Source organism: Kistimonas scapharcae, assembly GCF_039540975.1.
GTDB classification, from domain to species: domain Bacteria; phylum Pseudomonadota; class Gammaproteobacteria; order Pseudomonadales; family Endozoicomonadaceae; genus Kistimonas; species Kistimonas scapharcae.
The window spans coordinates 1-57,671 of the sequence record NZ_BAABFL010000479.1 but is presented as its reverse complement, the minus strand read 5'-3'; the positions used below and the strand labels follow the sequence as shown (position 1 = coordinate 57,671).

Genomic DNA, 57,671 nt, shown 5'->3' with positions numbered 1-57,671 from the left:
AGACAGTCTTGAAATGGTCAGTGAGTTGACTGGCAATACACCAGCATCGCTGGCGCTGTTGAGAGTCTCGGTTCCGATGGCTTCTCCGGATCCTGCCAGTACCGATGAGTGGCTGAGCACAGCGCTGGAATATAATCCGGAGTTAAAGATTCGGACGAATGCCGTAGAAGCTGCCCGAGAAGAAGTGAAAAGCCTGAAAGGGGGGCACTACCCCACGTTAGATCTTGATATCAGTTACAACAATAACGATACCCAGGGCTCACTCTATGGTGGTGGTAGTGAAGTGACGACCACAGCCGCAACCGTTTCACTGAATATTCCGATTTACTCGGGAGGCCTGGTATCGTCCAGGGTGCGTGCGGCAACCGATCTGCTCAGTCGGACGATGCAGGAGCTTGAGCTTGAACAGCGTGCGGTCAAACGTCAGACGCTGTCCGCCTATGACGGCATTCTCACCGATATTGCCAAGGTGGAATCGCTGGCCAAATCTGTTGAATCGTATGAACTGGCGGTTGAGGCCAAGCGCGTTGGTTTCTCGTCGGGCCTGACGACCAGTTTGTCTGTGCTGGATGCTGAACGGGATCTGTTCTTTGCACGGAGTGAGTACGCCCGCGCGCGTTATGGTTATATTCTGAATACATTGCGGCTCAAGCGCGCCGTAGGCGTTTTGTCCGAAGCGGATCTGACGCAGGTGAATGGCCTGCTGACGGGTGATCAGGCGGGTTCAGCCCATCTTTCTGCTTATAGTCGCACCACGACTCTGGCTGTAGTCGGACAGGCTGACTAATGCGGTACCCGGAATCGGCAGTACTGGCGACCTTTGCTGAGGCGCTTGAAGCCCCCTATGGTTTTGAGCGCTCGGTGAAGTTTAGTGAGCGTCAGATGCTGGATGACCGATTCCTGATGACGGTCCACAAAGCCTCTCTGGGAAAAAATCCGGAACACACGCTGCTTAAACTGTGCCAGCAATTGAATGTGCCCATGGATATAGTCGAGTCCATTTTGGCGCTGCTTCCGGAAGCGGATATTGTACATCTGGGCTTTGAGGCAGAGTCTGAGACAAGGCTGTGCAAGTTGTATGTGGAGTTTGCTTCAAAAGTGCGGGCTACGATGGAGAAGGGGCCAGTTAAAGCACCTTTGCTCGTACATAAGGCATTGAAGTGGGATGTGGCCAATCCGCAAAATTATGCGATAACCGATTACTGGTTAAAACCAGATATGGGCGTTGGTTGTTGGTTAAAGGAATTGTTGGCAGGTGGTGATCAACTAGATCAGGAGTTGTCGTCTTTTGTTCAGCAAGTTCTGTTGCAGGCGGCAGAGCGTGTGCCAGAAGAGGAGCTCATGTGTCTGGAAGTGAATGAGCCGGGTAATCCTCGCAAGTCGTTTGATCTCAACCTGTATGATACGGAAATAGTGCTGGGGGATATTCGTCATTTGATCAAGCAATTGACTGACGCTTTCCAGATTGAACCCGTCAAAGTCACACGCTGGCTGGATGACAATGCCGGCCAGCCACTCGGTCATCTGTCCTGTGGTATTGCGCGTAATGGGCGGCCGTTCAAGACAGTCTATTTTGGCATAGAGGGGCGTTAGTATGTCAGTTGCCCTGGAGCGAACCATCACTGCCCGTTTGCCTGATATTGAATGGGCTAAAGCCAATGATCCCTGTCTGGACTACTGTCTCTGGCCGTATGACCCTCTCCGTAGTCAGTCCGGTAAGTTCCGTTCGATTAACTTACTCAATGAGTCATTTCAACAGGCGGGCGCAGAGCAGTTGATCGGTATTTGCCAGTTGATTCGTGACGCGATTGGCGATTTTCAGACGGTTTGGGGAATCAAGCAATCAGAAAAAGGATTTAGTTGGGAGCTTTATTTTTACGATTATGAGCGCCTGCAACGGAAGGTCTCTGCATCACGATTGATTGAAGTGTTATCGCCCTGGCTGTCCTGCGGTTTGACGGTCAATGAAAACAGCCCGTATTTTATGTTTTCCCTGGATCTCGAACCTGAAACAGGAAGCAGCCAGTGTTCGCTGGATGCCATCAATATTTATATGGGCAATGCTGGCAGCAATGTCTCTTCTGGATTGAGCTACTCGCTAACGGCTGATGGTCTGACCTTTGATAATCTCTACAGTTTTTTTGACGCCAGGTCGGAACAGGATGACATCCTGGCCAAGATGGCTTGCTCAGCACATCTTGGTTTGGATTCACTCAATTCTGATGATGTGCTCTGGCCTGAGCTGGTGGACTGCCAGACGGTTGTCGTCGCCAACAAACGAATATGTGAAGGTATTTATTTTTCCCGGGTAACCGTAGATCAGCTGCTGTTTTTCCTCCGGAAAACCCGTTTTCCGGCAGCACATGTCGCGTATGTTGAAAAGCATCGTGACCGCTTTGATCACTTGTTGTTTGACGTGGGCTTTGACTATACGATGGTTGAAGGCACGATAAACATCACAAAAAGCGCATACTACGGGGTGTTCTGACGTGAGTATGGGACGGTTTAACAATAACGACTACGTCTCTGTCACCATGGAGTTCCGGTGCAATCTCAAGTGTGAGCATTGCATGATCGAGGGCACCATGGATCGTCTCGTCCCGCAAACTCTTGAACGCTTTCATGAAATCCTTACCCATAACCGTCAGCATCAGCAGTGGAAAGGTCTGATTCTGACCGGTTCTGAAATTACCCTGCGCAGAGATCTTCCAGAACTGGCCCGTCAGGCAAAGGCTGCCGGCTTTCAGCATGTCCGCATCCAAACGCACGGCATGCACCTCCACCAGAAGAGTTACTGTGATCGTCTGCTGGAAGCGGGTGTGGATGAATACTTTGTCAGTGTCGCCGGTTCGGATGCCTGGAGTCATGACCATATCACCGGCGTGCAGGGTGCTTTTGATCGGATGATGCAGGGCTTGGAGTATCTGGATACGATCGAGGGCGTATCACTGTTCACAAATACCGTTGTGACCGCCAGCAGTTACCAATTATTACCCGATTTGGTTGAGCGGCTTGCGCATCTCAAACGACTCGCCCAAATGGAATTCTGGTCGTATTGGCCAATGCAGGAAACGGATGAAAAGGATTTACTGGTACCACACAGTACGGTGTTGCCTTTTCTCCGCGAAGCGGTCATTCGAGCCAAGGCTCTGGGGCGGGCGGTAGAAGTGAAGAATTTTCCCGAATGTCTGCTGGGTGAACTGGCGGATGTGTTGATGAACGATCAGCCGGAGTTGCATATAGACCCGGCGTTCTGGACGGAATTCATGCGCAATGGTTTTCACCAGTGTGCGTATCGAGACCAGTGTCAGTCTGAGCAGTGCCTTGGGCTGAATACCGCGTATGTCCGTAAATACGGATGGGAAGAACAGTTGTTGCAGCCGGTTGTGCCGTCACAGGTCTTGCGCCTGTGCAGCTGACCGACGCAATGGTTTGACAACAATGGAACGCCCCACAGGGAAAGAGCAGGAAAGAGGTAGAAAAACATGGCAAAGCAATTACTGATTTACAGCCAGGTCCAGCCGGTCTCCAGCCAGCGTCATCGTGACTGGGCGATCAAGCAGGTGACTGACTTTGAATTTGCCCGGGATGTGAATTCTGTACCCCTGATGGCTGTTGAATTTCCCAATGCCGCCAGCGAAATGGCGGTAGTTTTCACAGGTAATGATGACCAGATCATGCCAGTGGTGATCCTGGGGGTCAGGGAGCAGGAGAACCTCTATCTGAACGACGAAGGTCAAATGACTTCCCGTTATGTACCGGCCTTTTTACGTCGCTATCCATTTGTTTTCTCCAGCTCCGATGATGGTGCTAATTTCACCCTTTGCATTGATGAAACCTACACGGGCTGTAACCAGGACGGTGTGGGTGAGCGGTTGTTTGATTCGGCAGGTGAGAAGACCCAGTACCTGGATAATGTGCTGGCGTTCCTGAAGGAGTACCAGGTGCATTTCAACCGTACCCGTAACTTCTGCAGCAAGCTGAAGGAACTGGATCTTCTGGAGCCCATGGGCGCCCAGTTTACCCAGCCGGATGGTGAGAAGCTGACCCTGACCGCTTTCATGGCTGTAAATCGTGACAAACTGAAGTCTCTGACTGGCGAACAGTTGGCAGACCTGGCGAAGACCGATGCACTGGAACTGATTTATATCCATCTCCAGTCCATGCGCAACTTCACCAGCATGCTGGAGAAAGTGGCGGGTGCTGAAGCATCAGAGCCGGCAGTGTCTAAGGAAGAAGCTGCTGCGCCGGAAGAAGAAGTCACATTGCAGTAAAAGAAGAGCGCACCATTTAGGTGCGCTTTTATGCCCCAGAATGGTGAGCGGCTCCGGCCGCTCACTGACGTGACGGGGTCATGAGAATAAAGGCTGTAGACGCACTACCCAGGTAGTACCGATCAAGGCCGTCACGGTGTTGCAGTAAGGACAGACTCCTGACACCGGATATAAAAACGGACAAATACGGAAGCGCAGACCATGGCATATCCATTTCCGACGACAACCGCCCTTCATCCGCTGTCACGGTTGAAGAACAGCATTCTGTCGCTGGGAAAAAGCCTGCTGAGCCGGGAAATGCCCGGGGCAGAGCCCTCCCGCAGGAAAAAGCCGGTTCGCCGTCAAAGTGCATCTGCGCAGCATCGGTTTACCTTTGAGAGCCTGGAGCCGAGGCTGCTCTTTTCTGCCGATCCCATGGCCATGGCGGTGCAGACCAATGAACTCAGTCACGACATGGGCAACGATGCCAATGATCTGGTACTGAGGGTCATTGAGCAGGACAACACATCTGTTCTGCAGCTGGTGGATAGCAGTGCGGAAGGTGCGCCCGTTCTTTACGAAGCCACGCTGGACAGCAGCAATCACATTACCATTACCGGTACTGATGGTGATGACACCCTCACGCTGGATAAAAGCATTACTGCGCTTACCGACGATACCCTGCTGATTACCTTCAATGCGGGAACTGGCAACGACACCCTGGTGGGTGCCGAAAGCGATACCACATGGACATTGACCGGGAATAACGCGGGTACGGCTGGAGACCTGACTTTCAGTGGTATTGAAGCCATCACCGGTGGCAATGGTGATGACACGGTAAGCGCCACCATCGATGGTAAGAATAACTGGGCCATTACCGGCAGTAATGCGCTTGATCTGGCCGGTATCTCGTTAACCGGTATTGAAACATTGTCTGCTGATTCTGACGATGTGCTCGATTTCTCCGGCTACACAACCGGTGTGACGGTTGATCTGGATGCAGGTATTGCGACCGGTTTTGAAGGTGTCAGTGGTTTTGGTGATATCACCGGTTCCGACTATGACGATACCCTGGCCGGTAACGCGAATGACAACACCATTGTGGGTGGCAAGGGTAACGATACCCTTGGCGGCGGTTTGGGCCTGGATACCTTGAGTGGTGGTGAAGGTACTGACACGGTCAGTGAGCGCCGTGACGCAAACTTTGTACTCAAAGATACTGTCCTTACTATTGACGGTATCGACGAAGATACGCTCTCAGGTTTTGAGTCTGCCGCGCTGACGGGTGGTGATGGTAACAATACGCTGGATGCTTCAGCCTTTACGCTGGGCGATGTTTCCCTTGATGGTGCCGGTGGCGATGACACCTTAACAGGCTCCGGCGGTAACGACACGCTGACTGGGGGAGCCGGTGCCGATACCATCGACGGTGGTGCGGGAACCGATACCCTGTGGGAACAACAGGATGTTGATTTCACTCTGGTGGATGTCTCTGCAGTAGATTTTGAATCTCAGCTGACGGTGACGTATGCCGATGCGTCGACGGAAATAGACACGCTTGTTCGTATAGAAAGCGCGGATCTGACCGGTGGTTTGAGTGATAACACCCTTGATGCGTCCGGCTTCACTCTGGGGGGGGTTACATTATCCGGGGGGGCGGGTCGTGACACGCTGGTTGGCTCCGACAATGATGATGTGCTCAGCGGCGGTACCGGTGTCGACAACATTGATGGTAATGGTGGTACCGATACGCTGATCGAAAGCGGAGATACCCGCTACATTCTCACCGATTCCAGTCTGGATGCTGCGGCGGGTGTTGATGAAATTCAGACCATTGTTCTGACCGGTGTCAGTGATGGCACCTTTACTGTTTCCTTCCGTGGCGAAGAATCTGAAGCGATCGCCTACGATGCCTCAACTGAGGAACTCGCTGGTATTCTCAGCCTGCTGACCGGATTCCATGAAGAGAATATTCAGGTTACCGGTAGCCCGGGTGCCTGGCAGATCCAGTTTATTGGTGAGTTTGGTTCCCAGGATATTGAACCGCTTGTTGTCACCGGTAGCTTTTCCAGTGGTTTTGCCGCTGTTCAAACAACACAGGCTGGCCAGTCCAATAACGAAGTTCAGACCATCACCCTGACGAATGTGACCAGTGGTTCTTTCACGTTAACGTTTGATGGTCAAACCACGGAAAACTTGGCGTTCGACGCGGATATTGATGACGTAGCGTTTGCTCTCCGCCAGCTCGACAATATCGGTTATGAAGACGTTGCGGTGACCGGTTCCGCCGGCGCCTGGGTGGTGACGTTTACGAATAATCTGGCGGCCCTGAATGTCAGCGAAATGACGGTCAATGGAGACTTTAACGCTGGCGGCAGTGCAGCTGTGAACAGTGTGGATGGCGTTCAGAGTCTGGATACGCTCAGCGAGATTGAGAAAGCTGAGCTGACCGGCGGTGCCAGTGGCAACCTGCTGGATGCATCCGGGTTCTCCGGCAGCGTCAAGCTATACGGCGGTGAAGGTATGGATACCTTGATTGGCGCCGGTGGTGATGACGAACTGTACGGCCAGGATGATGCTGACACCTTAACGGGTTTTGGCGGGGCTGACATCATTGATGGCGGTGAAGGCATTGATACGCTGGTAGAAACCTTCAACGAGAATATGACGCTCACCAATGTGAGCCTTGTGCATGGCAGCACGACGGATACCCTGTCCCAGATTGAAATTGCCGAATTGACCGGCGGTGCGGGTGATAACACGATTGATGCCTCCGGCTTCACTGGGCTGGGGGTGGAAACCCTGCTCCAATATCTGGCTAACCAGTCCGGCCTGGGAACGGTCGAAGGCACAGATTTCTCCGTTACTCTGCGTGATGGCACGGTGGTCAATGTCAACCTGACGTATGCCGAAACCCTTCAGGACGTGCTTGATCTCATCGTGGAAGCTGATACAACCGGGAAGCTGACCGCTACGCTGAATGCCGCACAGACCGGTATAAATCTGACCGATACCACAACGGGCGTTGGAGACCTGACCGTTGCTGCGGTGGGTGGCTCATTGGCCGCCAGTGTATTGGGGATTGAAAAAACCGGCACAGGTGGAAGCCTTGCCGGAAATGCCATTGTATCCGGTCATGTGAAGCTTGATGGTGGTGCTGGTGCGGACACCCTGACCGGTGGTATTGGTAATGACACCTTCACTGGCGGAGCGGGTAACGACATCATTACCGGTGGCAGCGGTGAAGACTGGGTGGTCGAAGTGCGCGATGCCGATATGATGTTGGCGGATATCACCAGCGATGACGCAACGGATCCTGTTGATCTGGATAATGCGACACTGACTATCGGTAGCACTGAAACCGATACACTGGATGGCGTCGAACGGGCGGATCTTTCTGGTGGTGCGTCTGTTAATTCACTGGATGCAAGTGGCTTCACATTAGGTGGCGTGATACTGCGTACCGGCGGTGGTGTGGATTCACTGGTGGGTTCTGCCAACGACAATGATCAGTTTTATATCGATACCACAGGATTGGTAGCAGGGACTGACAAGGTCAGCGTCAATATTGGCGGTGGTACCGATAACGAAATCATCGTCGAGGGAATGGACTCCTCCATTACCCAGGAAGATTTTGAATGGGTCAGCTTTACCGGCAAGGATAATGCGACCTACACCGTGAATGCCGGTGATACGGCGACGATCGACGGCGATATCTCCGTTGATGGCATGAACATCAAGATTGCCGCCGGCACGGTCAAGATCAAGGGCTATACGATTGATACCAGCCATGCGACAGCGGCGGGTGATATCACCATCAAAGGCAAGGAAATCACCATTGATGAAGGTGCACAGTTAATTGCACTGGCGTCAACGAATGTCAGCAATGCCGTTCATGGTGATATTACGGTATTGGCTGAATCCCGTTTATTGCCCTGGACATCCGGCTGGTACAACTATGATAACCTGAAAGCCAAGGTGTTCATTGGTGAAACGGTCGGCACCGGTAATACACAGACCACGTTGAAAGGTGGCAATGTGTCCGTCGGTGCTGTGGTTAACAGCCAGAATTACCTGGCGGCCAGTAACTCTAACAACAATAACTGGTTTGCTGAAAAGGCACTGTCGGTTGCCGAAGCGGCGATTGAATTCAGTGAAGGTCTGGCTTTGTTGGGCGCGGTATCCCGTGCGGTTTCTACAGCCAAAATTGAGATTGGTGAGTTCGCCCGGATCACCGCAGAGGCATCACCGGATACCAGTCAGAATACCGGTAATGTCACGATTGTGTCCTCATCCCTGGCGCAGGCCAGCGCCAAACCCTATTCATGGGGCTTTGCGGCCTCCGTCGGCATTATTGAGAATGAATCAAAGGTCACGATCAATGGTAATGTGAATGCGGCAGGTGATGTTTACATTCATGCTGACGCTAAAAATGCCATGGATGTTGAGGCGAACCCGACCAAGCTGTCCAATATGGCCGGTTCTGTCGCTGTCAGCGTGATTCAGTCAACAGCTGAAGCCAATGTGAAAGATGGTTCGGTCATGACCGTTGGCGGCAACCTGAATGTCTCCAGTAATACCTCTGAAATCAACACGACAGTAGCGCGCTCCATTGCCGGTGTTAAAGGCAAACTGGGTATTGCCCTGGCCATAGCGGTTGATGAAAGCCATACCAATGCTTACCTGGATGGCACTGTCACCGTTGCAGGTGATATCACCGTTGAGGCCAGCATGGATGACCACATCCTAAACGACAACGGCGCCAATTCAGGGATTGGTGCGAACAATAGCTTGGGCGCTATTTCTGATAACCTGATCGGTATTGGCTCACTGTTCCTGTCACCGGCTGCCAGTCCCGGAATCAAGGCGTTTGCCGGCGTTGGGACTGACTCCAAAGGCGACTATCTGACGGATGCCGCTAAATCCCAGAAAAGCCGTCTGTCTGATCCGATCAAAGACGCCACCACGAAATTTCTGTCGTCCAAATCCGATGCATTTGATAAGTGGTGGAATACTACCTCAGAGCCAAAAACCAAGGGCGATGCATATGATGTGGCTGCTGCTATTGCAGTGCACGTCGATAGCAATGACGTCACCGCGCGTATCGGCGACGGTGTTGTGGATGCGGCTAACAAACAGAGCGTGCAAGCCGGTGGCAATATCACCGTTCAGGCTGTCCTTGAGTCCCGTCCCAGCCTGACGTCGGACTCCAAGGCGATTGATTATGGTGCGGCAACGGGGGATGACTCCCGTTTCACCACGGAAACCGGCTTCTCTGCAGCCATTGCCATGGGCTATTACGACAGTCAGTCAAAAGCCTATATCAATAAGGATGCGGTGGTTGATGCGGCCGGAAAACTAACAGTTAATGCTGAAACCCGTAATCAAATTGATCCCTCCAGCCTCTGGGGCGCCAACCTGATTACCCCACTGCTGGAAGATGTCGGAACGTCCGATTACAAGGATACCGACACCGGTGCCACCCTGACTGCGGGTACGCTGGTGGAAAGTAAAGACAGCACCGGCAAGACCATTCAGTACGAATTCCTGAGCGATGTCGCCGAGTATAACGTTGATCTCAACAATGAAGATTTTGAAGATGATACCCGGTGGTTGATGCTCGACCCTGTTCAGAACAAGATCGGGGAATTCATTACGACAGCAGCCAGTTATCTCGACAGTAACCTGGGGCTTGATGACCACCTGATTGACTCCTGGACAGCGTCACGGGCGGATGGTCAGAAGAAAACCGCTGCCGGTTCTGTGGCCGTTCTGGTCATGAACCAGAGTGCGGATGCGACCATCAAGGAAGGAGCGTCTATCAACCAGGACACCACGTATCAAGATGAAGCCACAGATCAGAATGTGACTGTATCGGCAGCCAGCGTTGCCCATATGATCAATCTTGGCGGTAATTTTGCGCCGTTTGGTGTGACCGGTGATACGGATAAGCCGGGGGGAGATGATAAAACCTACAGCGGCTGGAAACCTAAAGCGAGAGCCGGTGGCTACGGCACCAAGGCGGCCGACGATGGTGATGCCGTTGGTGTGGCTCTGTTGGGCTACGCCTATGTCAATGATGTCACGGCGAAGATAGAAGACGGCGTGATGCTGTATGCCGATAGCCTGAAAGTAGACGCTGATAACGAGACACTGTCTGTCACGTTCGGTGCTTCTGGTGGTCAGGCTGACAACATGGCCTTTAACGGTGCCATGCTGGCCACCGTGTTAATCAACTCCACCATTGCTCAGGTCGATGACGGTGCCAATATCACTGTTGGCAACGGCTCTGCGGACAATGATGGTAATTCCGTCCTTATTAATGCAAACGATACCGCTTATATCTTCACGGTTGCCGGTGCAGTGGCGTCCTCTGAAACGACAGGTGTTGGGGCGTCAGTTGCTGTCAATGTGATTGAGCGTGAAACCGAGGCGCTGATCGGTAGCCGTTATGGCGATGACGCGCGTTATGGCAGCGGTGTTTTCACTGCAACGGGTAACGTCAAGTTATTCGCTGAGAATGATGGCGTGGCAGCCAGCCTCGCGCTGGCAGGCTCCAAGGTGTCAAAAAGCCCTGCGGCTGACAGTGATAGTGTTCCAACAGATACGGCCAGTAATGGCAGTGGTGGCAGCTCCGATCCTTCCAGCAGCAATGGTTTAAGCAATTCCGATGGCTCGACAACAACCAGCCCGGAATTGATGAAAATGAACCAGAGCCAGAGCTACCAGGATGGTATTGCGGACATGAGCAGCCGCTGGACGGCAGAGGAGGAGGCCAAAGAAGCGGCCAAGCCTGGCCAGACGGGTATGGGGATTTCCGGTTCTGTCACCATTAACATCGGTGACGACAACGCAGAAGCCTACATCCGTAATGCCTACGATATCGATGTTGGTGACCTGACCATCAAAGCCAGTGATCTGAGTATTTATGGCTCAATCTCTGGTGCAATGACCTATGTGAAGGATGACAATGGTGGTACTGCCCGGGGAATTGCGGGTTCTGCCTCCTTCAGTTTTGTCACCGGCACAGTTAATGCTTCGGTTGTCAGTGCAGACTCTCTGCTAGCTGACCTGCTCGATTTTGATGCCACCCGTAACGGCTGGGTGGCCTCTCTGACTGCCAGTATTGCCGGCGCTACCGGCCGTAGTGGAACGGCCATCGCAGGTTCCGTTGCGGTGACAAGAACCACCTTTACGACCAAGACCGGATTGTCTTCTATCTCCGGTAATACAGTCATTGATGGCACGATCAACCTGAATGCGGATGACCATACCCAGATAATCCTGATTGCCGGTTCCGGCGGATTTGGTGGCAAAACAGGCGTCGGTTCCGCTGTCGCCTTTACACAAATTCAAAATACCACTGAATCAGTTATCGATGGTCTCAGTAACCTGAAACACGGTGGTGATGTCACCGTTACGGCGCAGTCAACAGGGCTGGTAGTGTCGATTACGGGGTCAGTGGGAACTGCCGGCGGACAAAGCACGACCGGTTTGGGGGCCGCTGGCACCCTGTCAATGAACTTCATCAATAACACGATTGAGTCCAAGCTGCTCAATACCACAACGACGGCAGACTCAACCGGTAATATCAGCCTGCTCGCTGATGATGTGTCGTCGATCTACTCCTTTGCTGGTGGTTTTGCTAAGGGTAAGTCGTTGGGCCTCGGCTTTGCCCTGGGCTTCAATTTTATCGATAACACGGTGACGGCGAAGGTTTCTGGCTCAACCTTGCGCACCAGTGGCGGCTTGAGTGTTAAGGCAGAAGAAAGTTCCGTATTGGGAACCCTGGTTGTAGGGGGCTCGGGTGCTGAGAAGTTGGCCGTTGCCGGTAGCCTGGCGGCAACATCGACCAATAATGACATTACGGCGACCATCACGGGTGACAGTGATATTGCCGTAGACGGCGCTGTTCTGGTTTCCGCATCTGATACAACGACCAGTGTGAACCTCTCTGGTGGCCTTGCCTACTCCTCTCAGCAGGGCGCGGTGGGTGCTGCGATCGGGGTTAACCTGATCAACAACACTGTCCTGGCTGAAATCAACAGCTCCAAGGTAGTTTCCAATACCTCGACGCTGGATGTTCTGGCGTCGGCCAAGAGTGTTCTGGTCAGTGTGGCCGTCGGTGGTGCAGGTGCGCAGAATTTTGCGGTGGGTGGCTCGATTTCTGTCAATGAAGTCACTAACACGATTCAGGCATGTATTAAGGATGATGCGGATGCGACGGTTGCGACTGATGTTGAAGCCAGTGGTGCCGTCAGTGTGGCGGCGGCTGACTCGACGACAATGGTCGTTATCGCTGGCGCCGGGGCTTATTCTGGCAGCGGTTCTGCCGTGGGTGCATCGGCTTCAACTACCGAGGTTGGCAACACGGTACAGGCCTATATCGATAGTGCAAAAGTAGAATCCAAAAATGCCGGTGTGAATGTACTGGCTGGCTTCTCACCTTCGGGGTCGGATGTCGATCTGGCAGGCCTGGGTGTGGATACCTCTGAGCTGCCGTCAGATACTGATTTCGGTGCACAGGTTATCAATGTCACCATCGCCGGTGCTTATGCAAACAGCTTTGCGGCTGGTGCGGCTATCTCGCTGAACTGGTTGAACAACACCGTAGAGGCGTACATCAATAATGCTGATGTCGATGCCTCCAGTGATGTGACCGTTGCGGCCGAGGACGACGCTGACCTGATATCAATTGCGATCGGCGCGGCAGGTTCTTCGGGCAGTGCGGTCGGCGCAGCGATTGCCTACAACTACATTGGCGGTGATCCCGGTGATCCGACCCGGAATGTGGCCGAGAATCGCGATGCCATTAATACAGGCATTATCCGTGCTTATATTGGCGGTAGCTCAACAGTGGATTCGAGCCTGGGGGCCGTTAACGTTTATGCGGACTCAGCTGCCAGCATTGTAAACATCACAGTCGGTGCGTCAGGTGCCAGTAATGTCGCGATAGCCGGCTCTATTTCGATTAACTTCATGCGTAACCTGGTCAATGCCTCCATACAGGGCGGCGCCAAGGTAACGGGCTATACCGATGTGAATGTTCGTGCTACGACAACACCAATAATGGTGATTGTCGCCGGTGGCGCTTCCGGTGCCAGCACGGGCGCGGCAGCTATTGCCTCTGCCACCAATGATATGCGTAGCGATCTCCAGGCGCGTATAGAAGGCAGTGGTACTGAAGCGACAGCGACAACCGGTGATATCAAGGTTGCTGCAAAAGTTCTGAATACCGATCAATTGCCGTCTGTTGCACTGGCCGATGATGGTGATGCCGATTCCGATGATGATCCGATTCTGGATGCCCAAATCTGGTCCTTCACCATCAGTGGTTCGGGTGCCGGAACGGTGGGTGGCGCAGCTTCGCTGTCATTGAACTGGATTCGCAACAGTGTGGAAGCACGTATTGCTGACAGTGCCAAGGCGCAGGCCGACAGTGGTGCGGTGAGTGTTTCTGCATCCGATCAGGCAACACTGAATTCGCTGGCCGGTGGCGGCAGTGGCGCGGGAACCGCGGCAATCGGTGCAGCAGTGGGGTACAACTATGTCGGCGGCAACCCGGATGATCCGGGCGATTACGATACCGCCAATATTATTCGGGCCTACATTGATAACGCCACGGTGATTGCTGATACCGTGACCGTCAGTGCAACCTCTGACGCTGATATCAATACTTTCAGTGTCTCGATTACCGGATCCGGTACGTTTGCCGGTGCTGGCTCATTCTCCCTGAACTGGATTCGCAAGACCGTTGATGCCCATATCAGTGGAGGTGCTTCTGTTACCACGACCGGTGACATCAATGTGCTGGCAACGGATACCTCTGATATCCGTTCCGGCTCCACCCAGATCAGCGGTTCTGGCACAGTCGCGATTGGGGCAGCTGTCGCCTATAACGAAATCGACAATACCGTTAAATCCTATGTGGATGGTTCCAGTGCGGTTGTAACGACCGGGAATGCCGGCAATATCCGCATTGTGGCCACATCGGATGCGACAATTTCGACCTTATCCGCCGGTATTTCCGGTTCCGGTACTACCAGTGTGGCCGGTTCCGCCTCCAGCAACCTGATTCACAATGACGTGCGGGCGTATATCAACGGTGGCACGGTCACAACCGATGACAACATCCTGGTTCAGGCTGAATCTGACGACACCATCAAGTCCTACGCCGGTACCCTCAGTGGTTCGGGGACTGTAGGTGTTGGCGGCACCGTGGTGGTCAACCAGTTGGACAATGACACCCAGGCTTATATCACGGGTGATGCAACGGTTGTTGCGAAGGGCTCAGGCAGTTCACTGGCCATCAAACAATGGGCTGACGATGCCTCCGGCACTGAGAGTACCGAAAACCTGAATGGTTTGGCCGTTATTGCTACCAATGATGAAGAGATTGATGTTGTTGCCGTCAGCCTGGGGCTGGCCGGACAGGTCGGCATTGGCGCCAATGTGATCGTCAACAAGGTCACGAATACCACACGTGCCTATATCAGTGATGCGTCAGTCAATAACAACAGTAACCGGGGCAAGCAGGTCAAGGTTCGTGCGCACCAACACACTGATATCAGCAGTGGAGGAGGCGCGCTTGCCTTTGGTGGCGGTGCCGCAGGTGTTGGCGCTTCTATTGATACTGATATTGTCGATAACACCACGCAGGCCTATGTTGCCGATGATGATGTCTCGACCGATGAAGATCATATCTATGCCGGTGAAGGCCTGGATGTTTCGGCACTGAGTCGAGAAAAAATCCTTTCTGCCAGTGCGGGTGTCGGGGCTGGTTTTTATGCCGGTGTGGCCGGTGCAGCGTCCGGGGTGAAAAGCACGTCAGATACGGATGCGATTATCCGGCTGGCCAAGGTGACCAGTGATGCAGGTGTCAATGTTGACGCCAACAGTCGTGTGGAACTGGAACTGTATGATGGCGCCATCGGCGGCGGTATTGTCGGTGCCGGTGGCTCTGTTGCGGTAGGCCTGCTGGATGGCAATACCCGCGCCTATATTGAAGGGGCGACAATTGACGCAAGTGGCACTGTGCAGGTTAACAGTGATTCGGAAGAAGACGTCTCTGTACTGGTTGGCACGCTCGCTGCTGGGGCTGCTGGAATTGCGGGTTCTGTGTCTGTGGTTGAGACAAACTCGAACACGACCGCTTACATTGGCGCTTATGTACCCGGCAGTGGTGCTGCAACCAACGCGAATGTGACGTCCGGCGCCGATACCAAGGTCAAGGCGACCAGTAACATCACCTTCGACAACGACATTGGTGCCGGTGGCTTGGGTGGCGGTGGTGTTGGTGCATCCATTGATGTTGTCACGGCTAAAAACGCCGTGGATGCCCATATCGGCGCAAACAGTGTTGTGATGGCGGAAGGGGATGTGACCGTTGAAGCTGAAGCCAATCGCACCATTGATTCCATGGTCATGGCATTTGCCGGTGGTGGCACCTTTGGTGTCAGTGGCGCGGTATCGGTTATCAGTGTGGGTACAGGGCTAGATAGTGCCGGTAATGAACAGGCGACACCGGCGCAGGAAAAGATTGATGCAGCTTTCAGTGACAGTAATCCGAACGGATTGGGTTCTGATGACACTGCCCAACGAGCTGACAGTGTTGCAACAAGCAGTCACTTTACTGTTTCCGTAGGCGAAGACCCTTCCGTATCAGATACCACGGCCTATATTGGCGATGGTGCACAGATCACGGCTGGCAGTAATGGGGCATCAGCAGACATCCTGGTGAAGGCGACTGAAACCGCGGATATTCAACAGATTGCCGGTGGTGCAGCGATTGGGGGCGTAGGCCTGAGTGTAGGTGGCTCTGTCGGTGTATTGAATCTTTCCGGAGCAACAACGGCTTATATCGATAACAACACGGATATTTCTGCAACCGATGATATCAAGATCAAGGCGATATTTACTGCCGAAGATGTTGACGTTTATAGCTACGGCGGCTCTGCAGGCACTGTCGGGCTGGGAGCTCAGGTCAGTGTTATCAATGATACGGCGACACAACGGGCGTTTGTGGATCATGGAACAACGTCATCAAATGGCGCGCGGATTACCAAAGCCGACGATCTGATTATTACCGCAGAAGCCTCCCGCAATTACGACGTCGAGGCGAAAGGGGTAACCGCCGGCAGCATAGCCGCAGGAGCGGCAGTCGGTGATGTCGATATCGGTGGAACCACGTTGGCTTATCTGGGGGATTATGCCCAGGTTGGCCAAGATAGTGATTCAGTCGGAGACGTCCTGATCACAGCGACCTCTAACGCCACGGTGACCGAAAATATCTGGTCTGTGGCTGCAGGTATCGGAGCCGGTTCTGGTAACGACGCCAGTGTTCGTATTGATCCGAGCGTGAAGGCCTTTATAGGAAACAATGCCGCTGTTTCTGTGACCAATACCGTGGATATTCAGGCTGCGGCTACGCCAAAAGCCGATGTGACGGTGCATGGTGTGAATGCCGGCGGTCTTGCCGTTGGTGTCTCTCTGACAGATATCACGATTGCGCCTACCGTCATTGCCGCGTTGGGCGATCCTGATGATGCGACTCAAGGCAGTGTCAGCATCACCGCCGCCAGTCTGTCTATTGCGGCAGAAACCAAGGTGCCGGATAACAGCTATACCGCCAAGGCGTACTCGCTGGGTGCAGCCGGCGCCTTGATTGGTGTTGATGCAACCCTTTCGACGATCAATAACAACAGCACGGTGAAGAGTTTCGTTGCCGATGGTGCGACGCTGGCGATTACCGGTGCGACGACACTTTCTGCAACGAATAATACCAAGCAGAAGTCCGAGGCTGACAGCTACTCCGGCGGTCTGCTGGCGGCAGGCGGCAGTTCAGCCAAAGCCAAGTCAGATACGACAACGCTCGCCTTCCTCGGGGATGGGGTTGATCTGACAGGCTCTACGCTCCAGATCACAGCAGTCGGTAATGATGACAACTATGCCGAAGGCACAGCCGGTGCCGGTGGTATTGTCGGTGGTTCCGGTACCGAAGCCATTACCGTGAACAAGAGCACCGTTACGGCTGAAATCCGTGAAGGCGCCAGCGGCAAGGATATCGACCTGACCCAGCGCGGCGCAGGAACCCTGGTCATCAAGGCGGAGCAGAATGCTACCTTTGACAGCAAAATCAATGTGGGTTCCGGTGGTGTGCTGGGTGCCACAGGTGCCAAGGCTGATCACGATGTAACAGCCAATGTAACTGCGGGTATTGGTGCGGATGCCGTGATCAAGGCAACCGATATTGATATGGATGCTATCACCAAACTGCGCAAGAACGGCGTCTCTGGTGACAATATCAAGGGCACAACAGGTGGTGTTGCCAGTGCTGCCGGTGCAGACAGCTTTACCAACGTCAATATGACCACCCGCGTAGTGATTGGGGATAGTGCGTCACTGACCGTGGAAGACGGTGCATCAGATGCCGGTGACATGACGCTGGATGCTCTCAATGACTTTATCCTGAACGACAAGGTCACACTGATCTCCGGTGGTGCGGTGTCCGGAGCGGGCGCGACCATGGAAATCAAGACGGATACCAACATTGCAGAAGTCTACGTGGGTGAAGACGCGCAACTGAGCAGTGTGGGAGATGTCCAGATTTCTGCTCGTGGCACGGGTGAGGCTGTCGGGAAAGTCAACGTCGAGACTTACGGTGGCGGTACAGTTGCCGTGGCGGATACGACGGTAGAAGTACGTCCTGAAAACAAGGTGACCTTCGCGGCCAACAGTTTCCTGACCACTGATGGCAACCTCAATATCTCAACCGGCACTGATACCAGCTTCAACCGTGACCAGTACAAGCTGGAAGCCCGTACAGATAACTTTGCCGGCAGTGCTATACCGATCAACAGCCTGGATGCAACCGCGAAGCTGATTCAGAACAACACCATCACGGTTGCCGCTGGCGCAGTGTTGGAAACAGCCCGTGATGCCAGGCTTCACGCTGAACGCCTCGGCTTTGCAGATATGGCAGCCAAGGCCAAGGGTGTGAACTGGACCAGTGAAGTCGCCAAGGCAATCAGTGGTGGTTCCGAGTTGTACGACGGCACCATTGAAACCGAAGCACATGCCACTGTGGATGTCGATGGTACCGTTCGTACGGGTATCGACCGTAAGCAGGAACTGGTGCTGGATGCCATTGTGAATGGTCAGGTGACCAGCAGCACTCAGACTGACGGTGTTACTTTCCGTACTGTTACCGATCAGCTGGATTCCGAACTGGTGCAGGAACTGCAATATGCCCAGAAACAGCTGAACCAGTACAAGGACACCAACGCTAACCTCAAGGCGTTCTACGAGTCTGAAGTCGCTCGTATTACCAGTGAGCTGGAAGCACAGGGGTTGTGGAGCACGGATGAAAATGGCTTGTCCGGCTACACCAAGCAGGATGTGCTTATTGTAGAAGTTGATCCGATCTGGGCGCAGGCGGGTACCATTGATGTACGTTCTGATGTCCTGCAGGGTGATGGTGTGTTTGATGCACCGGGTGATGCCAGCGTTGAGATTACCAACAACACCGCCGCCTTCCTGGAAATCAAGGGGATTTCGATTCCGGATTCCAACGGTGGTCTGTTCCTGAACGGTGTGGAAGTCGCCAGTAACAGTGAGATTGAAACCTATAACCAGGCCGATGAAGGTGTGTCGGCGGGTTCCGCCAACTTCTCCACAGTAACCGCCGGAGGCAGTGAAAATCCGCCGTTTATAACGATCTCCAATACCTTTGATGAGAGTGATCCTGCTAATGCGGGAATTCCGACGCCGGATATTACGATCACCGGTAATGTCGAAAACCCGCAGGGTAACCTGACCGTCAGTAACCCGGACGGCAAGGTGACCTTCGAAGCCCAGGTTCGTGCGGAAAACATGAACGTGGTCGGTAAGAGCGTCTATATCAGTGGCCTGACCGATTACAGCGTGGGCGGTGAAACCTACTCCAAGCTGGACTCTTTGACCAATAACGGACAACAGAAGGCTGCTTCTGACGCAGCGGTAATCGCTGAACTGACCAAGACACCGACTGGTGTCAGCCTGTATGGCGACCGGATTGTCATACAGGCTGAGTATCTTAACCTGAACGGCATCATGCAGAGCGGAAAGCCGGATTATAACCTGACACTGGGTACAGCGACGGCTAATGAAATTTCCAGCATCAGTCGCTCGACCAGCGGTCTTGTCAAGCTGACAACAGCTTCAACCGACGACTATACCGTTTATTACAATACGACAACCGGCAAGATTGAAGTTCAGGAAATCCGGGTCAGTGGCGGTTACATTGAGCTGGAAGGTCATATGCTCAATACCGGCGCCGGTGAGATCCGGGTGCTGGGCGGTTACGGCAAAATCTCCGTGACCAACAACACCGCATATGACGTCGTGGTGAAAAGTCTGGATGCCTCCCAGCGGGGTGAAGGCACACTGGTTATCAAGGACAAAGCCAAAGGTACCAGCGCGAATCCCCACGTCACGATTTACACCAAGGACGAGAATGGTGTCACCATCAAGGAAGACGGCAAGTCCGATGTTGCGGGCAGTGATAGTAGCACCTATTCCATCAAATCTGGCTGGCGCTATGGCTGGTCAGTGGATGTGCTGGATGCAACCCGTTATTACAAGACTGTGAAGAAGAGCGGCTGGCTGGGGATTGATGCCTTTGCCAAAGACCCCAGTCCTGATTACTGGGATACGACCGAGCGACTGGAAGGCCCTACCCTGACCGATGAAGGACCGTATTTCTTCCTGGATGCGGCGAAGGTGAATGATGCCTATACGTATGTCAGCGATCCCCAGGTCGATGCCACCAAGACCAAGACATATATCGAAGATCGCTGGACGACCAGTACCTGGTACGGAAAGAAAACCTACTACACGAAGTATGTGAAGGAAGAATACACAACCACGACCCATACCCATACGGTCAAGGCTGACTATGGCGTCAATATCAACTTTATCGGTTACGACGCAGGCAGAGTTTCTCTGACCTCTACGGTGGCGGGTGCGGATATTCTGATTGACGGCAGTATACTGAACAGCTCCGGTACGACAATTATTTCGTCGAAAGGTGATATCCGTCAGACCAGCGAAGATTCCTACATTACCGGCAAGCGGGTAGTGCTTTCTGCCACAGGTGATATTGGTCAGGTCGTTGTTGATGGAAATGGCGACATGGTGGATTCCGGGGCTCTGACTGTTAATTTGGCAGATCATGCCTATGCCAGCCTGAAAGCAACCGCCGGTGGTGTGGTACATATCGCCGCTGGCAGTGGCGACCTGGCGATCGACAGTGTTAAGGCTGGTTCCGGTGAAACCGTGAGACTGGTCGCCAAGGAAAATATTACTGTTGCACAGAAGACCTCAAGCAGCTGGTATACCGGCTCCGTGCAGGGTGGCACGGTAGCGCTGGTGGCTGAAGAAGGCTCCGTTGGTAACAGCAGTAGTCGTGCCCTCGCGCTCAATTCCGGCACCAGCCTGTCCCACTATGTTGCGGTTGACGCCAAGACGGATATTTACCTCAAGGAAACCAGTGGCGACCTGCGTCTGAAAGAGGCTATTTCTGCCAGTGGCGATGTCTATATCAACGTGGCAAGTGGCAGCCTCAAGGATGCCAATGACAGTGCTGTTCGGGATGACCGGACCTACGATGAACTCCTCAATGGTGTCTGGAGCGATCTCCAGTTGACCGATGGCACGGGCGCGCAGAACAAGATCGACCAGACCCTGGTCGATTACGTCAGCAACCGTGAGCAGGAGTACGATACCTACTGGCAATACCGTGGTATGCAGGTGGATCCGTCTGTATACGATGCAACCTTTGAGGTTCCCCTATCGTCCGATGAACAGACGTATTACACCAATGCAGGCTGGACGGTTGGTGAAATCCAGACGCTGGTTAACAAGCGAACAGAGGAATACCACAGCCTGCATGGCCAGTACGGCAGTTACGGCGACAGCTATAACGACAGCTTTACCTATACGTTGTCGGATGCTGAACGGGACAGCCTGACGGCAAGTATCAAAGTCTGGACAGAAGATGAACTGCTGAACCTGTTCAGTGCCGGGTTGATCGAACCGATCACCGATACCCAGACCTCGGTTGAGGACGCCAATATCAGCGCCGCCGGCACAGTGTCGATTGTGGCGTCTGGCAGTGTCGGTTCTGCTACCGGTTCCCAGGTGATTGATCTCAGTGGTCCGACGGTTTCTCTCACCGATGATGAGCGTGTGGCATTGGCGGCTGCTGAGCGGACAGATGTTGCTTATCTGGCGGGTGATATTGTGTCGGCGAAGGTGAACTTCCTGAATAACAGCAACAGTGCTGACACGATTGTACGTACTGACGGCGGAAACTGGCAGACAGATGGTTTCCAGGCAGGCATGACCATTCAGGTATTTGGTACTGCTGACAACGCCAATGAAAACGGGCAGTTCTTTACTATTGAGTCTGTTACAGCCAATACCATAACCCTGTCAGACGATGATCAGTTATCGACTGAGTACCGAGCCAAAATCACACTGGCGGAAATCATTGCGGATCCTACTGTGGATGGCGCATCCATTACCGGTATTCGTATCGATCTGCGTGATGATGTAGATGTTGATGCATTGGGTTCTGTATCAGCGACTGGTAGTGGCGACGTGTTCCTTGGCTCCGAACTGGACGTGAAGCTTGATACGGTGGTGGCCGGTGATACGGTCAGAATCAAGACCGGTAAATCGATTATCAACGCCGGTGGTAGCAGCGTAACCAATGTCACCAGTAGTGATGTGATACTTGAGGCCGCGGATGGATCCATCGGCTCAGCCTCTGATCAGATTTACATCAATCTGGCGGCCGATGCCATCTTCACAGCCCGTGTCAGCGGCGATATTTACCTGACAGAGCGAACTGATGATATCAATGTTGGAACGCTCTACGCGCAGTCTGGTGGTATCTATCTCACGGCGGAAAGTGGTGCGATTGTCGACGGTCTTGATCATGATTTCGCGAATATCAGTGCTGCCACGGAACTGATGCTGACCGCGTCGGCGGGTGTGGGTGAGGATGGTGATTATCTGGAAACCGACCTGGCCACGGACGCAACCCTGACGATAGCGGCAGGCGCGGATGTCTATGTCCATGAAGTATTGGGCAACATGAATATCCGTGAAGTACTCGCCGATGGCGGTAATGTGGATCTGCGTGCGCATCTGGCCATCAAAGACACTGAGGATGCCAGTGGTGATGTCGTGACCGGTCTGCCGGAAGCGGATGTTATCGGTAACAGTATTACTCTGACGTCTGAGAATGATGCGATTGGTATCTCCGGCAATGATCTGGATATCAACAGTGCCTACCGTTCTGCCGGTACAGTGACCACCAGCAGTGCTCTCAATACCTATCTGATCGAAACGGATGGTGATCTGTCCATTAACACTATTGGTACAGGGGCGGATTACACGGCCTTCATTCTGGGTCGGGATAACATCCTGAATGGTAACGCCGATGCGAATGCATCCAACGTTACGTCAGGTAAGACAAGGCTGTTTGCTGAGGGGGATATCGGTGCCTCAGACAAACGTCTCCAGACCACTGTCGGGTACATGGAAGGGCGTTCCACAAGTGGTAATGTCTGGATTACCAATACTGGTCACCTGACCATTGGTGGGCTTGATCAGGCTAATGGCATGGTCGCGACGGGTACCGTGAACATTGAAGCTCATAGCCCGATCACGGTTGAGAAGTCCATTATCACTGACGACGACATCCTGCTCTATGCCGGTGAAGACAATAACGATGTGGCTGGCGAAGAAGATGATCTGACGGTTAAGGCTGGAGTAACGATCCAGTCAACAGCAGGGACTGTTACCCTGCGAGCGGGCGACAACCTCGTGATTGAATCGGGCGCTATGGTCAGCGCCCTGGGTGACCTGCTGCTGCAAGGGGATTACGAGAACCTTGATGCGGCTGGTACAACCATTCATAACCTGGGAACACTGAGTGGCGCCAACATCACCATTGAAGGGGAAGCTGGCAGTGACATTATCCTATTGGATGGTGTCATCACAACGGCGGGTATTCTGAGTATTGCCGGTGCCGCGGGCAGTGATGATATCCAGCTGTTGGGCAGCTTGACCGGCTCCACCCGCATTGATGTGGATGGCGGCAGTGAAGGCGACAGTATCCTGATTGATGTCAGCCTACTAACCGGTGATACCTATGTCATCGGTGGTACAGGTGACGATACGCTGACCGTCAATGAGTTGCATTCACGGAGTGATGTACTTTCCCTGGATGGTCAGGGCGGCGGCGATCAGTACATCATCACAATGACGGATACTGACGCGGATGGCGTGACCCTGACGGATTATGTGATTGATGTGCACGACAGCGGCGATGCGGCTGATGGAGTGGACAATCTGACTATCCATGGTCGGGGCTTTGCTGGCGATACTGGTGCTGATAAGGATGATGTATTCCTGATCCGGAATAACTTCATCGCCCGTCTGCATGGCGAGGTTGAAACCAATACCTTTGCTGATCCGGTTGAGCGGATTAATTACGATAACAGCCTCAATGACCTGACCGGCGGTGTGCTGATCAATGGCGGCGAAGGCAGTGACAGCTTCTTCCTGGATGACACCAGTGCCCTGATGACCATTGATGGTGGTAGTGGCCGGGATACGTTTCAGGTCGGTCAGATCTTCGGTGAGGCACCGGTAACGGCGCCCGGTGATGAAGTTGCCGGCACTGCCGTAACCCGAGGTTACCTGAGTTATGGCAACAGTGAAGAATTGACCCTGCTGGGTGGTGATGATGGCGACAGCTTCACCGTTTACAGCAACAAGGCCAAGCTTTTCATGAAAGGCGAGAAGGGCAATGATGAATTTGTCGTCCGTGCCTTTGTTGCGGACGACAATATTGACCTCAATGGCGGTGATGACGATGACACCATTGATTACAACGTCAATGCGCCGCTGAGCATTGATGGCGGCAGCGGTTTCGACACGCTGACCGCTATCGGTACAGAAGCGGACGACACGTTCATTGTGACCCGTGACTCCATTATCGGTGCAGGGCTGAATATCACTTACGACGGTGTGGAATCAGTCGATGTCGATGCACTGGAGGGCGACGATACCTTCATCATCGAAAGTACCCATGAAGGTGTCATTACGACCCTGATCGGCGGCCTGGGCAGTGATAACTTTATTGTGGGCTCAGAAGGGTTGACCAGCGCGATTCAGGGTTCCCTGATTCTTGAAGGCGGCCTGACCATGGTCGATCGGGCGCTCAAGACGCCGGTGGTATTGCCCACTGAGCAGGCGACATCTGCCAAAGAAATTCCTTCCATTACGGATGAAACCATCCAGACGGATACCGTGACGCTCTTCAATGATGCCAGCAACACTGACGACAGTGGGCAATTCACAACGTCATCGGTGTCAGGCCTGAATATGGATGACACGGCCATTGTGGTGGCCGGTGAAAACGGTGCGCCGGATCGCACCATTGCCGGTGGTCTGACGTACTTCGGCATGGAAGTGGTTGAAGTGGTTATGGGATCCGGTAACGACACGCTGGCTGTTGATACTACGGCGATCAGTAACAGTGCGGCCATGGTGTTCTCCCACAATGTGGGACTGGGGGTCAGTTATATCACCCTGCAGGATGGCAGCAGCTGGTTTGACCAGGGCTTCCGTGTAGGCGACAAGATCGTTGTTGCTGATACAACGGGTAATGACGGCACGTATACCATCGACTCCATCTCGCTGGATGGCTCCCGGGTTTCACTGGTCAGTGGCGAACAACTGACCGATGAAACAGTGACTGCCAGCATTCAGCGGCAGAACCCGGTAATGGTTGCACACGGCGGTGGCAACCGTGAGGTGGTCAATCCTGTGTCCGGTGATACCGAGATGGGTGGCGACACCATTACTGTGACGGGGACTGATGCCAAAAATGTGCCACTGCTTATCTTTGGTGATACCAGCCAGGATGGTAGCCGTTACGCTTCGCTGAGAGGTGCTGGCTTGGATCCGGTTGTTGGTTATGCCAATGCCGGTAACGATATGATTGATGCGTCAGGCGCATCAAGTGGCGTTGTTATCTATGGTGGTGCGGGCGATGACACTATCTATGGCTCTCAGGGTAATGATCATATCGCCGGTGGTTCCGGTAATGACACGCTCTATGGACTGGGTGGCAATGACCATCTCTATGGTGATTCCGGCTTCAATATCGATCTGTCCCAGCGTCTGAGTCTGGCTACAGAAGTGCTGACGGTGGTGACAGTTACTGACCCTGTCAACGATGGCGCCAATGCAGATGACCTTACTGTGGGCAATGACACCATTGATGGTGGTATGGGCGATGACATTATCTTTGGTGATCATGGTGTTATCACCCAGATCCGTGACGGTTCACCGGAACAGCTGCGTCTGATGACGACCGGTAATGTGTCGCATATTGAGACCACGGTCGAAGATCAGGGGGGTAACGATACCCTGCTGGGTGGTGATGATAATGACATAATCCTTGCAGGTGCTGGTGCGGATAAGGTGGCCGGTGATGCCGGTGACGATATCCTGATCGGCGACAATGGTGAAGTCGACCGGAATGTGGATGGTGATCTGATTACCATTGACCTGGTTCAGAACAGTACGGTTGATCACGGCGGTATCGATACGCTGCAGGGGAACGCGGGTAATGACTGGCTGCTCGGTGGTGTCGGTGGCGATCAACTGTACGGCGCCAATGAAGATGGCAGCCCGCTGGGACTTCTGGACAATGATGATGACTTGATTCTTGGTGATCACGGTATCATCACCCTGGCTGCAGGCCAGATCATCAGTGTTGCTTCTCTCCGTCTCCAGAATGGTGGTAACGATACGATTCGTGCGGGTGATGGTAATAACCTCGTGATTGCTGGCTTTGGCCAGGATGATGTCACCGCAGGTTCTGGTAATGACATTCTTGCCGGTGATAACGCGAAAGCCACCTTTACGGATGGCCATCTGATCACGCTGACTAGCACTGACTTGGATGACTCTACTGGCGGTAATGACACCCTTGATCTGGGTGATGGTTTCAACCGCGTGATTGGTGGTACTGGCACTGACAGCATTACTGGTGGAACCGGTGTCGATCATGTCCTCGGTGACCATGGTACGTTGACCTACGATGTCGCCGATATCCTCCAGTCTGCGGTGAGTGCACTGATCGATCAGGGTGCGCGCGATGTGATCACACTTTCCAATGGCAGCAATGTGGTCATCGCGGGTCAAGGTAATGATGACGTGACCACGACCGGTGATGATGACATCGTGATTGGTGATAACGGTTCCGCCCAGTTTACTGATGGCCACCTGATTACGCTGACCAGCACAGACCTTAATGAATCCACTGGCGGTAATGACACCCTTAATCTGGGTGACGGTTTCAACCGCGTGATTGGTGGTACTGGCACTGACACCATTACTGGTGGAACAGGTGTCGATCATGTCCTCGGTGACCATGGTGTGTTGACGTACGATGTATCTGACATCCTGCAATCTGCTGTGAGTGCACTAATGGATCAGGGCGCACGTGATGTCATTACGCTTTCTAACGGCAGCAATGTGGTAATCGCTGGTCAGGGTAACGATGAAGTGACCACCACAGGTGATGATGACATTGTCATCGGTGACAATGGTTCTGCCCAGTTCACCGATGGCCACTTGATCACGCTAACCAGCACCGATCTGGATGATACAACCGGTGGCGATGACACCATTAACATCGGAGACGGTTTCAATCGTGTAATTGGTGGCACTGGTACGGATACGATCACCGCTGGCACCGGTGTAGATCATGTTCTGGGTGACCATGGTACGTTGACCTACGATGTCGCCGATATCCTGCAGTCCGCTGAGAGCGCATTGATTGAGCAGGGCGCGCGCGATGTGATCACGCTGTCCAGTGGCAATAATGTTGTGATTGCTGGTCAGGGTGGCGATGAAGTGACCTCGACCGGTGGTGATGACATCGTGATCGGTGACAATGGTTCTGCCCAGTTCACCGATGGCCACTTGATTACGCTAACCAGCACCGATCTGGATGATACAACCGGTGGCGATGACACCATCAATATCGGAGGCGGTTTCAATCGTGTGCTTGGTGGTACTGGCACAGATACCATCACCGGTGGCATTGGTGTAGATCATGTCCTGGGTGACCATGGTACGTTGACCTATGATGTCGCCGATATTCTGCAGTCCGCTGAGAGCGCATTGATTGATCAGGGCGCGCGCGATGTCATCTCGTTGTCCAGTGGTAATAATGTCGTGATTGCTGGTCTGGGTGATGATGACGTGACCACGACAGGTGATGATGACATTGTTCTTGGTGACAATGGCTCTGCCCAGTTCACCGATGGTCATCTGATTACGCTAACCAGCACAGACCTTGATGACTCCACTGGCGGTAATGACACCATCAACGTGGGCGACGGTTTCAACCGCGTGATTGGTGGCACCGGTGAAGACTCGATCAATGGTGGCAGTGGTGTCGATCAAGTGATCGGTGATCATGGCCAGATGACATGGGATGTCACGGATATCCTTCGTGAGGCGATCAGTACGCTGCCATCGCAGGGTTCTGACGATACCATCACACTGTCGGACGGTGGCAACACCGTGATTGCCGGTATGGGTGATGATACGGTGGAAACTGGTGACGGTAACGACCATATCCTCGGCGATAACGGCGTGGTGAGTTATGATGCGCGAGGCTTGATCACGGAAGCCGAAACCACTGATTTTGCCCTGGGTGGTATTGATACAATTCAGGCCGGTGACGGTGATAATGTCATTCTGGCAGGGTTTGCAGGCGATACAGTCACAACGGGCATTGGCAATGACACGGTTATTGGTGATAACGGTCGGGTAACCTTTACCGATGGCATCCGTACCCGTGCCGAAACGCTGGATACCGTCAGCTCAACCGGTGGTAATGACGAGATATCACTGGGCGATGGTGAAGATCAGGCTCTGGGTGGTGTTGGCGCCGATAAGATCGAAAATGCCAGTGGTGAAACAGTCATGATCGGTGACGATGGTTATATCGACAGCGATACGGCTGGCCGTTATGTCGAAGGCGCAACCGGCAGTACTGTTCTGGGCGACGATGATGAGCTGTTGGGTGGCTCTGATCGGGATGTGCTGTTTGGCGGTGTTGCCAACGATGTACTTGAAGGCAGAGACGGCGATGACCTGATTGTCGGTGATGGCGCAAAAGTCACGCGCACCAGCCAAACCCTGATTCTTGAAACCATCGACTTCTTTACCGGAGGGGATGACACCCTGAAGGGGGATGAAGGCCTGGATCGCATGATCGGTGGCTTCGGCAGCGATCTGTTCTACGGCAACCTGTCAGAAGATATCATGGTTGGTGAATATGCCCGTATGACCTTTGCTGAAAACGGCAATGCCGAACAGGCGACGGTTATCGTTACGCTGGCACAGGGCGGGCTCGACCTTCTGCGGGTGACTGAAAAGTCACTCTACACGAAGGTGGCTGCCATCAATACTCACAGCTTCCTGAATTTGCGTCCGATTAGTTCACTGGGTATTGCGACACCGATGCGTGGCAATGCTGCGAATGCGCAGGACTTCCTGGAGAATCTGGTATCCCATATCTCGGATAACAACCGTTCCAGTGCCCGGTCTGCAGGCATTGACTTCCTGCTGCCATCCGAGCCGACAGCTGCGGGTGATGGTGAAGGCGAAGAACCGGCGCAGTGTGAATCGGTTACTGATGAAAACGGCAATGTAATCCCCTGTGCAGAACCTGCCGTGCAGGATGGAATTCCGGTAGAAGATTCGGCGGCAGTGGATGTTGAAGCCAATCCCCAACCGAATGGCCTGAATCACGCAGAAACCGCTGTTCCGGAGAAGAGTGACGCTGAGGATGATCTTGCCGCGACCGGATCGATTGCCGCCGCTTCACTGGCCTGGGGAACCGCAGCATTGGCACGTCGTAAAGACAATGCTGAGGCGAAGTTTAACCAGTCTGCCATCAGTGATCTGCAAAAACGGCAAAAGGCGAAACGCTTTATGCGCTGGGATAACGTGTCGCTTTAAGGTATGTTGTAAGCATTGGCGACAGGGCTGACGGTGTCAGCCCTATGTCTTCCCGGTGCTATACAGGCAGCAGTTGCCTGACGGTTTCCGTTAATGCAAATAATAAAAAACAAACAGGCCGGACAATCCACCGACCCGCAAGCAGGACAACCCCTGTCCGGTTTACAGGGCGAAGCCTTCTATCTGCAGTGGCTGACCCGCCAGTGTGAACAGATTGCCGGTATTCATGCCGGACTTCTCGCAATCAAATCTCCTGAGCACGGCATTTTTCAGCCCGTGGCTATCTGGCCCGGCGTCATGCCGGAAATCGAAACCGTCTCTGAACTGATTGAGCAGGTGATTGAAGACCAGTCGCCGCTGGTGACCCATTTAAACGACAGTGATGATGAGCCGTTGCTGGCGATTGCCCATCCGGTCATAGTGAAAACCGCATTGATGGGGGTAGCGGTACTTATCCTCGACGGGCGGAGTGACAGTGTCATTCAGGCCGCCATGCGACAGTTGCAGTGGGGAATCAGCTGGGTCGAACTGTCACTGCTGCGGGAAACGCTGAATACAAAACAGGATGAACAGCAACGTCTGTCGACCGCCGTTGATTTGTTAACCAAGGTCTTGGCAGAGCCTCACTTTGATGCTGCGGCCATGCGTCTGGTGTCGGAATTGGCGGTGGTCATGCAGTGTGACCTGGTCAGCCTTGGCTTTGTCCGTGATGGTTCGGTCACGGTTTGCCATTTATCTCATAGTGCCCAGTTCACCAAGCGTATGAACCTGGTTCGTAGTATTGAATCCGCGATGGATGAGGCTGTGGATCAAGGGCGTATAATCGCCCTTCCTGTTGAGAGCACGGATGGCCTCATTATTATTGCTCATCAGGCGTTAGCCAAGCAGCATCAGGGCGAGTCAATTTTAACGGTACCGCTTTATCACGATGGCCAGTGTGTTGGCGCAATTACGTTTCAGCGCGCTGAGGACAAGCCTTTTTCGAACCATGAGGCACAGTATTGCGAAAGTGCCACGGCGCTGGCCGCCACGGCGCTGGAAGAAAAGCGTCTGAATGACCGACCATTATGGCGCAAGGCGCTGGAATCAGGAAAAACGCAATTACATCGCTTATTGGGACCCGGTTATTTAGGGCGTAAGTTGACAGCGATTACTTCACTGTCCTGTATCCTGTTTTTGACGTTTGCCACCGGTGAAAACCGGCTGTCGGCTGAGGCGGCTCTGGCGACGGTTATGCAGCGTGTTGTGGTAGCGCCTTATGACGGGTATGTCCGAGATGCCACTGTGCGTGCCGGTGATGAGGTGAAGGAAGGTGAACTGCTGGTCGCACTGGACGACAGGGATCTGCAACTGGAGAAACTCCGCTGGAGCAGTCATCAGAACAAACTTTCCCGGCAATATCAGGAGGCGACGGCAGATTATAATCGTGCCCGTGTCAACATCATTGCCGCACAACTGGATCAGGCCCGGGCTCAAATCAATCTGGTAGAGAGCCAGATTGAGCGTTCACGCCAGGAGGCCCCCTTTAACGGACTGGTGATCAGCGGAGACCTGAGTCAGCGTCTCGGCGGGCCAGTCAGCAAGGGCGAAGTGTTGTTCGAAGTTTCACCACTGGATGCTTACCGTGTTGACCTGAAAGTCCCCGAAAGTCGCATCGCTGATATTGCCCTGGGGCAGACGGGCATGTTGCATCTCTCGGCTTTACCTGGCGAACCCTACGAGTTCGTGGTAGATAAAATCACCCCCAAAACATTGTCAGAAGACGGCGCTACCTGGTTTATTGTTGAGGCTAGGTTGCAGGACGAAGCAGCACAGTTGCGCCCCGGCATGGAAGGCATTGGCAAGGTTGAGCTGGGCGAAGATAAGCTGGTCACTATCTGGACCCGAGACCTGCTGGCATGGCTGCGCCTTAAACTCTGGATGTGGTGGGCCTGATGTCCGTCTCGCTGTTCAGTCAGTCCTGGTATCGCGTCGCTGACATGGTGGTGCGGTTGCGCCGCCATGCGGATGTTCATCGCCACATTTATCGTGGGCAGGTCTGGTTTGTTCTGCAGGATCATGCCACCGGACAGTTCCACCGTTTTACCCCTGAAGCCTGGCATATCATCGGTTTGATGGACGGCAGTCGTTCATTACAGGCTATCTGGGAACAGGCGTGCCGGCAGCTGGGTGATTCGATGCCTTCTCAGGATGAGGTCATCGACCTAGTGTCCCGTTTGTTCCGCGCCAACCTTCTCAACTCGGACAGCGTGCCGGATATTGACCTGCTCCATGAGCGTTTTCGCAGTATTGAACGCAAGCGCCTGTTACAAAAAGTCAAATCACCACTGGCGATTCGGATTCCTCTGGTAGACCCGGAGCGATTCTTGAGCAGAACCCAGGCCTGGGTGCGTCCGCTGATCAGTATCTGGGGCATGCTCCTCTGGTGTGCAGTGGTTGTGACGGGATTGGTGCTGGCTGGCCTGCACTGGGATGCGCTGACCAATAACGTCAGTGACCGCATATTGTCTCTGGAAAATGTCCTGCTGATCGCCCTGATTTATCCCTTCGTCAAAACGATCCATGAACTGGGGCATGCTTACACAGTCAAGCGTTGGGGCGGCGAAGTGCATGAGATTGGCATCATGCTGCTGGTGTTCTTTCCGGTGCCTTATGTGGATGCGTCAGCCGCTTCGGCATTTCACAGCAAATACCAGCGTATGCTGACCGGCGCCGCCGGCATACTGGTAGAGGCCTTCATTGCAGCCGTCGCAATGGTGGTTTGGACGCTGGTGGAGCCGGGGGCTGTCCGTGCCATTGCATTCAATACCATGTTGATTGCCGGTGTTTCGACTCTGCTGTTCAACGGCAATCCGTTGTTACGTTTTGATGCGTACTATGTCCTGTCCGACTGGCTGGAAATTCCCAACCTGGCGACACGCGGCAACCAGTATGTCGGGTATCTGGTAAAGCGGTATGTGCTGGGTGTAGAGAGGTTGGAGTCGCCTGCCGCCAGTCGCAGGGAAGGCGCGTGGTTGGCGGGTTATGTCACGGTGTCGTACATATACCGGCTTTTTATCATGGTGATGATCGCACTGTTCATTGCCAGCGAATATTTTGTAGTCGGAACGATACTGGCTATCTGGTTGTTGTTTATGTCGGTGGTGATGCCATTGGGAAAACTGCTGAAAAAAGCGTTCACAGATCGCTCGTTGGAAAAACGTTCTGTACGGCTGTGGGGGATAACATCCTGTGTACTGGCAGGCATTGTGATTTTGTTGGGTTTCATTCCCTTTCCCCATGCGACACTGGCGGAAGGTGTCATGACACCATCGGAACAGTCACGGGTACGTGCCCGGGTCAGCGGGTTTGTGGAAACACTGGCGGTCCAGCCGGCCAGCCGGGTTGATGCCGGGCAGCTATTGATGCATCTGACTGACCCAGAACTCGCAGCACAGGAAAAGGTGCTGGAGGCCAATTTCCGTGAAGCCCAGGCACAGTATCAGGCCAGTGTCGCTGACCGAACGGTAGCTGACATTAACCGCGAGGTGGCTAAATTCAGGCAGGAAGAACTGGACAATAAACGTCAACAGATGGCGATGTTGGCGATCAACAGCCCGCAGGCAGGTCAATTTTATCCACCGGATTCAGGGACACTGGAAGGGCGCTACCTGGCCAGAGGGGATTTGTTAGGGTATGTCATCAATTACGGTGATTTGCCGGTGACCGTGATGGTGCCGGAAGACGCGATAGAACTGGTGCGGAATCAGACCCATGATGTAGAAGTCCGGTTTGTCTCAGATCGAAGTCGCTCATGGACGGCCAGTGTGTTACGCATTGAGCCGGCGGCTACCCGGCAGTTGCCCAGTAATATCCTGACATTGGAGGGCGGTGGCCGCATTGCAGCCAATCCGGATAAAGAGCGTGGCATACAATCTTTCGGTCGCTATTTCGAGCTGGAACTGGCGCTTGCAGATGACGTTCAGGCACGCCTGAATGAGCGGGTCTATGTATTGTTTCGGCATGACCCTGAACCACTGGCCTATCGCTGGTTCCGTGATATTCGCCGTGTCTTCCTGAGGCAGCTGGATGTCTAGGCGCCCAACGCGGCGACCGGCCAGTACCTTGCTGCGGCCGGAGCAAAAGGTCAAACCGGCGGGCATGCTGGAGCGCCTCTATCACGGAGCCAAAAGGCAGGGCAGCTGGTTGCTGCCCAGCAGGGCCTTCATTCATCGTCGTTTGCTTGGCGGGATCCATCGCCATGGCGAGTTATTCAGTGGCATGAGTGATTCAGAGTTACAGGATGCGCGTAAGGTTCTGCAAACAAAACTGCATCGTGAGGGGCTGACGGATGCCCTGTTGTCCGAAACGTTTGCACTGATTCGTGAAACTGCAGGTCGATCTCTGGGCATGTACCACTTTGATGCTCAATTGCTGGCTGGGTTGGCGTTAATCGAAGGCTGTGTGGCGGAGATGCAGACCGGTGAAGGTAAAACCCTCACCGCAACCCTTCCCGCTGCCGCAGCAACTCTTGCAGGTATTCCCGTACACGTCATTACAGTGAATGACTACCTGGCCCGTCGGGATGCTGAATTAATGCTGCCGGTTTATCAGGCGCTGGGCTTGAGTGTCGGATGTGTGGTTCAGGGGCTGTCGCAGGAAGAGAAAAAAAAGGCTTACGCATGCGACATTGTTTATTGCACCAACAAGGATGTCGTATTTGACTATCTGCGGGATCAGCTGGTTCTAAAAGACAACCAAAGCCCTTTACATCTGCATGGCGGAAGGCTGAAAGGAAAAGCGAGCATTGATGAATCACTGCTGCTGAGAGGTCTGCATTTTGCCATCGTTGATGAAGCTGACAGTGTTCTGCTGGATGAAGCCAGAAGCCCGTTGGTGATATCGGGAGGAAAAGGTGCAAGCCCGGAACAGCAGCAGGTGTTGTCCAAGGCAATGGCGCTGGCTTCCGAAATGGTGGTTGATCGGGATTTTAAGCTGGATCTAAAGCAACGTTCTGTTCAGTTAAGGCCTGAAGGTGAAACCTGGCTGAAGGAACAGACACGGCATGCCGGCAGCTACTGGTCAGGTAAAGTACGACGGGAAGATATTATTCACAAGGCGCTGACGGCTCGCTGTTTGTTGGAAAAAGATCACCATTATCTGGTGCGTGACGGCAAGGTTCAGATCATTGATGAGCATACGGGTCGTATCATGGCGGATCGCAGCTGGGAGCAGGGTCTGCATCAGCTGGTGGAAATCAAGGAAGGTTGTGAGTTAACGGCCGTACGGGATACGTTGGCCCGCATGACATATCAACGTTTTTTCCGACAGTACCACCATCTTGCCGGTATGACGGGTACGGCCCATGAAGTATCGGGTGAGCTCTGGTCGGTGTACGGTCTGCCCGTGATTCCCATTCCTACTCATCGGCCCAGTCGGCGTTGCTATTCAGGCCCGCGCTATTTTCCTACCCTGAATGAAAAGTGGCAGGCAGTGGTCGTCAGTATTCGTCGTATGCATGACCTTGGTCGCCCAGTTCTAGTGGGGGTTGCCAGTGTGGCGGTGGCAGAACAGTTAAGTGAATTATTGCGGCAGGAAGGCCTTGATCATCAGGTGCTGAGTGCGGTAAATGATCAGCATGAAGCCGATATCGTTGCTCAGGCAGGATTGCCGGGGCAAATAACGGTTGCGACCCAAATGGCCGGGCGGGGGACGGATATCAAGTTGGCACCTGTCGTCGAAGAGGCGGGTGGCCTGCACGTGATTCTTACCGAATATCATGATGCGTCCCGGATTGACCGACAACTAGCAGGCCGCTGTGCCCGCCAGGGGGACCCCGGTAGCTTCGAGGTACTGGTTTCTGGCGAGGACAGCTTGTTGGAAGGAAAAGCATTCATGGGGTTGGAAGCGTTAATGTCGTCTGTGACATCCTCCCCATTATCTGGACGTCTGGGGCTGGCCAGACTGAAATGGACCCAGAAACAGGTTGAACGTCGGCATGCTTCAATACGTCGACAACTTTTCCAGTCCGATGAAAAACAGGATGAACGCTTGTCGTTCACCGGTTCGGGATAATAGGTGTTACCGTGCTGAAAAGAAGAATAATCAAAGTGTTTTTGTTAATTCTGCCCATGCCGCTGATGGCGACAGAGTTGGATGATACCCAGCTGAGCTGTTTGCTGGAGCCCAGCAGTGAAATTCAAATCAGTAGCCAGGTTTCCGGCATTGTCAGTCAGGTGAATGCTGAGCGGGGGGGCAATGTTGAAAAGGGGCAGTTGCTGATTGCGTTGGAAAGTGGTCTTGAAAAAGCTGCACTAAATAGTGTCAAGGCACGGGCAGAGTTCACCATTCGTAAGCTGGAGCGTAATCAGGACCTGTTACGCAAAGGCCTGCTGTCAGAGTACGAGCGTGATGAGTTGCTGACGGATCGGGAGCTGGCGGATCTGGCAACCCGTGAGGCTGAGGAGCGACTGAAACAACGCAAGATTTACAGTCCGATTGATGCCATTGTCGTTGAACGACATGTGTCTATTGGTGAATACGTGGGATCTGAACCGGTACTTGAACTGGTTTCGCTGGATCCCCTCCATGCAGAGATTGTCCTGCGTTCTGATTACTATGGCACTCTAGAGCCGGGCATGCCGGTTGAGGTACTGGTAGGATCTGATGGCAAACCCTATCAGGGTACGGTTAAGATTGTGGATAAGGTTATTGATGCTGCCAGCGGAACCTACGGTGTTCGTGTTGAGGTACCTAATCCGGGGGCTCGTTTACCCGCAGGGCTCAAATGTCGCGCTGCGTTTAATGTGGCAAAAGCTGAATAAGTATGTACTTACTGCTTCTTGGCGGTAATCAGATAAAACGGGGTTTCCAGTTCAATGTGTTGAATAGTGATATCGGTGAACCCGTTATTTTGCAATTGAGCCACATAGTCGTCTGATGTTCTGAAAGAACGGAAAAACAGAAACATGGGCAGCATGGAATAAGGCAGCCGCTGGTTGTTTATCTGGATAGGACTGCGTTCAAAAATCAGTACTGTCCCACCGGGCTTGAGTGATGTATAAGCTTGTTCAATAAATCGTTGTGTCGCATCTTCAGGCCAGTCGTGCAGGATGGATTTGAAGGTAACGATATCCATGTTGTCCGGTAGCTGATCAGACAATGCGTTGGCTTTGAAAAAACGGATACGGTTGGCTTCCGGGGTATCAGCCACATGTTGCATGCCTACCTCGCAGACCACGGGAAGATCGATAATCGTCGCCAGTAGTCGTGCATGCTGCCTGCAGAGTTGCCATGAAAACTCACCGCTGTTGCCCCCAATATCCATTATCTGTCGATATTGACTGAAATCATGATGTGCCAGACAGGCCGCTGCTTCGTAGCGGGTATAAGTAGATGTGAAGCGCATCCAGCGGCGGGTGAGCGCCATATTCTCATCCGTCACCTCAAAACAGCGATGGTAACCAAATAATTCAAATAGCCTCGACTGCTTCATGAACTGTTGTGGGTTTTGCAGCAGTGTTGTGAACCCGCTCATAACATCCGGCGCAACAAGATTGCTGAAGGCAATTTTGGTTTCCAGCAAATCGCGAAAGCGCAAGATATTGCGAAAGTGTGTTGTTAATTGAATTCTAGCATTTTGTCGTTCAATCACCTGATTGACTGCGAGTAACGCCAGAAGTGTTTCTGTTCCAAGCCTGTCGCTGCGGAGGCAGTCGCAGGCTTGTGCCAGGTCTATTTGCTGATGGCTACTGAGTAAATCTATCAACCCGGTTTCCAGTGCACTGTTCAGCGCCTGATGATCCATGAAGGTGGTCAGGTAGCGATCAATCTGCAGGTAGTCGGCGTAATGACTGCCGTTATGATTGGGGGGTTGGTTAACCGGGATTGTCATGGCAGAGATGCTTCTCTTGGTGTCTCGTTATGCGTCCAGCCTTGAATGATCTTGAGTGCCTGCTCACAGGTGGATACTACATCTTTTTTGCCATCAATCACGAAATCCGCATGAGGACGCACTTTTTCGATTTGTTTAGTTAGCAGGTCATGCACACTGTTGATGTAGTTATCCATGTATTCCTGCAGCCAAAGGATATTGTCAGTTGCAGGTGATGTGTGTTTTGAACGGGTGAAGTGCTTTGTGAATGCGCGAATGTTTCGGGCCAAGGCGATATCCAGGGGGATATCAATCCACAGCATAAGATCAACGTGTCGGGCCGACTCGGCATGACAATAACCAAACGGTGTTTCAAACAGGATGATATTTCGAGGGGAAATGGAGAATGGTTGACTGGGTGGTGTTACGGCTTGCCCGCTCTTCAGTAGTGCCAGATCATCACTCAAACCTGGGATGGTTAGCACGTTGTAATCAAGGCCTTTATCGAGCCATTCTATGATCGACTCAATGGGCTGATCTGTGACTGTTTGGTAGTGGTCATAGTCAATAATGCATGCATCCAGATGCGTGGCAATGGCACGGGTTAGCGTGCTTTTTCCACAGCCCGGAGACCCTGCAATGGCGATGATTGAAGCCATTACTACCTACTCATTCTTCGTATTCTGATGAGTGAGTATAGGCGTGAACGGGTATGGAAGGCTACGTAAAGATAAGAGTCTGAACCAATCGCGTTATAAAAAACGCAGTGATTACACGCAGTATTCACCGCGATCATCCAATATGCCCCAGATGACGTCTCGACACTGCAGTAATGCATCGAGGTGCTTCTGAATGGTTTCCTGGGGAACAGTATCAATGTCCTCCAGTGTGCGACAGTGTAAAGAAATTTGATCCAGATGTCGGTGCAGCTTCCTGTCAGAGGCTTTTAGCAAGGTTTTAGCTGCAGGGAATTGGTCCACATAACGATGAATGAATTCAAGCGAGAGTTTATTTTTAATTTTTGTGAGTTTGTCTCCAAACTCGGTTTTTTCATTGCGTGTAATCGTGGCAAGTTGATCCTCTTTCAGACTGGCAAGTGCTATCGAGTGTTCAGTTGCCGCTTGCATCAAGGTTGTTAGATTTTTGATTGAGCGTTTATCCAGAGGGTTAAGGAGTGTTTCATCACCGAACCTATTGGCAAACTGTGAAGCTGCCTTGATAGTTGGTACAACCGTATCGATGTTGTAGCGTATTGTGTCGAGTGCCTGCTGGCGTACCTTGATACCTTTGGCTGAGTACGCAAAGGCAGACAGCATTTCCCCCACGGTTTTCTTCAAAAGCGACTCGGCAATCTCCTGTGCTTCAACACCAAATGTATCGCGGCTGGTACGACTCACTTTCAGCGATTGCTCTTTAAGGTCTTGTGCATCGTCCTTGTTAACCTCAAACTTTGACGACAACTCAGATCGGGCCTGTGCACTATCGAGTCCGAACGACTGGGCCAGCTGATCACTTTTAAGCAAGTCCATACGAATATTAAATGAAATGGTCTGAACGGTGTTGTTTAACCCAAGAACCAGAGTTTGCAGTTTGCTGCTGTCATTAACAAAATCGTCGAGAGTAGCTCCCGGTAATTGTTTAAAGGACTCAAGGCGAACGCCGGAGCCAAGCAGTGAATCTATAATTTCATCCTGTGTCATTGAGCAATAGACGTTATTTAAAACGCTTTCATCAGGAAGAAGGTTGTGATTTTGTAACTCCAGAAGAGTGTCCATCATTTCCCTTCTGGTGGATGCGTTGGTAAAGAACTCGTGACTCTTTCTCTCCACGACTCCTTGGGTGGGGACAAGGTCGTGATTTTGCAACTCCAGAAGAGCCCCCATCATTTCCCTACTATTTGATGCGTTGGTAACGAATTCGTTGCACTTTTTCTCCACGATTTTGGGGGAGGGAGTAAAGCCTGAGCGGGTCATTTTCTGGAACTGTTTTATGAATTCTCCAGCATTTTGAGTTTTTCTGAGTTGGTCATTGTACTTGACCGCTTTAACCGTTAAGTCTTTTTTGGCTGGCGTCTTGGATAGTTTGAAATCTTTCAGTGATTTTTGTGGACACTGGCAGTCGGGATGTTGCTTGATTGAAGCTGCATCGACGACGGCTACTCGATGAGAGGTATCATCAAAGTTTTTTGGAGTTCCGATACCATATGGGGGCCGGTTGTTACGTATCAAAGCTGAAATAGAAGGCATACAAACAATCCATTGTTCATTTTATTTGTTGTGGATTACTAGGCTAATGCCCTTTAGTCATTTTAGGTATTATTCCAATGTAGAAGTGACAATTCCGTCTATTTAATGCTTTTTTATATAAAGAAAGAGATTTTTATTGTTTTACTTTATTTTTAAATGGGTAACTCATTGATTTTTCAGTTGATCTTGTTATCCCGGTTTGGATCGAAAGCGCGTACAATCAGTGGCGATATTGGTCATTCTATGATGGGCACGTTATGGCGCTTAAAGCCACGATTTTCAAAGCAACACTCAATATTGCGGACCTTGACCGCAATTACTATCAGAATCACAGCCTGACAATTGCCCGACACCCGTCTGAAACGGATGAGCGGATGATGATCAGGCTGCTGGCCTATGCCTGTCATGCCAGTGAATCTCTGAGTTTTACCAAAGGGCTGAGTACTGACTCAGAGCCGGATTTATGGCAGAAGTCGCTCAGTGATGAAGTCGAAGTGTGGATTGATCTTGGTCTGCCGGATGAAAAGCGTATTCGTAAGGCATGTGGGCGAGCGGCGTCTGTCTGGATTTACAGTTATGGTGGACGCACTGCGGATATCTGGTGGCAACAGATACGCAACAAGTTGACCCGGTTTGAGAACCTGACAGTTATTAACCTGCCGGAGTCTGCGACTGATGAGCTGGCAGGCATGGCTGAGAGAACCATGCAACTACAGTGCATGATTCAGGATGGGGCAATTTCCATCAGCAACGGCAGGCAGCATATTACGGTTGAGCCGCAGCAATGGCTGATCAGTGGGGTGATGTCGTGAGCTGATCCGGGGTTCACGAGGCGTGCGAAACGTTCCCCGTTGTGCTTCCATTACCGGTATGCAAGGCAGGATAACCACAGGAATGTGAACCCATAATGTTTAAAGCCATCCGCGTTTTTCTCTTGTTGCTTGTGCTCTTTTTTATCGGGCTGAATACGTGGCAGACCATGATCAGGACTACTGACTGGAATGATCCTTTGTGGGTGACCATCTATCCCATCAACGCTGCCGGTAATAACAAGGTGCAGGAGTATATTGATCGTTTATCCGTGGATGATTTTGACAGCCTTGAGAGTTTTATCGCCGAGCAGGGGGCGGCCTATGACCTGCCGCTGAATCAGCCCATAGAAGTGAATTTAGGACGGCAGTTGAAAGAGATTCCAGATTCCCCTCCGGCTAATGCTGGCAAGTTGGATGCCATTATCTGGTCCCTTAGGTTCCGCTACTGGGCCTGGAGAATGAAGCAGACGAAGTCTGACGCCATTACGAATATACGACTCTTTGTGCTCTACCATGACCCTGAAACCATGCCACGACTGGCTCATTCTGCGGGTATGCAAAAAGGATTGATTGGTTTAATTAATGCGTATGGTGATTGGCAATATAAAGGCAGTAACCAGGTTGTTATTGCCCATGAAATGCTGCATACCGTCGGCGCAAGTGACAAGTATGATTTTTCCAACGGTCAACCCATTCATCCTCATGGTTATGCCGAGCCTGAGCGTACGCCGCTGTATCCACAGCGTTATGCCGAATTGATGGGAGGGCGTATTCCCAAGAATGCCGATGAAAGTGACATCCCGCGAAGTCTGAAAAAGGTCAGGATAGGCCCGGAAACGGCTAGGGAAATTAACTGGATATCACAGTAAGTTGGTATTGATACAAATGACTGTTTGTCAGCATAAGCACTGCCTATTAGCTGGCACTGGTTATGCTGTCAGTAAGGAAGAACAACCACCGTACTGCCGTAATCAATAAACTCCTGATGTAACCATTTTGCCGCATCCACCCTTACCCTGATGCAGCCGTGACTGGCAGGGCGGTTGGGTACGTGATCAGAGCCATGAATGGCATAACCTTGTCTGAAAAACATGCAATAGGGCATGGGAGCACCGCCTTCACCGATGGGATAAGTATTGGAATAACACTTGGATGTCCCTTTGCGATAAATGCGAAATGCGCCATCCGGGGTACGGCAATGGCTATTTGTATCTGCACACCAGTCCTGACCGCCAGAAGCACGACCCATACCTACCAGTTGTCCGGCACTGCTATAGGCTGCCCAGACATTAATGCGTGGGCTGTAGACAAAGATGTCTTGTCGAATGGAGGGAATTTGTGGTGGAAAACTGAGAAGAATATCTTCAGTAAATTCCTGCGGTTTAAGATCCAGGTATTTCACCGCAGGACTGTTTGCCAGTGATCGATAGGTGTTTGCCGCATTGCCACAGGGTTTATCCTGAGAACAATAGAATTCAGGCTCGCTATCCATGGCGAAGGAAGGTGGTGTTACGACCCAAAAACACCATAGAAGGCATATAGAAACCGTATACTGCTTACAGCACAACATGACGACAACTTCCCTGTCAGTGAAACGCTATTTACGGATATTGCTTTTGTATCCACATACTGCCAAGGCATGCTGCTTACTTGAGAGTGCTCGTTCCCGATTATAAAGCCGTTTTTTTAACGCAGTATTTTGTTGGCAGTATTATTAGTAAATATAGTCAAAACAGAAGGTTATCCTGTTTTGTAGTGGGCTATCAGGCCTTTTGGCTGGGGGCTTAAAAGGCGAATAACTTAACATGTGTCAACTATCGGATTAGACTGAAGTTATACAGGGTGACATGGAAGGCAAAGGCCAAAAATGCGTCACAATAAGGCATGGAATGGATTATTACCTGTTGTTGGTATAGCGACTCTTATCGGGTTGTCCGGTTGTGCGAAAGAGAAGCTTGAGGTAGTTGAATCCGGGTTCAGCTGTTCAGGGGAAATTAATTCGAATGTCTGGAACTGTAGTGGAACTGCTCGAATGGAGCGGAATGACCTGCAGCAGACGTTTGTTGTGATTGATGATCCGGCACCGGCGGAAATCATAGTGGCTGATAATGTTTCCCAGACAGGGGGGCTGGCGTCTGTGGATGAACAGGCTTCCGGGGTTGATGACGTGCCTGCTTCAGAGTCTGCGAGTGTCGACGATATTGCAGACGTTTCAGAACAGGTTGCCATGGATGATGAGGATTCAGAGATTACGCAGGCATTCACAAATGAACCTGCACCAGTCGTAGAGGTGGAGCCGACACCACCAGAGCCAGAATGGGTGCAAAATATCCCCGCAGAGGCTGCAGATACGCCGACTATGGAACCTCCCTCAGAACCTTCAAGCATACCGTCACCGGTTGAGTCATCCACCTTGGCAGCCTCCGAGATGATGAGTGCGCCGGCTGCTGATATTCCTGACACCTCTCCAGACTGTCAGCCTGCCTACAGTGCCGATCAGTTCTATCTGCAGTTTTCCGCGTCACAGAGAATTGATGGCCTTAAAGCGCTTGCCGCCCGTTTGCAGCCTGTTGAAACCGAGATCATTGCGACGATGGTGAAAGGGCAAACCTAGCAGGTTCTGATCAGCAAAGGATTCAGCAGTCGTGAAGCGGCTGGATCGCTGGCTGCTTTGCTGAAAAAGCAGGGTGTCAGCAAGCCCTGGGTACGTCCGGGGTATTCGCTCTTGCCGGTATTGGCAGATCAGACGCTGATGTTGCCGGCTGAAGGCTGTCCGTAAACGATGTGAAGTGATGCATCGCAGAGAACCGTGGGGGCGGAGGCTGGGAGGCAATCACTTCTGTTGAAAGAGGAGGGAGTGAGTACGTTGAGCCATCCTTGGTGGCGCATCCTTGCGCCGGGGTACATCCTTGTGATTACAGATTAATAACAACCGGTGGTGGGAAAAACCGGAAACCTCCCCTTTCACTTGTAAGCTTTTTCCTACGAGACCGCGGTCTACTACCCTGATGCATCCGACTTGTTTCAGGATGCCATTGCAGTGTAGGTCTGCATTGCGGTTAAATATCTCTCTGTGTTTGATATATTTTACATTTGAATGGATGACATCCAGATGTCGTCTTTTTTTGGGTGTTATAAGAATTACGCGGGTGTAGCATGCAATTAAATGATCAGAATCTTTTACGCTCCCAAGCGTATATTGATGGCGATTGGGTGGCTGGCCAAACTACATTGGCCGTTACTAATCCGGCGGATGGAGCATTACTGGCTAATGTTCCCGATCTGGGGACGGCTGAGACAGTCCTGGCAATTCAGGCAGCGGAACGCGCACAGAAACTCTGGAAACAACAAACGGCCAAGGCTCGAAGCGCGATTCTGCGCCGCTGGTATGAACTGATCATTGAGCACCAGGAAGACCTTGCACTATTGATGACCAGTGAACAGGGCAAGCCGCTTGCAGAATCCCGGGGCGAGGTACTTTATGGTGCATCGTTCGTCGAGTGGTTTGCTGAGGAAGGCAAACGAGCGTATGGCGATGTGGTACCCGAACACTTGCCGGGGCGCAAAGTGCTGGTGACCCGTGAGCCTGTCGGCGTCGTGGCAGCCATTACCCCCTGGAATTTTCCGATTGCCATGATAACGCGGAAAGCTGCACCGGCTCTGGCAGCGGGTTGTTCGATTGTTATCAAACCCGCAGAAGCGACACCGCTGTGTGCCTTGGCGCTGGCAGAACTGGCAGAACGCGCCGGTGTGCCGGCTGGGGTGTTGAATGTGGTAACAACCGCGCGTCCTGCAGAGGTTGGTCAGGCTCTCTGCGCCAGCCCTCTTGTAAGAAAAATGTCGTTTACAGGTTCAACCGGTATTGGCAAGTTATTGATGAAACAGTGCGTGGATACGGTGAAAAAAGTTTCCATGGAGCTGGGGGGGAATGCGCCGTTTATTGTTTTTGAGGATGCGGATGTTGATCGCGCTGTTGAGGGACTGATGGCTTCTAAATTCCGCAACTCTGGACAAACCTGTGTGTGTACCAATCGGGTATTTGTCCATGACAGCATTTATGAAGTGTTCGTTGGTAAGCTGGCGGGGCAGGTTGAACAACTGAAAGTCGCCTCAGGGGTGACGGATGGGAGCCAGCAGGGACCATTGATCAATGACGCTGCTGTAAAAAAGGTTGAACAGCATGTTGCTGATGCCGTAGAGAAAGGGGGACGGTTACTGGTTGGTGGCCAACGTCACAGTCTGGGAGGAACCTTCTATGAGCCCACCGTTATTGCTGAAGCCAATACGGATATGATGTGTTTCCGGGAAGAAGTTTTCGGGCCTGTGGCACCGGTGTTCCGCTTCAGTAATGAAGATGACGTTATTGCGATGGCGAACGATACTGAATACGGCTTGGCAGCTTATTTCTATGCCCGCGATCTGGGCAGGGTGTTCAGGGTGGCTGAAGCGCTGGAGTATGGTATGGTTGCTGTGAATGAGGGCATCCTGTCTACGGAGGTCGCCCCTTTTGGCGGTTATAAGGAATCCGGTATTGGTCGGGAAGGTTCGAAATACGGCCTTGATGAATACCAGGAAATCAAATACACCCTGTTGGGTGGTTTGTAATCGCAATACTCATGGTTCAATGTTTTCGTTTACTGAGTGGGGCGGTGTAAAGCCGCTTCATTGCACTTCGTCATGTACCCGTCATACTGTTCAGCCTTGTAAAGTACACACTATGCGTTTAGTGCCACCATAGGGAGAGGTCATGGAACTGCTGGTACCATTTGCCCGTGGCTTTGTCGTCAATGCCGGAATGATTGCTGCCATTGGTGCGATTAATGCGTTTGTACTGCGGCAGGGAGTATTGCGACAACATCTGCTGGCAACGGTCTTCTTCTGTGCATTGGCTGATACGCTCTTGATCGTTTTAGGGGCGGCTGGCTTGGGGTTGCTGATCTCCCGGGTGGACTGGTTGCTCAAAAGTGCACTCTGGGCTGGTGTCGCCTTTCTGCTTTGGTATGCCTGGTTGGTCTTGCGCAGTGATCCCGAGCCAGAACAATTGATTCTGAGCGGTAAAGGCAGCCGAAGTCTTCGTAAGACACTATTGGTGTTGATGGGGCTGTATTTCATCAATCCCCAGGCGCTTGTTGAAGTGGTGGTGCTGATTGGTTCCATGGCCGCCCAGTATCCGGATGAACAGCGCCTTGCCTTTACGGTAGGCTGTGTCCTGTCGTCCTGGGTCTGGTTTTTTAGTTTTGGCTATGGAGCCCTGCGTCTTTCCCATTTGCTGTCATCCCGAACCGCATGGCTGTGGATTAATCGTATTACCGCGTTGATTCTTGTGATTGTTGCAGCGTCAATGGCAAGGCAGGCGTTGATGACATAGTCCTGCCATTGGTACAGCAGGACCATGGCAGGAGGAGCAGGTGTCAGCTTTTTCCTGGTGAGAATATTTTGGTTTTCTCAAACTGGCCGTCAAACAGGCCATAACGTACATAACCCTTGGCATTGGGCAATTCCAGCGTCCAGCTCTGTCCGGCATAAAGGCGGGTGCCTTCCGACAGAGGTGTGCAGCTGTCGTCTTTTTTGCTGGTGCAGAATTTCCCGTTTCTCAGTACGGCGTTCATATTGCCCTGGTTGGTGAAGACAATCTTGTTGCCTTTCCACTCGGCGACCACGTCATACTTCGGATTGGCAGGGCGAATAAAAACCAGTGCCTGGTAGGCGATCAGCAGTTTGATAGCGGTTTGTGTTGCCTGAATATCTCCCACCACCGGTCGGAAAGTGACCCGGTAAACCTCTTCCTTTGCATTGGGGGTTTCCAGGCTAACCAGTCGTACCGTTTTACGGCCATTGGGTGGAATGATGGCTTTCTGCGGGGTAGCAAGCAGCTTCAGTTTGTCCGGATCGGTAATACGGATGCGTTCCTCATTCTCCTGTCCCGGGTTGACCACCTTGTAGACCTCGGTCTGAAGATAGAGGTTTTCCGGATCAGGGTTGGTCACCATGATGTCCTGCCGTGGCGGTTGGCCGGGCTCAAAGTAAACAATCATTTTATCCAGGGACATACTGGCGTGCAGCGACGGTGCTGTTACCGACAACAGGGTGACCAGCAGGGAGGTGATAATCCTTCGCATAGTATTGGCTTTGTCCAGAAAGCGGGAGCAGTAATACTGCGATTGTAAGTAGCCGTTGTACAGGAATCCAGCGCAAATCCTGCTGCCGGATTACTCTGCGGCTACTGTGACCTGGGCAGCGCCATAATAGCGGCTATCCTGCAGGTTGTTCCTGGCGGAGTTGCTCAAGTTGATAGAAACGACAGGTGATGTACTACAGTCGCTTTGATTGCTGAGCGGCATGGTTTTGGGTGTTTGAAGATTGATGGGGGATGTGCTGGATTGATCGTTTAACACCACCTGGTAGGGCACTTCACTCCCTCCGTCGGAACTCAAGACCATGCGGCTGTCATTCCGGCTGCCGCTAGCCTGAAGGGAGTAGTGAGACATACCGTTCCCCTGTATGCACAGTTTTTGCTGAAGGGTATTGGTAGGAATGATCTCTGCGGGGGCTTCAGGCAACGCTTCCGGTTCTGTTGTATTACTGGATGGGGCGGATGCCGTGTCTGTGGCCTGTGCACGGGACTCTGCCGCCTGTATCGCCTGGATATTGGATAATACCTGTTTGGCCGTTTTTACGGTGACTGATGAACTGCTGCTGGTAGCGACTGCATCCACTGCGGTAGTTTGCTCTGTTTCTGGTTCGGTTGAATCCGGAGCAACGGCAAATGTCTCTACCGTTAGTCGGGGGGGGATCACCAGAGTGATGGTAAAGCTACCACTGGAGGTTTTACCCACGGGTCCCTGACTGGCTGCCTGAGACAGAGAGATATTGCTGGCGACAGATGCCAGAAACAGCGCTAATAAAAAGCGGCTGACGACACCATCTGGGCGGAACTGCTGTTGACTGGGCGCACACGCTGCAACCGGCATACCCCGGTGCGAGTGGTGAAGCCCGACTACTCGAACATCCATGTTACGACTGGCCTTCACTGATTTCTGTTTTCAGTATAGGTCGGTGGAAAGGCTCTAAATCCTGTGTTAAATGATGTTTAAGCGCCCATATCTGATAAGGGGGGGCGTTTATCTTTGCTTCTGAAATAAAGCCGCAGAAGGCGCCAGTTTTCTGGCGAAAACAGGTATTCATCCCGCGTCACCTGCGGGAATCCCAGTATCAACGTGATCGGGAATCCGTTACAATTCGTCGCTTTATCGTACTGCGGTAGCAACACCCCGGTCTTTTCGAGTGACGAATCCGGAGTCTGTCTGGATATAGGTTGCCTCTGCAGCAGGGTATATCCAGACGGGGTCAGGCATTCGACCTCGCCAACACATTTGCCATGAATTCTTAACTATCATGTGCAGCTAAGGTTTGCGTCACCTTCGGTGAGGGAAACCTTATATTGACCAGAAAGGCGCATTTATCATGTCAGAAAACATTCCTCAGTTCCGGGAACTCGGACTGTCCGAGCCTATCCTGCAGTCTTTGCAGGAACTGGGTTATGAAACTCCCTCCCCGATCCAGGCAGAAAGCATCCCGCTGCTGCTGGATGGCTGTGACCTGCTGGGCCAGGCTCAGACCGGTACCGGTAAGACTGCCGCATTCGCGCTGCCGCTGCTTAACAATATTGATCTGTCCAGCAAGGCAACCCAGCTGTTGGTGCTGGCGCCAACCCGTGAACTGGCGATCCAGGTTTCTGAGGCGTTTCAGTCTTACGCCCGTCATTTGAAAGGGTTCCATGTGCTGCCTATTTACGGTGGCCAGAGCATGGGCCAGCAGCTGCGCCAATTGCAGCGTGGCGCCCAGATTGTTGTCGGTACGCCAGGCCGGGTGATGGATCATATCCGTCGTGGCACCCTGAATCTGGATACACTGAAAGCCCTGGTGCTGGATGAAGCCGATGAAATGCTGAAGATGGGCTTCATCGATGATATCGAATGGATTCTTGAACACACGCCGGAAGAGCGCCAGATCGCGCTGTTTTCCGCCACTATGCCGGAAGTGATCCGTAAGGTCGCGCATCGTCACCTGAAAAATCCCCGTGAAGTCCGCATCAAGGCCAAGACGACGACAGTCGACACGATTGAGCAGTCTTACTGGCTGGTCAGCGGGCTGCACAAACTGGACGCACTAACCCGTATCCTGGAAACGGAAGAAAGCGACGGCCTGATCATTTTCGTGCGCACCAAGACCTCCAGTGTCGAGCTGGCGGAAAAGCTGGAAGCCCGTGGTTACGCCAGTGCCCCGCTGCACGGTGACATGACCCAGGCTTTGCGTGAGCGTACCGTTGAGAAACTGCGTGAAGGTAAGCTGGATATCGTTGTCGCTACGGATGTGGCCGCTCGAGGCCTCGACGTTGAGCGGATCAGCCACGTCATTAACTACGATATTCCTTACGATACTGAAGCTTACGTCCATCGTATCGGCCGTACCGGGCGTGCCGGCCGTAAGGGTAAGGCAATCCTGTTCGTCGCAAACCGCGAGCGCCGCATGCTGCGTTCCATTGAGCGCGCGACCCGCCAGACCATCCAACAGCTGACCCTGCCGACCCGTGAGCTGGTGGCAGAGCGCCGTGTGTCCAAGATGCTGCAGCAGGTTCAGGAAGCCCTCGACAGCGAACAGCTGGATTTCTTCAAGGGTGTTGTGACCGATATGCGTCACCAGACTGAAGTCGACACCGTTGACCTGGCGGCTGCCCTGCTGTTTCTGGCACAAAAAGACCGCCCTCTGCAGCTGAAGGAAGAACCGGTACGTACCCGTGAACCCCGTCAGCGTGATGACCGTGAAGGTGGCCGTGATCGTCGTGACCGCGGCGATCGTGGTGAGCGCCGTTCCCGGGAATTTGCCAATGTGAACATGCAGCGTTATCGCCTGGATGTTGGTCGTGAACACGGTGTCATGCCGGGTAATATCGTTGGTGCTATTGCCAACGAAGCAGAGATCGACAACCGCTATATCGGTCACATCAAGCTGTTTGATAATTACAGCACCGTGGATCTGCCTGAAGGCATTCCGGGTGAAGTCCTGCAGCACCTGCAGAAGGTACGGGTCTGTGGCCGTCCTCTGAAAATGGAGCAGGTTCCCGGTGGTGGCGAGCAACGTCCACCGCGTCGTGGAGGCCAGGGCGGCAACCGTCGTCGTGAAGGTGGCCGTGACGGTGGTCACCAGCGTCGTCCAGCAGCCAGGACTGAATAAGGCCTGAAAAAAACCGCTATTGATTGATTCAATAGCGGTTTTTTTATCTGCCCGTTTTTTTGTTACTCCTGTTTACACGGCTTCCTCGAGCGCTTCTTCCTGATCAATAGCTTCCTCGTCATTCATGCCGAGTTCCTTGATTTTACGGGTCAGGGTATTGCGTCCCCAGCCCAGCAGGAGGGCAGCATCACGGCGTCTGCCACAGGTGTGTTTCAGTGCTGTTTCAATCATGATGCGCTCGAACGCGGGTATGGCACGATCCAGCAGGCCGCTTTCGCCACGGGTGAGCTGCTGGTCAGCCCAGTTGCGTAATGCCTGTTCCCAGTTATTACCCATTGTAGATGACCGCTGTTGGTCCAGCAGTTCCGGTGGTAGGTCGGAGACATGCACTTCCCGGCTGGAGGCCATCACCGTAATCCAGCGACAGGTGTTTTCCAGTTGCCGGACATTGCCCGGCCAGTCTAGGCTGCTCATGTAGGCTTCCGTTTCAGGGCGGAGCAACTTGGGTTCGACGCTCAGTTCACTGGCTGCCCGGTCCAGGAAGTGGCGGGTCAGCAGAGGGATGTCTTCACGCCGGTCGCCGAGGCGTGGCAGATGCACCCGGATCACGTTCAATCGATGAAACAAATCTTCCCGGAAGGAACCGGCGGCCACCAGTTTTTCCAGGTTCTGGTGGGTGGCCGCGATAATCCGGACATCCACCTGCACTGGCGTATGGCCGCCTACCCGGTAGAACTCCCCATCGGCCAGGACCCGCAAGAGCCGGGTCTGGGTTTCAGCGGGCATGTCGCCGATTTCATCCAGAAACAGGGTGCCGCCATTAGCCTGTTCAAACCGGCCACGACGCATCTGGTTGGCGCCGGTAAAAGCCCCTTTTTCATGACCGAAAAGCTCAGATTCAATCAGGTCCTTGGGAATGGCCGCCATGTTCAGGGCAATAAAAGGGTTGGCCGCGCGCGGGCTGTGGCGATGCAGGGCATGGGCAACCAGTTCCTTACCAGTGCCCGATTCGCCGTTAATCAATACCGTGATATTGGACTGTGACAGACGGCCGATGGCGCGAAACACTTCCTGCATGGCTGGCGCTTCACCAATGATTTCCGGCGTCGCCGCTCGCTCCAGCCCCTGGTACTGAATCGCCTGTTCACGGACATGAGACTGTGCACGTTTGATCAATGTGACCGCTTCATCGACATCAAACGGTTTGGGCAGGTATTCAAAGGCACCGCCCTGGTAGGAGGCAACCGCGCTATCCAGATCCGAATGGGCCGTCATGATGATGACCGGCAGGGCAGGGTGCTCTTCCTTGATCAGCTTGAGCAGGTCAAGGCCTCCTGTGCCGGGCATACGGACATCGCTGATGATGACGTCAGGCTGCTTGCTCGCAATGGCGGCCAGAGCTGCATCGGCGGTTTCGAAACTGCTGGTCTGTATCCCTTCCTGGGCCATGGCGCGCTCAAGCACCCACCGTATCGAACGATCGTCGTCTATGATCCAGACGTTACCGGTTGTGCTCATGGTGCTGCTCCTGCATCTGTTTGTCTGTCTGGCTGCTCAAAGGGGATGAACAGGGAGAATACGGTTTTCCCGGGTTCGCTTTCACAGGTAATCACGCCGCTGTGCCGGGTGATAATGGATTGGGCGATACTGAGTCCCAGGCCAGTGCCGTCAGCCCGGCCGCTGATCATGGGGTAAAACATGTTTTCCACCATGTCGGCGGGAATGCCGGGGCCGTTGTCGATAATATCTAGGCGGCAAATAAGCCGGTGACGGACATTGCCAATGGTGAACTGCCGCATGATCCGGGTTTTCAGTGTAATGTTGCCGTCACTGAGGGGCATGTGCTGGCTGATGGCCTGCATGGCGTTACGCACGATGTTCAGGGTGGCCTGAATCAGCTGCTCTGCATCGGCGGCGATAGGGGGAATACTGGGGTCATAGTTGCGGGTGAGGGTCATGTGGCCGCCGGTTTCCGCATCAATCAGGCTGCAGACCCGTTCCAGCACCTCGTGGATATTCACTTCGGCCAGCTGGGGCGGTTTGATCGGCCCCAGCATGCGGTCGACCAGGTTGCGCAGACGATCAGCTTCTTCAATGATGACGTTGGTATAGTCTTTCAGGGATTCATCCGGCAACTCCCGGGCGAGCAGCTGGGCGGCACCGCGAATGCCACCTAACGGATTCTTGATTTCATGAGCCAGGCCCCGCACGAGGATCTTGGCCGTTTCCTGGCGGGTCTTGATGGTTTCTTCGCGGGTGATACGCAGCAGCCGGTCCCGTGGTTGGAGTTCCATCAGTAGTGTTGTATGGCCATTTTCGGTCACTGGCGTGACCATGTAATCCGCGGTCAGGCCGCTACCGTTGGGGAGCTGAAGTTTGGCTTCCCGCTTGGTGTAACTGGTGGCGTTGTTCAGGGCCTGCTGAAGATGCTCGGTGGACGGCGGCTCTTCACGGAACAACTCGTCAATATGCAGGCCATGTAGTTGCCGGTCACTGGCTTCGATCAGGGTTTCTGCAGCCGTATTCATATACTGGAGCTGCAATCCTGCATCAAAGGCCAGTACGGCAGTGGTGAGGTTTTCCAGTAATGTCTGGTACATGGGCAGTATTAATTCTTGTGGATAATCCGATTGCATGTTGCACTCCCCCGGTTAATGCAAGAAGCAAACCAGTACCGGGATTCTATTGTGCACTACCCGCCTGGTGTCTGTGTTGTATGCCGGTGTGATACTTTTTAGGGCATGCCATTTTGACATACAAGCCAAAATGCACCAATAAGGTGCGTTTCGGTTGGGTGTTATGTTTAATGTCTGGCCCGGCGTCAGGGTGCGGGTGCAATGGGCGGCGTGGGCTGGGGGTTGAACAGGGCTGAGTGACGGTAAACATAAATGGTGCGCGGAGTACTGCTCAGTAATACCTTTTTACGCTGGTCGATGACTTGCGCTGTCAGGGTATGTTCACCCCGGTAGGGTTCCTTGATGATGAAGGTGCCGTTCTTGCTGAGGCCGACCTCTCTACCATTCTGCATGAGGCGGATATAGTGTCCGTTAAGCAGTTCGGGGCTGAGGTTAGTTTTTACGGTGATTTCTGTAGGGTTGCGCAGGTTTTCCTTTTCTTCCGGTGTCGTGATGGTTAACTCTGCGTACTTTGGTGGTGCTGGTTCTTCCTTGTTGGTTGATAGGGATTGAGCAGGAGTCAGGGTGGGGACAATCTGTATCGGTTTAAGCTCAACGGCTTCGGCATCTGCATCAGGGGCCGGGTCATCGGTGTAAACGACAGAGCCATCTTTTTCAACGACACGATAAATTTCCGAGTTGGCTGATGTCAGTGGTGACACGAATAATGAAAGCAGTGTGACGGCCAGCAATGCCTGCCTGAGTGAGCGCATGGGATAGCCCTTGTTTTTGATTGTTATCTCACCACATCATAACGACTCTACTGAGAGTTCTCCATCTTATTGGCGACTTATGCCGTGGGTCTGCTCTTAATCTTTCAAACATAATAATACGGAGGATTATTAGTGGTTTTTTCGCTTTTCTGTGACTTTGCACGGGTTATTAAATGAGGGGGGGCACTTTACTCAATACGATGGTTAGAAACTATGACTTCGTTAAAATGAAGGCCCTGTCTGCAGAATAAGATTTACTCAGTCGTTCGCTAACAAGATCCACTATATTTCTTACCGCATAAATTCAGGATAGAGAAATATGGCTGATCTGGGCGTGAGTTCCGTATTGCCGCCACTCTTGTCTATTACCCTGGCGATCACAAGCCGGCAGGTGTATCTCTCCCTGATCGCAGGTATCTGGTTTGGCCACACGATCCTGTTGGACGGTGCCCTGTTTAACGGCTTGGCAAACAGTCTTGATGCACTCATACAGGTCTTTCAATCCCCGGATGATACACGTGTTATTTTCTATACGTTTGTCATTGGCGGGTTAATTGCCATCCTGGAAGCCTCAGGGGGCGTGCGCGGTTTTATCAATTGGCTGGAAAGAAAACGCTGGGCAAATAATCGCAGGCGAGCACAATGGTTGGCCTGGTTTATCGGTATCGTCATTTTTATTGAAGCGAATTTAACGATACTGGTTGCTGGTATTGTTTCACGCCCCCTGTTTGATCGTTTTCGCTTGTCGCGGGAAAAACTGGCCTACATCATTGATGCGACCTCCGCGCCGGTATGCATGCTGATTCCTCTTAATGGCTGGGGAGCATTCAACCTGGTTCTGTTGGGCAATATGGGGGTCGCTGATCCCCTTACCACCCTGTTATATGCCATACCGCTCAATCTGTATGCGATCTTTTCGTTAATCCTTGCGGCTGGGGTGATACGGTTTGACTGGAATATGGGGGCAATGAAAGCGGCAGAGCAGAGAGCGGCGGGGGGACGCGTACTGTCACCGGGCAGGATACCGCTGATCGATCAATCCCTGTTTACCTTTGAGGAAAAAGCCAGCGTGAAGCCCCGTGCTATCAGTATGCTGTTGCCAGTATCCGTCATGCTGGTGGCGATGCCGCTGGGACTGTGGATCACCGGGCAGGGGGATTTCCTGAAAGGTTCAGGTTCTGCCAGTGTGTTGTCTGCAGCACTGGCTGCCGTCCTATTCGCCTGTCTGTTGGCATTACTTAACCGACAATTATCGCTCACCGAACTGACTAATGTGTTCATAAAAGGGGCTTCGGGCATGATGCCTTTGGCACTCATCCTGCTTTTGGCGCTGGCACTGGGGAATGCCACCCAGGCATTGCAGACGGGGCAGTACGTTGCGGGAAAAATGGGGCATGATTTTCCATTGACACTGTTACTGCCGCTGATGTTTCTGTTTTCTGCGATGATCGGGTTTTCGGTCGGCTCAAGCTGGGGCACGTTCGCAATTATGATGCCCATCGCTGTGCCGCTGGCCCAGGCTGTGTCGGCGCCCCTGGCGCCGTTTATAGCGGCAGTTTTATCGGGTGGCGTGTTTGGTGACCACGCCTCGCCGATCAGTGACACCACAATTGTTGCTTCAATGGCCGCAGCGACTGATCACATTGATCATGTACGTACCCAGTTACCCTATGCGCTGCTTGCTGGCGGTTTGTCTCTGCTGGGTTTTGGTGTTCTTGGGTTCATCGTGTGATATTTGTCCGGATTATCAGGTTTATACAGGATGAAACAGGCGACCAATACCAATAGTGACCGGAGTCATAACCATTTCCGACGATAGAAGTACATGAGCTGTAAAACAAATAACAGGACGAGCATGGAGCAGAAAATAAAGAAGGCGCGCTCATCCTGGGAACCGGGAATGCCGGCAAGATTAACGCCAAGCAGCCCCGTCAGAAACGTCAAAGGCAGGAAAATCGTTGTGACCAACGAGAGAAAGTAGACGCGTTGGTTCAATGCATCCGATTGCAGGATCATCAACTCTTCCTGGGTGACATTGGCGCGTTCACGGATGGCATCCAGATCATTGATGACATGGGTAAGTTTGTCCTTGATGTCGTGCAATTTCTGGCGGTCTGCCCGGCTGAGCAGCGGTGTTTCTATTGTTATCAGTTTGATCAAGGCATCGCGCTGCGGGGCAACATAACGCCGGATATAGACAGCTTGTCGACGGATCACCGCAATATCATTGCGCAGTGCCGGGTCATGCTCCGTCAGTACTCTTTCCTCAAGGTCTGTCACACGGTCATCCAACAGGTCTATCAGGGTGATTTTGTGATTGGCCAGGCGGTCACAGAGTGTGGTGATAAAACTCCCTGTGTTCTCGGGGCCGAATCCCTCTTGAATATGGTTCGCAAGACTGCTGATGGCGGCAGTCGTCTGGTTGGAAACGGTGACAATCCTGTGCGGGCTAAAGTAGCCGCGGACCGGCGTCATATCCTCTTCTTTCGGGCTTGCTTTCAGATTGATCGCATACAGGGACAGGAGCAGGCCTTCCCGGGTCTGGTGTGCGCCGGTATGAGCATGGCTGGTGAGCAATAATGATTTTGCACTATCGGGCAGGTTACTGTTATTGATCCAGTCTTGAGCTTCCCGGGTCGTATAGTTCAGATGCACCCAAAGCAGGCCATCGTCAGTATGCCAGTGATCGATTTGATCCGATGTCAGAGGTTGATCATTGGATGGTCGATCCAGAATAAAACCATAAAGAAAACAGTGTGACATGGCTTACCTTTCTTTTTCAGGCAATGACTGGCAATCCGGATGTTAGATGCCTGTAATCATCGGCAGGCTGTGGCTAAGAGTAGCCAACATTGCTGAAAGATCAGACAGGGATGCAGGTCAGGCGTAAAAAGACAATGACGGGCAGGTTGATTCGATTTTCATCAGACAAGCTGCAGATGTTGCAATCATCTGAGGTTGGCTACTTTTAGACTGTTCCGGCGACGACTGTCCAAGACTGTTGGACTATGTGCAACGGATCACAGGTATTCAGGGGAATTTCTTTATTGCTTGGTTGAGACAGACAGTATGCAACGGGCAGTGGTGATTGGCGGCAGTGTGGCGGGACTGATGGCGGCTAAAGCGGTAGCGCCGTTTTTTGATGAAGTGATCTTGCTGGAAAAGGACAGGCTCAACGACGACAACGGTCTCCATAAAGGGGTTGGGCATGGAGGGCATGCCCATGTCTTATTGCCGAGTGGCCTTGATCTGTTAAAACAGTTGCTTGATGCACCGACGCTTGATCTGAACGCTTATGGGATTGTTCCGGCAGATACAGCCAGTGAGTTGAAGTGGTTCCAGTTCGGTGTTTGGAAGACCCGGTTTCATTCCGGTATCGACATGGGGTGGTGCCATCGGTCTGTGTTTGAACGGCAGCTGCGCCAGGATGTGCTGTCTGTCGATACAATACGGATGCTCAGTCCGGCCAAAGTCACAGGCCTGTTAATGTTGGAACAAGCACACCACGTTGCTGGTGTCTGTTACAGGAGTCCAGGTGATGAAGAGAGTGATATAACCCATACCCTGACAGCCGAGCTGGTGATTGATGCCAGTGGGCGGGGGACCCACACCCCCCGATGGTTGCAGGACGCCGCTATTGGGCGTGTTAAAGAGGATGAAGTCAGTGTCCGGATTGCCTACACCACTCGACGTTTCAATTTACCTGCTCATGTGGCAGCGGCACTCGATTGGAAGGTTTTGTCCATTTATGCAGAACCTCCTTATGACCGGCGGGGCGGGCTGATCTATCCCATTGGAGGAAATGAATGGATGGCTACTCTGATAGGGGGCAATGGGGAAGTGGCTCCCATGGCGATGGACGGTTATCTTGACTTTGCCCAATCGTTACCGCAACCGGATATTTATAAGGTGCTGAAGCAGGCCATACCGGTAGGCGAGCCCTGCAGTTACCAGTGCCCGGGTAGTCTATGGCGGCGTTATGACCGCATGAAACAATGGCCCGGCCATTTTGTGGTAATTGGTGATGCCGTATGCAGTTTTAATCCGATTTACGGTCAGGGTATCACCGCAGTATTGAAAGATGTACAGGTCCTTACAGCGGTGTTGGCACAGCACATTAATGACCTGTCAGCGGTCAGTATGCTGAAGTTGCAAAAAGTGATCGCCAAGGGAAAAGCTGTGCCCTGGCATCTGGCTGCCTGCCCTGATTTCATCTATCCGGAAACCCGGGGTAAACGCCCACCATGTCTTGGCATGACCAATGGTTACATCAAGGCTCTCATGAAACTGGCGGGCAGGGACAGGGTAGCGCATCAGCGGTTTATTGAAGTCTTTACCTATTTGAAAAGTCCGCTTGTGCTGCTGACACCGGGAATTTTGGTGAAGGTGCTTGGGCAAAAATTATGGGGCTAACGTGAACGACGGCTGATGAGCAGTCAATGGCTGCCTGGCATCTGCAATTTGATGCTGCAGATGTCAGGAACATGTGATGAATCAAATCCGTTGATTACGTATATATAACAGCCGCCGATCATGGTTATGCTACGCATTTTGGATTATGGTTGTCATTGACGTTGTATGCCCCCACTGTAGAAGCATTGATGGTGTTGTGAAAAACGGTAAAGCCGACTCCGGACTACAACGCTATCTCTGCCGACACTGCAAACGCAGCTTTCAGCTCGATTTCATCCATAACGCTAAAAAACCTTAACTCCCGCTTAACGATCTGAAGAAGTAAGGCTAAATTGAATGAAGAGAGCGTCCCCTGTGCTCTTCAGGCAA

Annotated in this window: 29 protein-coding genes (1 of these 29 running past the window's edge); 19 read left to right on the top strand and 10 right to left on the bottom strand. The window is 52.7% G+C overall.

Annotation, left to right across the window (positions count from 1 at the left end):
* The 10 genes from ABD892_RS26105 to ABD892_RS26060 form a co-directional block, all read left to right on the top strand.
* Positions 1–787, top strand: the 3' portion of a protein-coding gene (locus tag ABD892_RS26105; protein WP_345199294.1) for a TolC family outer membrane protein. Its footprint begins 635 nt before the window's first position; only the last 787 of its 1,422 coding nucleotides appear in the window; its start codon lies beyond the left edge, outside the window; the stop codon is at positions 785–787.
* Positions 787–1,593, top strand: a complete 807-nt coding sequence (locus ABD892_RS26100; RefSeq protein ID WP_345199293.1) for a hypothetical protein — start codon at positions 787–789, stop codon at positions 1,591–1,593. Before ABD892_RS26105 ends, ABD892_RS26100 begins: the two co-directional genes overlap by 1 nt.
* A 1-nt stretch (position 1,594) precedes the next feature.
* The gene (locus ABD892_RS26095; protein ID WP_345199292.1) at positions 1,595–2,488 is read left to right on the top strand and encodes a hypothetical protein; all 894 of its coding nucleotides are present in this window, start codon (positions 1,595–1,597) and stop codon (positions 2,486–2,488) included.
* A 7-nt stretch (positions 2,489–2,495) separates the two neighbouring features.
* Positions 2,496–3,419 (top strand): radical SAM protein, encoded by a 924-nt coding sequence (locus tag ABD892_RS26090; protein ID WP_345199311.1) that lies wholly within the window; start codon positions 2,496–2,498, stop codon positions 3,417–3,419.
* A gap of 66 nt (positions 3,420–3,485) precedes the next feature.
* Positions 3,486–4,274, top strand: a complete 789-nt coding sequence (locus tag ABD892_RS26085) for a SapC family protein (RefSeq protein WP_345199291.1) — start codon at positions 3,486–3,488, stop codon at positions 4,272–4,274.
* A 201-nt stretch (positions 4,275–4,475) separates the two neighbouring features.
* The gene (locus ABD892_RS26080; RefSeq protein ID WP_345199289.1) at positions 4,476–29,357 is read left to right on the top strand and encodes an LEPR-XLL domain-containing protein; all 24,882 of its coding nucleotides are present in this window, start codon (positions 4,476–4,478) and stop codon (positions 29,355–29,357) included.
* Positions 29,358–29,450: 93 nt separating this feature from the next.
* On the top strand, positions 29,451–31,292 hold the full coding sequence (locus tag ABD892_RS26075) for a GAF domain-containing protein (RefSeq protein ID WP_345199287.1): 1,842 nt from the start codon (positions 29,451–29,453) through the stop codon (positions 31,290–31,292).
* On the top strand, positions 31,292–33,433 hold the full coding sequence (locus ABD892_RS26070) for an efflux RND transporter periplasmic adaptor subunit (protein WP_345199286.1): 2,142 nt from the start codon (positions 31,292–31,294) through the stop codon (positions 33,431–33,433). Before ABD892_RS26075 ends, ABD892_RS26070 begins: the two co-directional genes overlap by 1 nt.
* Positions 33,426–35,411: a preprotein translocase subunit SecA gene (locus tag ABD892_RS26065; RefSeq protein WP_345199285.1), complete on the top strand. Its 1,986-nt coding sequence runs from the start codon at positions 33,426–33,428 to the stop codon at positions 35,409–35,411. The genes ABD892_RS26070 and ABD892_RS26065 overlap by 8 nt, the downstream gene beginning before the upstream one ends.
* A gap of 35 nt (positions 35,412–35,446) precedes the next feature.
* Positions 35,447–36,160, top strand: a complete 714-nt coding sequence (locus tag ABD892_RS26060; protein ID WP_345199284.1) for an efflux RND transporter periplasmic adaptor subunit — start codon at positions 35,447–35,449, stop codon at positions 36,158–36,160.
* 8 nt (positions 36,161–36,168) lie between these two features.
* On the opposite strand, the gene ABD892_RS26055 is transcribed toward ABD892_RS26060, so the two are convergent.
* The 3 genes from ABD892_RS26055 to ABD892_RS26045 form a co-directional block, all read right to left on the bottom strand.
* On the bottom strand, positions 36,169–37,230 hold the full coding sequence (locus ABD892_RS26055; protein ID WP_345199283.1) for a methyltransferase: 1,062 nt from the start codon (positions 37,228–37,230) through the stop codon (positions 36,169–36,171).
* Complete coding sequence (locus tag ABD892_RS26050; protein ID WP_345199281.1) at positions 37,227–37,868, bottom strand: GTPase; 642 nt, start codon at positions 37,866–37,868, stop codon at positions 37,227–37,229. The genes ABD892_RS26055 and ABD892_RS26050 overlap by 4 nt, the downstream gene beginning before the upstream one ends.
* A 111-nt stretch (positions 37,869–37,979) precedes the next feature.
* Complete coding sequence (locus tag ABD892_RS26045) at positions 37,980–39,455, bottom strand: hypothetical protein (protein WP_345199280.1); 1,476 nt, start codon at positions 39,453–39,455, stop codon at positions 37,980–37,982.
* Between the two features lie 257 nt (positions 39,456–39,712).
* Between ABD892_RS26045 and ABD892_RS26040 the strand changes: the two genes are divergently transcribed.
* Entirely contained in the window at positions 39,713–40,267 is a 555-nt protein-coding gene (locus ABD892_RS26040) for a YaeQ family protein (RefSeq protein ID WP_345199279.1), read from the top strand.
* 95 nt (positions 40,268–40,362) lie between these two features.
* Positions 40,363–41,136: a hypothetical protein gene (locus ABD892_RS26035; protein WP_345199278.1), complete on the top strand. Its 774-nt coding sequence runs from the start codon at positions 40,363–40,365 to the stop codon at positions 41,134–41,136.
* A 68-nt stretch (positions 41,137–41,204) separates the two neighbouring features.
* Here ABD892_RS26035 and ABD892_RS26030 read toward each other — a convergent pair whose 3' ends face one another.
* Positions 41,205–41,759 (bottom strand): L,D-transpeptidase, encoded by a 555-nt coding sequence (locus tag ABD892_RS26030; RefSeq protein WP_345199276.1) that lies wholly within the window; start codon positions 41,757–41,759, stop codon positions 41,205–41,207.
* A gap of 540 nt (positions 41,760–42,299) precedes the next feature.
* On the opposite strand from ABD892_RS26030, the gene ABD892_RS26025 reads away from it, so the two are divergent.
* The 3 genes from ABD892_RS26025 to ABD892_RS26015 all read left to right on the top strand — a co-directional run bounded on the left by ABD892_RS26025 (position 42,300) and on the right by ABD892_RS26015 (position 45,635).
* On the top strand, positions 42,300–42,881 hold the full coding sequence (locus ABD892_RS26025; protein WP_345199275.1) for a hypothetical protein: 582 nt from the start codon (positions 42,300–42,302) through the stop codon (positions 42,879–42,881).
* A 542-nt stretch (positions 42,882–43,423) separates the two neighbouring features.
* Positions 43,424–44,872: an NAD-dependent succinate-semialdehyde dehydrogenase gene (locus tag ABD892_RS26020; protein ID WP_345199274.1), complete on the top strand. Its 1,449-nt coding sequence runs from the start codon at positions 43,424–43,426 to the stop codon at positions 44,870–44,872.
* A gap of 142 nt (positions 44,873–45,014) precedes the next feature.
* Positions 45,015–45,635: a LysE/ArgO family amino acid transporter gene (locus ABD892_RS26015; protein ID WP_345199272.1), complete on the top strand. Its 621-nt coding sequence runs from the start codon at positions 45,015–45,017 to the stop codon at positions 45,633–45,635.
* Between the two features lie 43 nt (positions 45,636–45,678).
* Here the strand turns inward: ABD892_RS26015 and ABD892_RS26010 are convergent, their stop codons facing one another.
* Positions 45,679–46,386 (bottom strand): fimbrial biogenesis chaperone, encoded by a 708-nt coding sequence (locus ABD892_RS26010; RefSeq protein ID WP_345199271.1) that lies wholly within the window; start codon positions 46,384–46,386, stop codon positions 45,679–45,681.
* A 90-nt stretch (positions 46,387–46,476) separates the two neighbouring features.
* Complete coding sequence (locus ABD892_RS26005) at positions 46,477–47,280, bottom strand: hypothetical protein (protein ID WP_345199270.1); 804 nt, start codon at positions 47,278–47,280, stop codon at positions 46,477–46,479.
* A gap of 451 nt (positions 47,281–47,731) precedes the next feature.
* Here ABD892_RS26005 and ABD892_RS26000 point away from each other — a divergent pair, with 451 nt between their 5' ends.
* On the top strand, positions 47,732–49,501 hold the full coding sequence (locus tag ABD892_RS26000) for a DEAD/DEAH box helicase (RefSeq protein WP_345199269.1): 1,770 nt from the start codon (positions 47,732–47,734) through the stop codon (positions 49,499–49,501).
* A 72-nt stretch (positions 49,502–49,573) separates the two neighbouring features.
* Here ABD892_RS26000 and glnG read toward each other — a convergent pair whose 3' ends face one another.
* From glnG to ABD892_RS25985, 3 genes are all read right to left on the bottom strand, one after another.
* Positions 49,574–51,019 (bottom strand): nitrogen regulation protein NR(I), encoded by a 1,446-nt coding sequence (gene glnG, locus ABD892_RS25995; protein WP_345199268.1) that lies wholly within the window; start codon positions 51,017–51,019, stop codon positions 49,574–49,576.
* Complete coding sequence (gene glnL, locus ABD892_RS25990) at positions 51,016–52,137, bottom strand: nitrogen regulation protein NR(II) (RefSeq protein ID WP_345199267.1); 1,122 nt, start codon at positions 52,135–52,137, stop codon at positions 51,016–51,018. Before glnL ends, glnG begins: the two co-directional genes overlap by 4 nt.
* A gap of 185 nt (positions 52,138–52,322) precedes the next feature.
* The gene (locus tag ABD892_RS25985) at positions 52,323–52,889 is read right to left on the bottom strand and encodes a DUF4124 domain-containing protein (RefSeq protein ID WP_345199266.1); all 567 of its coding nucleotides are present in this window, start codon (positions 52,887–52,889) and stop codon (positions 52,323–52,325) included.
* A 319-nt stretch (positions 52,890–53,208) separates the two neighbouring features.
* On the opposite strand from ABD892_RS25985, the gene ABD892_RS25980 reads away from it, so the two are divergent.
* A complete protein-coding gene (locus ABD892_RS25980) occupies positions 53,209–54,621 on the top strand; it encodes a Na+/H+ antiporter NhaC family protein (protein WP_345199265.1) in 1,413 nt (470 codons plus the stop codon).
* 65 nt (positions 54,622–54,686) lie between these two features.
* Here ABD892_RS25980 and ABD892_RS25975 read toward each other — a convergent pair whose 3' ends face one another.
* The gene (locus ABD892_RS25975; protein WP_345199264.1) at positions 54,687–55,652 is read right to left on the bottom strand and encodes a zinc transporter ZntB; all 966 of its coding nucleotides are present in this window, start codon (positions 55,650–55,652) and stop codon (positions 54,687–54,689) included.
* 288 nt (positions 55,653–55,940) lie between these two features.
* Between ABD892_RS25975 and ABD892_RS25970 the strand changes: the two genes are divergently transcribed.
* Entirely contained in the window at positions 55,941–57,302 is a 1,362-nt protein-coding gene (locus ABD892_RS25970) for an FAD-dependent oxidoreductase (protein WP_345199262.1), read from the top strand.
* Between the two features lie 145 nt (positions 57,303–57,447).
* Positions 57,448–57,600 carry an IS1/IS1595 family N-terminal zinc-binding domain-containing protein gene (locus ABD892_RS27190; RefSeq protein ID WP_425559367.1) on the top strand — a complete coding sequence of 51 codons (153 nt, stop codon included), beginning with the start codon at positions 57,448–57,450 and terminating at the stop codon, positions 57,598–57,600.
* Positions 57,601–57,671: the final 71 nt, after the last annotated feature.

What these genes read in the sequence shown, in the direction of transcription:
- ABD892_RS26100 (WP_345199293.1), top strand. Translation starts at nt 787, where the DNA reads ATGCGGTACCCGGAATCGGCAGTACTGGCGACCTTTGCTGAGGCGCTT.
- ABD892_RS26095 (WP_345199292.1), top strand. Translation starts at nt 1,595, where the DNA reads ATGTCAGTTGCCCTGGAGCGAACCATCACTGCCCGTTTGCCTGATATT.
- ABD892_RS26090 (WP_345199311.1), top strand. Translation starts at nt 2,496, where the DNA reads ATGGGACGGTTTAACAATAACGACTACGTCTCTGTCACCATGGAGTTC.
- ABD892_RS26085 (WP_345199291.1), top strand. Translation starts at nt 3,486, where the DNA reads ATGGCAAAGCAATTACTGATTTACAGCCAGGTCCAGCCGGTCTCCAGC.
- ABD892_RS26080 (WP_345199289.1), top strand. Translation starts at nt 4,476, where the DNA reads ATGGCATATCCATTTCCGACGACAACCGCCCTTCATCCGCTGTCACGG.
- ABD892_RS26075 (WP_345199287.1), top strand. Translation starts at nt 29,451, where the DNA reads ATGCAAATAATAAAAAACAAACAGGCCGGACAATCCACCGACCCGCAA.
- ABD892_RS26070 (WP_345199286.1), top strand. Translation starts at nt 31,292, where the DNA reads ATGTCCGTCTCGCTGTTCAGTCAGTCCTGGTATCGCGTCGCTGACATG.
- ABD892_RS26065 (WP_345199285.1), top strand. Translation starts at nt 33,426, where the DNA reads ATGTCTAGGCGCCCAACGCGGCGACCGGCCAGTACCTTGCTGCGGCCG.
- ABD892_RS26055 (WP_345199283.1), bottom strand. Translation starts at nt 37,230, where the DNA reads ATGACAATCCCGGTTAACCAACCCCCCAATCATAACGGCAGTCATTAC.
- ABD892_RS26050 (WP_345199281.1), bottom strand. Translation starts at nt 37,868, where the DNA reads ATGGCTTCAATCATCGCCATTGCAGGGTCTCCGGGCTGTGGAAAAAGC.
- ABD892_RS26045 (WP_345199280.1), bottom strand. Translation starts at nt 39,455, where the DNA reads ATGCCTTCTATTTCAGCTTTGATACGTAACAACCGGCCCCCATATGGT.
- ABD892_RS26040 (WP_345199279.1), top strand. Translation starts at nt 39,713, where the DNA reads ATGGCGCTTAAAGCCACGATTTTCAAAGCAACACTCAATATTGCGGAC.
- ABD892_RS26035 (WP_345199278.1), top strand. Translation starts at nt 40,363, where the DNA reads ATGTTTAAAGCCATCCGCGTTTTTCTCTTGTTGCTTGTGCTCTTTTTT.
- ABD892_RS26030 (WP_345199276.1), bottom strand. Translation starts at nt 41,759, where the DNA reads ATGGATAGCGAGCCTGAATTCTATTGTTCTCAGGATAAACCCTGTGGC.
- ABD892_RS26025 (WP_345199275.1), top strand. Translation starts at nt 42,300, where the DNA reads ATGGAGCGGAATGACCTGCAGCAGACGTTTGTTGTGATTGATGATCCG.
- ABD892_RS26020 (WP_345199274.1), top strand. Translation starts at nt 43,424, where the DNA reads ATGCAATTAAATGATCAGAATCTTTTACGCTCCCAAGCGTATATTGAT.
- ABD892_RS26015 (WP_345199272.1), top strand. Translation starts at nt 45,015, where the DNA reads ATGGAACTGCTGGTACCATTTGCCCGTGGCTTTGTCGTCAATGCCGGA.
- ABD892_RS26010 (WP_345199271.1), bottom strand. Translation starts at nt 46,386, where the DNA reads ATGCGAAGGATTATCACCTCCCTGCTGGTCACCCTGTTGTCGGTAACA.
- ABD892_RS26005 (WP_345199270.1), bottom strand. Translation starts at nt 47,280, where the DNA reads ATGGATGTTCGAGTAGTCGGGCTTCACCACTCGCACCGGGGTATGCCG.
- ABD892_RS26000 (WP_345199269.1), top strand. Translation starts at nt 47,732, where the DNA reads ATGTCAGAAAACATTCCTCAGTTCCGGGAACTCGGACTGTCCGAGCCT.
- glnG (WP_345199268.1), bottom strand. Translation starts at nt 51,019, where the DNA reads ATGAGCACAACCGGTAACGTCTGGATCATAGACGACGATCGTTCGATA.
- glnL (WP_345199267.1), bottom strand. Translation starts at nt 52,137, where the DNA reads ATGCAATCGGATTATCCACAAGAATTAATACTGCCCATGTACCAGACA.
- ABD892_RS25985 (WP_345199266.1), bottom strand. Translation starts at nt 52,889, where the DNA reads ATGCGCTCACTCAGGCAGGCATTGCTGGCCGTCACACTGCTTTCATTA.
- ABD892_RS25980 (WP_345199265.1), top strand. Translation starts at nt 53,209, where the DNA reads ATGGCTGATCTGGGCGTGAGTTCCGTATTGCCGCCACTCTTGTCTATT.
- ABD892_RS25975 (WP_345199264.1), bottom strand. Translation starts at nt 55,652, where the DNA reads ATGTCACACTGTTTTCTTTATGGTTTTATTCTGGATCGACCATCCAAT.
- ABD892_RS27190 (WP_425559367.1), top strand. Translation starts at nt 57,448, where the DNA reads ATGGTTGTCATTGACGTTGTATGCCCCCACTGTAGAAGCATTGATGGT.